General features: G+C 56.6%; 50 protein-coding genes, 1 tRNA gene and 1 other RNA gene (1 of these 52 running past the window's edge). 21 read left to right on the forward strand and 31 right to left on the reverse strand.

Annotation, left to right across the window (positions count from 1 at the left end):
• The coding region (locus tag WMO45_RS11880) for a hypothetical protein (protein ID WP_349141001.1) at positions 1-335 on the reverse strand (335 nt) is incomplete at its 3' end.
• Positions 336-669: 334 nt separating this feature from the next.
• On the opposite strand from WMO45_RS11880, the gene WMO45_RS11885 reads away from it, so the two are divergent.
• Positions 670-1,581, forward strand: a complete 912-nt coding sequence (locus tag WMO45_RS11885; RefSeq protein WP_349141002.1) for a Ppx/GppA phosphatase family protein — start codon at positions 670-672, stop codon at positions 1,579-1,581.
• Complete coding sequence (ppk1, locus tag WMO45_RS11890) at positions 1,574-3,718, forward strand: polyphosphate kinase 1 (RefSeq protein ID WP_349141004.1); 2,145 nt, start codon at positions 1,574-1,576, stop codon at positions 3,716-3,718. The genes WMO45_RS11885 and ppk1 overlap by 8 nt, the downstream gene beginning before the upstream one ends.
• Positions 3,719-3,763: 45 nt before the next feature.
• Here the strand turns inward: ppk1 and WMO45_RS11895 are convergent, their stop codons facing one another.
• The 7 genes from WMO45_RS11895 to ffs form a co-directional block, all read right to left on the reverse strand.
• Entirely contained in the window at positions 3,764-3,946 is a 183-nt protein-coding gene (locus tag WMO45_RS11895) for a hypothetical protein (RefSeq protein WP_349141005.1), read from the reverse strand.
• A gap of 159 nt (positions 3,947-4,105) precedes the next feature.
• Entirely contained in the window at positions 4,106-5,284 is a 1,179-nt protein-coding gene (locus tag WMO45_RS11900; RefSeq protein WP_349141006.1) for a BMP family lipoprotein, read from the reverse strand.
• A 170-nt stretch (positions 5,285-5,454) separates the two neighbouring features.
• Positions 5,455-6,120 carry a deoxyribose-phosphate aldolase gene (deoC, locus tag WMO45_RS11905; protein ID WP_349141007.1) on the reverse strand — a complete coding sequence of 222 codons (666 nt, stop codon included), beginning with the start codon at positions 6,118-6,120 and terminating at the stop codon, positions 5,455-5,457.
• Positions 6,121-6,186: 66 nt separating this feature from the next.
• Positions 6,187-6,870: a YoaK family protein gene (locus WMO45_RS11910; RefSeq protein ID WP_349141009.1), complete on the reverse strand. Its 684-nt coding sequence runs from the start codon at positions 6,868-6,870 to the stop codon at positions 6,187-6,189.
• Positions 6,871-6,936: 66 nt separating this feature from the next.
• Positions 6,937-7,284, reverse strand: coding sequence for a YbaB/EbfC family nucleoid-associated protein (locus tag WMO45_RS11915; RefSeq protein ID WP_349141010.1), 348 nt, complete (start codon positions 7,282-7,284; stop codon positions 6,937-6,939).
• Between the two features lie 18 nt (positions 7,285-7,302).
• Complete coding sequence (gene dnaX / locus WMO45_RS11920; protein ID WP_349141011.1) at positions 7,303-9,009, reverse strand: DNA polymerase III subunit gamma/tau; 1,707 nt, start codon at positions 9,007-9,009, stop codon at positions 7,303-7,305.
• Between the two features lie 101 nt (positions 9,010-9,110).
• Positions 9,111-9,375, reverse strand: an RNA gene (gene ffs / locus WMO45_RS11925) — signal recognition particle sRNA large type.
• 159 nt (positions 9,376-9,534) lie between these two features.
• On the opposite strand from ffs, the gene WMO45_RS11930 reads away from it, so the two are divergent.
• Positions 9,535-9,610, forward strand: a tRNA-Ala gene (locus WMO45_RS11930).
• A 280-nt stretch (positions 9,611-9,890) separates the two neighbouring features.
• Here WMO45_RS11930 and WMO45_RS11935 read toward each other — a convergent pair.
• The 9 genes from WMO45_RS11935 to WMO45_RS11975 form a co-directional block, all read right to left on the reverse strand.
• Entirely contained in the window at positions 9,891-10,124 is a 234-nt protein-coding gene (locus tag WMO45_RS11935; protein ID WP_349141012.1) for a type I restriction enzyme subunit R domain-containing protein, read from the reverse strand.
• Between the two features lie 37 nt (positions 10,125-10,161).
• Entirely contained in the window at positions 10,162-10,599 is a 438-nt protein-coding gene (locus WMO45_RS11940; RefSeq protein WP_349141013.1) for a hypothetical protein, read from the reverse strand.
• A gap of 20 nt (positions 10,600-10,619) precedes the next feature.
• Positions 10,620-10,958 carry a hypothetical protein gene (locus tag WMO45_RS11945; RefSeq protein WP_349141014.1) on the reverse strand — a complete coding sequence of 113 codons (339 nt, stop codon included), beginning with the start codon at positions 10,956-10,958 and terminating at the stop codon, positions 10,620-10,622.
• Positions 10,959-10,973: 15 nt separating this feature from the next.
• Positions 10,974-11,612 carry a hypothetical protein gene (locus tag WMO45_RS11950; protein ID WP_349141015.1) on the reverse strand — a complete coding sequence of 213 codons (639 nt, stop codon included), beginning with the start codon at positions 11,610-11,612 and terminating at the stop codon, positions 10,974-10,976.
• Positions 11,613-11,696: 84 nt separating this feature from the next.
• Positions 11,697-12,437, reverse strand: coding sequence for a hypothetical protein (locus tag WMO45_RS11955; RefSeq protein ID WP_349141016.1), 741 nt, complete (start codon positions 12,435-12,437; stop codon positions 11,697-11,699).
• Positions 12,434-13,345, reverse strand: a complete 912-nt coding sequence (locus WMO45_RS11960) for an ATP-binding cassette domain-containing protein (protein WP_349141017.1) — start codon at positions 13,343-13,345, stop codon at positions 12,434-12,436. Before WMO45_RS11960 ends, WMO45_RS11955 begins: the two co-directional genes overlap by 4 nt.
• Positions 13,346-13,917: 572 nt before the next feature.
• Positions 13,918-15,915, reverse strand: coding sequence for a heavy metal translocating P-type ATPase (locus WMO45_RS11965; RefSeq protein ID WP_349141018.1), 1,998 nt, complete (start codon positions 15,913-15,915; stop codon positions 13,918-13,920).
• 27 nt (positions 15,916-15,942) lie between these two features.
• The gene (locus WMO45_RS11970) at positions 15,943-16,161 is read right to left on the reverse strand and encodes a cation transporter (protein ID WP_349141020.1); all 219 of its coding nucleotides are present in this window, start codon (positions 16,159-16,161) and stop codon (positions 15,943-15,945) included.
• Between the two features lie 224 nt (positions 16,162-16,385).
• Entirely contained in the window at positions 16,386-18,281 is a 1,896-nt protein-coding gene (locus WMO45_RS11975) for a heavy metal translocating P-type ATPase (protein WP_349141021.1), read from the reverse strand.
• 196 nt (positions 18,282-18,477) lie between these two features.
• Here WMO45_RS11975 and WMO45_RS11980 point away from each other — a divergent pair, with 196 nt between their 5' ends.
• Positions 18,478-19,041 (forward strand): TetR/AcrR family transcriptional regulator, encoded by a 564-nt coding sequence (locus tag WMO45_RS11980; RefSeq protein ID WP_349141022.1) that lies wholly within the window; start codon positions 18,478-18,480, stop codon positions 19,039-19,041.
• Positions 19,042-19,213: 172 nt separating this feature from the next.
• Here the strand turns inward: WMO45_RS11980 and WMO45_RS11985 are convergent, their stop codons facing one another.
• Positions 19,214-20,128: a radical SAM mobile pair protein B gene (locus WMO45_RS11985; protein ID WP_349141023.1), complete on the reverse strand. Its 915-nt coding sequence runs from the start codon at positions 20,126-20,128 to the stop codon at positions 19,214-19,216.
• Positions 20,129-20,330: 202 nt separating this feature from the next.
• Positions 20,331-20,834, reverse strand: coding sequence for a flavin reductase family protein (locus WMO45_RS11990; protein ID WP_349141024.1), 504 nt, complete (start codon positions 20,832-20,834; stop codon positions 20,331-20,333).
• 155 nt (positions 20,835-20,989) lie between these two features.
• Here WMO45_RS11990 and WMO45_RS11995 point away from each other — a divergent pair, with 155 nt between their 5' ends.
• Positions 20,990-21,355 carry a winged helix-turn-helix transcriptional regulator gene (locus WMO45_RS11995; protein ID WP_349141026.1) on the forward strand — a complete coding sequence of 122 codons (366 nt, stop codon included), beginning with the start codon at positions 20,990-20,992 and terminating at the stop codon, positions 21,353-21,355.
• A gap of 82 nt (positions 21,356-21,437) precedes the next feature.
• Here the strand turns inward: WMO45_RS11995 and WMO45_RS12000 are convergent, their stop codons facing one another.
• Genes WMO45_RS12000 through WMO45_RS12010 form a run of 3 tightly spaced genes read right to left on the reverse strand, consistent with a single transcriptional unit; the run spans position 21,438 to position 23,411 of the window.
• Positions 21,438-22,031 (reverse strand): sugar O-acetyltransferase, encoded by a 594-nt coding sequence (locus tag WMO45_RS12000; protein ID WP_349141027.1) that lies wholly within the window; start codon positions 22,029-22,031, stop codon positions 21,438-21,440.
• 41 nt (positions 22,032-22,072) lie between these two features.
• On the reverse strand, positions 22,073-22,948 hold the full coding sequence (locus WMO45_RS12005; protein WP_349141028.1) for a patatin-like phospholipase family protein: 876 nt from the start codon (positions 22,946-22,948) through the stop codon (positions 22,073-22,075).
• A 4-nt stretch (positions 22,949-22,952) separates the two neighbouring features.
• The gene (locus tag WMO45_RS12010; RefSeq protein WP_349141030.1) at positions 22,953-23,411 is read right to left on the reverse strand and encodes an Rrf2 family transcriptional regulator; all 459 of its coding nucleotides are present in this window, start codon (positions 23,409-23,411) and stop codon (positions 22,953-22,955) included.
• 99 nt (positions 23,412-23,510) lie between these two features.
• Here WMO45_RS12010 and WMO45_RS12015 point away from each other — a divergent pair, with 99 nt between their 5' ends.
• The 5 genes from WMO45_RS12015 (at position 23,511) to WMO45_RS12035 (ending at position 27,486) form a co-directional block, all read left to right on the forward strand.
• On the forward strand, positions 23,511-24,431 hold the full coding sequence (locus tag WMO45_RS12015; RefSeq protein ID WP_349141031.1) for an SIR2 family NAD-dependent protein deacylase: 921 nt from the start codon (positions 23,511-23,513) through the stop codon (positions 24,429-24,431).
• Positions 24,419-25,312: an SIR2 family NAD-dependent protein deacylase gene (locus tag WMO45_RS12020; protein WP_349141032.1), complete on the forward strand. Its 894-nt coding sequence runs from the start codon at positions 24,419-24,421 to the stop codon at positions 25,310-25,312. The genes WMO45_RS12015 and WMO45_RS12020 overlap by 13 nt, the downstream gene beginning before the upstream one ends.
• A gap of 53 nt (positions 25,313-25,365) precedes the next feature.
• Positions 25,366-25,737 (forward strand): ArsR/SmtB family transcription factor, encoded by a 372-nt coding sequence (locus WMO45_RS12025; protein WP_349141033.1) that lies wholly within the window; start codon positions 25,366-25,368, stop codon positions 25,735-25,737.
• Between the two features lie 10 nt (positions 25,738-25,747).
• The gene (locus WMO45_RS12030) at positions 25,748-26,743 is read left to right on the forward strand and encodes a helix-turn-helix domain-containing protein (RefSeq protein WP_349141035.1); all 996 of its coding nucleotides are present in this window, start codon (positions 25,748-25,750) and stop codon (positions 26,741-26,743) included.
• Positions 26,744-26,871: 128 nt separating this feature from the next.
• Positions 26,872-27,486, forward strand: a complete 615-nt coding sequence (locus WMO45_RS12035; protein WP_349141036.1) for a DUF1349 domain-containing protein — start codon at positions 26,872-26,874, stop codon at positions 27,484-27,486.
• 173 nt (positions 27,487-27,659) lie between these two features.
• Here the strand turns inward: WMO45_RS12035 and WMO45_RS12040 are convergent, their stop codons facing one another.
• A complete protein-coding gene (locus WMO45_RS12040) occupies positions 27,660-28,118 on the reverse strand; it encodes an Rrf2 family transcriptional regulator (RefSeq protein ID WP_349141037.1) in 459 nt (152 codons plus the stop codon).
• 301 nt (positions 28,119-28,419) lie between these two features.
• Here WMO45_RS12040 and WMO45_RS12045 point away from each other — a divergent pair, with 301 nt between their 5' ends.
• A complete protein-coding gene (locus WMO45_RS12045; RefSeq protein WP_349141038.1) occupies positions 28,420-29,181 on the forward strand; it encodes a 4Fe-4S binding protein in 762 nt (253 codons plus the stop codon).
• A gap of 212 nt (positions 29,182-29,393) precedes the next feature.
• Here WMO45_RS12045 and WMO45_RS12050 read toward each other — a convergent pair whose 3' ends face one another.
• Positions 29,394-30,020 carry a GNAT family N-acetyltransferase gene (locus WMO45_RS12050; protein ID WP_349141039.1) on the reverse strand — a complete coding sequence of 209 codons (627 nt, stop codon included), beginning with the start codon at positions 30,018-30,020 and terminating at the stop codon, positions 29,394-29,396.
• A gap of 37 nt (positions 30,021-30,057) precedes the next feature.
• Positions 30,058-30,606: a DNA-3-methyladenine glycosylase I gene (locus WMO45_RS12055; RefSeq protein ID WP_435387690.1), complete on the reverse strand. Its 549-nt coding sequence runs from the start codon at positions 30,604-30,606 to the stop codon at positions 30,058-30,060.
• A 585-nt stretch (positions 30,607-31,191) separates the two neighbouring features.
• On the opposite strand from WMO45_RS12055, the gene WMO45_RS12065 reads away from it, so the two are divergent.
• Positions 31,192-32,394 (forward strand): LuxR C-terminal-related transcriptional regulator, encoded by a 1,203-nt coding sequence (locus tag WMO45_RS12065; protein ID WP_435387691.1) that lies wholly within the window; start codon positions 31,192-31,194, stop codon positions 32,392-32,394.
• 496 nt (positions 32,395-32,890) lie between these two features.
• Positions 32,891-42,145, forward strand: coding sequence for an S-layer homology domain-containing protein (locus tag WMO45_RS12070; RefSeq protein WP_349141042.1), 9,255 nt, complete (start codon positions 32,891-32,893; stop codon positions 42,143-42,145).
• A 114-nt stretch (positions 42,146-42,259) separates the two neighbouring features.
• Here WMO45_RS12070 and WMO45_RS12075 read toward each other — a convergent pair whose 3' ends face one another.
• A complete protein-coding gene (locus WMO45_RS12075) occupies positions 42,260-42,886 on the reverse strand; it encodes a hypothetical protein (RefSeq protein ID WP_349141043.1) in 627 nt (208 codons plus the stop codon).
• A 665-nt stretch (positions 42,887-43,551) separates the two neighbouring features.
• Here WMO45_RS12075 and WMO45_RS12080 point away from each other — a divergent pair.
• The 5 genes from WMO45_RS12080 to nspC are packed head-to-tail and all read left to right on the forward strand — an operon-like array spanning position 43,552 to position 49,237.
• On the forward strand, positions 43,552-45,021 hold the full coding sequence (locus WMO45_RS12080) for an aminotransferase class I/II-fold pyridoxal phosphate-dependent enzyme (protein ID WP_349141044.1): 1,470 nt from the start codon (positions 43,552-43,554) through the stop codon (positions 45,019-45,021).
• Complete coding sequence (speE, locus tag WMO45_RS12085; protein WP_349141061.1) at positions 45,021-45,875, forward strand: polyamine aminopropyltransferase; 855 nt, start codon at positions 45,021-45,023, stop codon at positions 45,873-45,875. Before WMO45_RS12080 ends, speE begins: the two co-directional genes overlap by 1 nt.
• Entirely contained in the window at positions 45,872-46,726 is an 855-nt protein-coding gene (gene speB / locus WMO45_RS12090) for an agmatinase (RefSeq protein ID WP_349141045.1), read from the forward strand. Before speE ends, speB begins: the two co-directional genes overlap by 4 nt.
• A gap of 34 nt (positions 46,727-46,760) precedes the next feature.
• Positions 46,761-48,020: a saccharopine dehydrogenase family protein gene (locus tag WMO45_RS12095; protein WP_349141046.1), complete on the forward strand. Its 1,260-nt coding sequence runs from the start codon at positions 46,761-46,763 to the stop codon at positions 48,018-48,020.
• Positions 48,020-49,237: a carboxynorspermidine decarboxylase gene (nspC, locus tag WMO45_RS12100; protein ID WP_435387692.1), complete on the forward strand. Its 1,218-nt coding sequence runs from the start codon at positions 48,020-48,022 to the stop codon at positions 49,235-49,237. Before WMO45_RS12095 ends, nspC begins: the two co-directional genes overlap by 1 nt.
• 83 nt (positions 49,238-49,320) lie before the next feature.
• Here nspC and WMO45_RS12105 read toward each other — a convergent pair whose 3' ends face one another.
• The 3 genes from WMO45_RS12105 to WMO45_RS12115 form a co-directional block, all read right to left on the reverse strand.
• On the reverse strand, positions 49,321-49,857 hold the full coding sequence (locus WMO45_RS12105; RefSeq protein ID WP_349141047.1) for a cysteine hydrolase family protein: 537 nt from the start codon (positions 49,855-49,857) through the stop codon (positions 49,321-49,323).
• A gap of 56 nt (positions 49,858-49,913) precedes the next feature.
• On the reverse strand, positions 49,914-50,852 hold the full coding sequence (locus tag WMO45_RS12110; protein ID WP_349141048.1) for a diguanylate cyclase domain-containing protein: 939 nt from the start codon (positions 50,850-50,852) through the stop codon (positions 49,914-49,916).
• A gap of 180 nt (positions 50,853-51,032) precedes the next feature.
• On the reverse strand, positions 51,033-51,863 hold the full coding sequence (locus tag WMO45_RS12115; RefSeq protein WP_349141049.1) for a helix-turn-helix domain-containing protein: 831 nt from the start codon (positions 51,861-51,863) through the stop codon (positions 51,033-51,035).
• A gap of 250 nt (positions 51,864-52,113) precedes the next feature.
• Here WMO45_RS12115 and metF point away from each other — a divergent pair, with 250 nt between their 5' ends.
• The 3 genes from metF to WMO45_RS12130 are packed head-to-tail and all read left to right on the forward strand — an operon-like array spanning position 52,114 to position 56,052.
• Complete coding sequence (gene metF, locus WMO45_RS12120; RefSeq protein WP_349141050.1) at positions 52,114-53,004, forward strand: methylenetetrahydrofolate reductase [NAD(P)H]; 891 nt, start codon at positions 52,114-52,116, stop codon at positions 53,002-53,004.
• Positions 52,991-53,671 (forward strand): Vitamin B12 dependent methionine synthase activation subunit, encoded by a 681-nt coding sequence (locus WMO45_RS12125; protein ID WP_349141051.1) that lies wholly within the window; start codon positions 52,991-52,993, stop codon positions 53,669-53,671. The genes metF and WMO45_RS12125 overlap by 14 nt, the downstream gene beginning before the upstream one ends.
• Positions 53,672-53,676: 5 nt before the next feature.
• Positions 53,677-56,052, forward strand: coding sequence for a homocysteine S-methyltransferase family protein (locus WMO45_RS12130; RefSeq protein ID WP_349141052.1), 2,376 nt, complete (start codon positions 53,677-53,679; stop codon positions 56,050-56,052).
• A 58-nt stretch (positions 56,053-56,110) separates the two neighbouring features.
• Here the strand turns inward: WMO45_RS12130 and WMO45_RS12135 are convergent, their stop codons facing one another.
• Both WMO45_RS12135 and WMO45_RS12140 read right to left on the reverse strand, forming a co-directional pair.
• The gene (locus WMO45_RS12135) at positions 56,111-57,241 is read right to left on the reverse strand and encodes a DUF362 domain-containing protein (RefSeq protein WP_349141053.1); all 1,131 of its coding nucleotides are present in this window, start codon (positions 57,239-57,241) and stop codon (positions 56,111-56,113) included.
• Positions 57,242-57,389: 148 nt separating this feature from the next.
• Positions 57,390-57,671 carry the final stretch of an alpha/beta hydrolase domain-containing protein gene (locus WMO45_RS12140; RefSeq protein WP_349141054.1) on the reverse strand. The gene runs 3,969 nt beyond the window's last position, so only the last 282 of its 4,251 coding nucleotides appear in the window; its start codon lies beyond the right edge, outside the window; its stop codon occupies positions 57,390-57,392.

Genomic DNA, 57,671 nt, shown 5'->3' on the forward strand with positions numbered 1-57,671 from the left:
GAGGTATGGTTCCCGCCTACGCTGGAGGTAGCAGGCGTATTGGCAATACCCATGGGGCCGTTGCCCATGTTCAGGAAAGGAATCCCCATATGTTCGATGGCCTTGGTCTGGTGGTGATACCAGCCGTCCTGACCCATTTCCCCCTCAATGCCGCCCTGCATCAAAGACGCCCGGTGGCGTAGGGACAGGGTCGCCAGCGTTTCGTCGATTTGTTCCTCAAACTCGGAAAAGGGTTCTTCTCCGATCACACCAGCCGCAAGTGCCGGCGGTGTCATCAGGGAAGCGCTCATCGTCAGGGCCAGCATAGCCGCCAGGAATCGTTTACGTGATCGCATTGACATTCATCCTCTCCTTCATCGTATAAACCTATTCTTCCTGTCCGTGTGTCCTACCTCTAATTTATAACCTCCTCTTCCAGTTTCTGATATCTTAATACTTGTATGCTAGTAAACGTTTACGGTGTTGTCAAGACTAACTCACGTTTTCTTTGTTTTATTGTATAGTTGTTATACTATTTTCGTATAAATTCTAGTCATAAAAACCATATTTTTTTAGTGGATTTAAGTCCACATTTTAACCGACGGTTTGCTTGTAAAGCTTTGGTAAAGTTCATTGATACCGGACGGAAAATCGCGTAAACTAACACAGAACAGAAATGAGGTGTCAGATATGAAATGTGGAATCGTGGACGTCGGTTCCAATACCATTCGCCTGTCCATCTACCAGTGGGAGGGCCGGCAGTTTAAATTGCTGATGAACAAAAAGGAAATGGCCGGTCTGGCCGGCTACATCCGCAACGGCCAATTGTCAGACAGCGGTATTCTGGTGGCCTGTCGGGTACTGGCGGATTTCAATGCCCTGCTGGATAATTTTGATATCTGTGACATACATGTTTTCGGCACAGCCTCTCTGCGCAACATCACAAATACCGAAGAGGCACTGGATACCATCGAAGCGGTAACCGGTATTCGGATCGAGGTGCTCTCCGGTGCAGATGAAGCCGCATTCTCCTTCCTGGGCGCTACGGTGGGGGGCGGTGCGCCGGCCTCCGGCCTGCTGGCCGACATCGGCGGCGGCTCCACAGAACTGGTGGCCTATACAAACGGCTCCATCACTTCCGGGTGCAGTCTTCCCATGGGTTCCCTTTCCCTGTTTACCCGCCACGTCTCCGGGCTCTTTCCCACCCGGGAAGAACGGCGTGCCATCCGCGCCCAGGTAGAGGCAGAACTGGAACAGGCCAAGACCCGCGGCATCCATTCTTCTCATCTCATTGGAGTCGGCGGTACGTTTCGGGCTGCGGCCAAGCTGTGCAACGACCTCTCCGGGGCTGACTCCAACAACCGTCTCATCCCCGCCGACGAGGTACGCGGGCTCTATAAGCGCCTTAAACACGGAGATCAGACCGCCCTGCGGCAGATTCTCCGCTCAGTCCCCGACCGGGTGCACACCATCCTGCCGGGTCTTGTAATTCTCAATGCAGTGCTCAAGCACTATGAGGTGGAAAACCTGTGTGTCTCCACCTGCGGAGTGCGGGAAGGATACCTGCTCCAGCGCGTAATGGGGGTGAACGGACATGTCTAAAACGGTCGATACCCGATACACGCAGGAGCGGGAGTTGTCCTGGCTGCGCTTTAACGAGCGGGTGCTGGCCGAAGCCAAGGATGAGACGGTGCCGCTGTTTGAGCGGCTGAAGTTTGCCGCTATCTTCACCAGCAATCTGGATGAGTTTTTCATGATTCGGGTGGGCTCCATCTACGACATGACCCTTTCCCGGCAAACCCATACCGACAGCAAAAGCGGCCTGACTCCCATGGAACAGCTGCAGGCGATCTGCAAAACTGTGCCCGGCCTGTACCGCCAGCGGGACAAAATTATCTCTCAGCTGGAGACCCGCCTGCGGGCCTGCAACATTTGCAGCCTTACCCCTGGCGAGCTGGACAGCAAGGAGCGCAAACAGGTGGAGCGCTGGTTCCGGGATTACGTGCAGCCTGTGCTCTCCCCCATGGTGGTGGACAGCCACCACCCCTTCCCTCACCTGCCCTCCAAAAGTCTGAACATCGTGCTCTCCCTCCGTCGAGAGGGGGAGCGCCGCTTCGGCCTGGTCCCGATTCCCAGGGCCCTGCCCCCCTTCTTCCAGCTGGAGGAGCGCGGGCTGCGCTACCTGCTGACGGAACAGGTGGTACTGGCTTATGCCGATACCCTGTTTGATACCTACACTGTAGAAGAAAAGCACGTGATCTCAGTCACCCGCAACGCCGACATCAGCCCCGAGGACGAGGACTACGATGTGGGGGAAGATTTTCGCGCACATATGCAGAAGGTGCTCAAAAAACGGGCCCGGCTGGCCCCCGTCCGGCTTGAAGTCCAGGGCCGCCCTTCCCAGGAAGTACTGGAGTATCTCTGTCAGCGCCTGGAACTGCCAGCAGAGCATGTTTTTCTGTCCAAAAGTCCCCTGGCCATGGGTTATGTATACGCTCTGGAGAGCAAACTGCCACCAGAGAGCGCGGCGGCGCTGTGTTACGACAAATACACCCCAAAATGGCCCGCCGGACTGAACCGGACGGAGAAGATGATCCCCCAGATCCTGCGGCGGGACGCGCTGCTGTTTTACCCCTACCACTCCATGGATCCCTTCCTGCACCTGGTGCGGGAAGCGGCCAACGATCCGGCTGTACTGGCGATCAAGATTACCATCTACCGTCTGGCCTCCACGGCCAAGCTGGTGGAGTATCTCGCTGCGGCGGCCGAGAACGGCAAGGACGTGACGGTACTCATGGAGCTGCGGGCCCGCTTCGATGAGCAGAACAACATCGCCTGGGCCCAGCGCCTGGAGGAAGCCGGTTGTACCATTCTTTACGGCTTTGAGCATTACAAAGTCCATTCCAAGATCTGCCTCATCACCCGGCGGGAACGGGGCCATATCCAGTACATCACCCAGATCGGTACGGGCAACTACAATGAAAAGACCGCTAAGCTCTACACCGACTTCTGCCTGATGACGGCCAACCCGGCCCTTGGGGCAGACGCCGCCGCTTTCTTCCAGAACATGTCCACCTCCAATCTGGAAGGGGAATATCAGCAGCTGCTGGTCGCTCCCAACAGCCTGAAAAGCCGGCTATTGACTCTGATAGACGGTGAGATTGCAAAGGCCCGCTCCGGCCGGCCGGCCCGGATCTTTATCAAGGTCAATTCGGTCACTGACCGTACACTCATCGACAAATTGGCCGAAGCCAGTCAGGCGGGCGTACCGGTCATACTGAACGTGCGGGGTATCTGCTGTCTGCGCCCCGGCGTCCCGGGACTCACCGACCACATCCGCGTCTTTTCCATTGTGGGCCGTTTTCTGGAACATCCGCGCATTTATGCCTTTGGGGTGGGGGAAGAGGCCAGCCTCTATATCGGTTCGGCTGACCTTATGACCCGCAATACCGAGCGCCGGGTGGAGATCGCCTGCCCGGTGCTGGACCCGACGGTCCGCCGCCAAATCCGTCACTATGTGGAGCTCTTCTGCGGAGATACTGTAAAGGCACGGAATCTGTGCGTGGATGGCTCTTATGCTCCGGTCCCGGTCTCCGAGGGCATACCCGGACTGGACGCACAGGCAGCCCTGATGGCGGAAGCGGAACAGGAAGCCCTGTCTACCGTTGCGCATCCTGCGGTGCCCCAATCGGGCCGCCCCAGTTTCCTGCAGCGGCTGACCGCCCGCTTCCGGCGATAACAGAAGGCCCCGGAATATTCCGGGGCCTTCTGTTGACAACTCTTTTTATCTGGGAGACAGCATGCGGAACTGCCGCGTGACCGCTGCACACAGCTCATTGTAATAGCGCAGATAGTTTTTCTTTGCCTGACGCTGGATGGCCTGGCGGGCCTGAAATTCCCGCCATTGCCCGCAGTTTTTGTGGCAGCCGCTGCAGTAGGCACTGCAGCCGTTCTGACAGGGAAGCATACGCATGGCTCCTTTCCGTGCCGGCCACCGTGGCCAGCTTATCTGCCCTGAGTGTACCGCAGCGTCCCGCCGCGCGCTATCGCGTTAAGGTAAATCTTTCGTCAAGTTCCAATGCAGTAAAAAAGAGGACGGGCCCTGCCCGTCCTCTTGCTTTTCTTCTTAACCCTTTACGTTCCCATAATAGTTCACCGTAATGGCGGACACCTCGGGTTCCACACTGATGTCGTTGGACACGGTGATGGTGCCGTCATACATCTGGCTGACCAAGGTCTTGTAGTCGTCCTGGGTGAAGCTGTCATCCCACTGGGTGGACTCCATGGGGATCTGGACGTAGTTGGCCTCGGGATCGCTGCCATCCACCAGACCCAGGGTATCCACCTTGCCGCCGTACTGCGCCCAGTTGCCGTTCAGGATGGTCTCGGTCAGCATGTGGTTGACCGTGGCGCTCAGGCCCTTCATGGCGGAAGTCACGGTCATGCCCTCGCCGTAGCCGCTGTCAATGATGGGGGCCTGATCCACGTCCACGCCGATGAGCTTGCCGTTCACCTTGGCCGCAGCTTCCGCCGCAGAGGTATAGATGCTGCCGCCGCTGGCAAACACGACCTCCACGCCCAGGTTCTGATACCAGTTGTCCATATAAGCGGTGATGTCGGCGTCACCGGCGAAGGCGTTGCCGTACACATATTCCACGGTCACATCCACGCCCAGCTCCGCCGCCGCAGCGTCGGCACCCTGAACGTAGCCATAACCGTAACGTACCACGGCGGGGACGGACATACCGCCCAGGAAGCCCAGGTGGGTATAGCCCAGCTTCACGGCAGCATAGCCGGCCATATAGCCGCACAGCTCTTCCTGATACACCGCGCAGTACACGTTTTCAGGGAGGGTATAGCTGCCCAGGTCGTCCTGAGACACGTCCAGCGCGATAAAGGTCACATCGGGATTGATGTCCGCCACCTGGGTGATGGTCTCACCAAAGGCAAAACCGGGCATAACCACTACATTATAGCCGTCGGCAACTGCGGCGTCTACCATAGCCACACGCTCAGCCGTAGAGTCCCCTGCGGGTTTGAAATACTCAAACGGTACATTATTCGCCTCGCAGAATGCGCTGCAGGCTTCATAGGTAGTCTGGTTAAAGGACTGGTCGGTGATGTCACCATAGTCGGTGATCATAGCGACTTTATACTCCGTCGCCGTCGGAGTCGTCTCCCCACCCGCGGCAGGGCTCTCTGCCGTACCGCTGTCACCGCCGGAGGTGCCGCTGCCGCAGGCAGCCAGAGCAAACACCATCGTCAGAGACAGCAGGAGCGCCAGGAGTTTTTTGGACTTCTTCAATGCGATCTACCTTCCTTTCAAACAAATGGCTCAGTTCGGTCCAGACCTGATGTCTTCTCCTCCCTGAGCTCGCCCTTATTATACGATATCCGCTCCAAAAGGGCAACCTTCATTTTACGGGTATACTACCATATTTACAAAGGCTTCACACATTGCCTCTCCGGGCCAACTCAATACCCCTTGGGCTGCTGTCCCTTTACTAGGGTGACGATGGCGCTGGTACCCAGGCGTTCGGCTCCCGCGCGCAGAAAATCCTCCGCATCCTGCAACGTCCGGATCCCACCGGCTGCCTTTACCTTCACATCCGGGCCTACATGCGCGCGGAAAAGGGCCACATCCTCCCGGGTGGCGCCGCCAGTGGAAAAACCGGTGGAGGTCTTGATATAATCGGCCCCCGCCTCGCTGACAATCTGGCAGAGCTTGAGCTTCTCCTCCTGCGTGAGCAGACAGGCCTCCACGATGACCTTCAGGATGCGCCCCTGGCAGGAGAGCTTGATGGCCCGGATCTCCTCCAGCAGATCCGACCAGCGCCCATCCTTTACCCAGCCCAGATTGATCACCATGTCGATCTCATCAGCGCCGTTGCGGATGGCATCCTCTGTCTCAAACACCTTTACCGCTGTGGTGGAATAGCCGTTGGGAAAACCGATGACCGTACAGATCTTGATCTCGTTGCCCACATGCTCTGCTGCCTGTTTCACATAGGCCGCCGGTATACATACCGAGGCACAGCCGTATTTGATCCCGTCGTCACATACAGTGCGGATCTGTCCCCAAGTCGCTTCCGGCTTGAGCAGCGTATGGTCACAGTGGGCCAGGATTTCCTTCACGTCCATAAACCTCATTCCTTTCTGCTTTTGATCCAATATACCTTCTGCCTCGCGGGGATATTTTATACCCCATCATTCTCCTGTGCAAGAACTTTCTACCCGAAACATCAGCAAAAACGCCGCCAGCAGGAATACCCCCGCCGCCAGCACGGAACGTATACCCAGCCATCCGCTGACCAGCGCGCCCAGCGCCGCCCCGGCCACAAAGCAGAGAATGATGCCGTAATACTGCCCCGCCCGGTGCCGGTGGTCCACCTCTCCCGTGGTAAAGTAGAGGAACAACCGTTCCGTCCCGCTGCGCAGGTTCCCGGTACACATTGTAGTGGCAAAGGCATTACCGTTCACTTTTCGGAAACTCTCTACCTGCATGGCGCAAATAAAGGAGACCAGCACATTGGCCAGGGCATTCAGCTGCTGTGGCAAAAAGGCCACCAGGATGAGCAGCAGCAGCTCAGCAGCCAGAACGGTTTGTCTCCAGTGCAGGCCTGCGTCGCGGCGGCGGCCGCGGCGCTTGAGCAGCTCAGCCACCACTACGCCCCCCGCAAAGGCCAGTACGGGGATCAGATAATGCACCGCCCGCTCCAGCCGTCCTTCGGCCAGCGATACCCCCAGCAGCACCAGGTTGCCTGTCTGGGCATTTGCAAACACGCCGCCGCGCACCAGATACGTATACGCATCCAGAAACCCGCCTGCCAGTGCCAGCAGCGCCCCCAGGCGGAACGTCTCGGACATCTGCCGCATCTTCTTATCTTCCATTGCCGTCATGCCTCCAGAAAGACGGGGGCGGGCCTGCGGCCCGCCCCCGTATCCTATCTCTCAAAATCAGAAAGGAAGCCCAAGCCCCCCGGTCAGCTGCTGCATGGAGGAGGCCGAATCGCTCTCCGCTGCCCGCAGCGCCTCATTGACCGCCGCTACGATCATGTCCTGAAGCATCTCCACATCCTCCGGATCCACCGCATCAGGATCGATCACGATCTCCTTGACCTCCCGCTTGCCGGTCACCGTGGCCGAAACCACTCCGCCGCCGGCAGCAGCGGTGTAGGTCTTGTTCTCCAGCTCCTGCTGCATCTTCATCATGTCCTGCTGCATCTTCTGGACCTGCTTCATCATGTTCATGTTCATACCGCCGCCCAGGCCGCCCATTCCGCGGCTGTTGAATCCCTTTGCCATAGGTCGCAACTCCTTCTGTTATTCCTGAATGATGATATTGTCAAATTGCCGGCTCATGGCCAGCAGATCTTCCAGATTGTCATGCTCCGGTGCAGCAGCGGGCGCGCTTTGCACCTGAGGCGGTTTTCCCACCTTGACCGCACAGCGGACCGAACCGCCCGTCTGGGCCGAGGCCAACCGCCCCAGCTCTTCCAGAAGCGACGCTCCGCTTACCATGCTCTTGGTAAACTCACTGTCCGTCCACAGCGTGAGCACGCCCCCCTCCAGCCGTCCCTGCACCATGGCGGGATTGCTGAGGAAGGGGTAGACCGCCGGAAAGCGCCCCCGAACAGCCATTACCAGGCCGGGCCAGAGCTCCGCGCCGCCTGACGGGGCTGCCGGCCGGGCAGATGGGGCAGGTGCCGACGCGGCCTTCACCGGCTCTGTCTGCTCTGCCGGAGATACCGGTTCGCCCGGCTCCTCCGGCAGCGGAGGCCGCTCCTCCTCCCAAGGTGGCCCTTCTTCCTGTACCGGGGCAGGCGCGGCGGGCGGCTGAACCGCCTTCACCGGCCGTTCCGGAACGGCACAGGCGGCCGGAATCCCTCCGGCCAGCAGTTCTTCCACCCGGGACAGCCTGGCATTGAGGGCCGCAGCACTCTCATCCAGTGCCGGATCGCACATCCGGATCAGGCACAGCTCCGCATCCGTCCGGCGGTTCCCACTGCGGGACAGGTCGGCCAGAGTGCTTTGAAGCAGCCCCAGCATCTGCACCAGCCGCGCCGTCTGAAAGGCGTTGGACAGCCGGCGCATCGTGTTTTCATCGTATCCGCCGGTAAGCAGGGCCGCGCCCCCCTGGGGCGCTGTCTTGCGGATCAGCAGATCCCGCGTCAGTGCGGACAGCTCACCCAGCAGGCTGCCCACTTCCTTGCCCGCACCGTACAGACGGGCCAAACTCTCCAGCGCGGCGGCCGTATCCCCCGCACCGATCTGCTCCATCAGGCGGGCCGTTTCCAGATTGCCAGCCAGCCCAAGCGCGTCCAGAATCTCGGCCTCACCGATGGCTCCCTCCGGTCTTGCACACTGGTCCAGCAGGGACAAGGCATCCCGCAGTCCGCCGTCGGCCAGCCGGGCCAGCAGCGCCGCCCCTTCGGGCTTCAGCTCCAGCCCTTCCTGCTTGGCCACATAGCTCAAGCGTCCGGCAATATCCCCGGGCAGGATGCGCTTAAAGGAAAATTGCTGACAGCGGGATTTGATGGTGGCAGGCACCTTGTGCAGCTCTGTGGTGGCCAGGATAAACATCAGATGGGCCGGCGGCTCTTCCAGAATCTTCAGCAGCGCGTTGAAGGCCGCTGTGGAGAGCATATGCACCTCATCCACGATATAAACCCGCTTGCGTACCGCCGCAGGGGTATAGACCGCCTCATCCCGCAGGGCACGGACCTGATCCACGCCGTTGTTGGAGGCGGCATCCAGTTCCAGCACATCCAGAATCGATCCACTCTCGATCCCCAGGCAGGAAGGACACTGGTTGCACGGGTTGCCGTTTACCGGATGCTCACAGTTCACCGCCCGGGCCAGGATTTTGGCGCAGGTGGTTTTACCCGTACCGCGGGTACCGGTAAACAGATAGGCATGGCTCAGCCGCCCGGTCTCCACCTGGCGCTTGAGGGTGTCGGTAATATGGGACTGGCCCACCACATCGTCAAAGGTGCGGGGCCGCCATTTGCGGTACAGAGCCTGATACAAGGCGGTCACCTCAAATCACAGTCAAAGAAAAAAAGAGAGGCGAGGATGCGGAAAGCCGCGTCGCTTCGCCCCTCTTTCGCCGGTTCCGGCACATGGCAAGACCGCACACCGGCCTTTGGAATCAACGCTATGTCCGTTACCCAGGCAGCTGGCTCAGGAGCGGGAACCCCGCGGCACAGGCTGCGGTCCGCTTAGTGCTGCTCGGTTCCCCGCCTGACACGGTTCACGGGGCTGCCTTGCGCAGGACCGATCCATCATCGCTGCTCACCTGGGTCAGACGACACATCGCAGTTCCGGGGGCCGGGATTCATCCCTGCTGTAGCGGGTTGCAGGTACAGGGCACCGCTAACTCCCCGACTAGTGCGGCCTTGCCGTGAGCCGGACGCATATGCGCCGTCCACAGGAAGGCTGTCTTTGATATCATACATCATTTTCTCCCATTTAGCAATATCACTTTTGATTTTTTTAAAAAGGGTCTTTACAACCGGCCAATTTATGCTATAATATCTGAGTGTTCAGCCGCATGGGCCTGTAGCTCAGCTGGGAGAGCGTTCGGTTCGCATCCGAGAGGTCGACGGTTCGATCCCGTTCAGGTCCACCACACTCGGGAGATCTCATTTTGAGATTTCCCGAGTTTTTTTATGCTTTCAGGGTGCGCAATAGTATACACTCGTGACCCTTTCCGGGTGTAGGAAGTCGAAGAACTGTGTGACTCTGGTTTCGAATTTCACTTCGATCTCAAAATCCTTCCCGATATTCACCCGCTCAATGAGTTGCCGCAGGATCATCTTTTTTCCCTCGATACTGCTCCCCGCATAAGGTCGGCCCAGGACATAATCTTATCATACTCCTTTTGGACGGCAACGGCAGTGTTCTTCAGATCAGCCGCTTCTTTCTTGGCCTGTTCCAATTCCTGTGCCGGCGCCGCTATACAGATCCGTGGCGGTATCCAGTTTTTCAATCAGCCCACGGTAGTCCATAATCAAGCCGTAGTCTTTTTCCTCATAGAGACGGTTGGTGCGGGCAATGATCTGACGCAGACTATGTTCTTTCAACTCCCTGTCGATGTAGAACACCTGGCAGATGGTTGCATCCCATTGATTGAGCAGAGACAAGCTATATCGCTCACCGCTCTTCCGTTCGCCCGAAGTGTTACCGCAATTCCCGGTCCCATTTCAGAAATGTGACCGTGGGATATTCGTCGGACAAAATGTCTGCCATCAGGTTGGTCCCACAGATAAAAAAGTGGTGGGTTTCCTCCGAAACAAGGTAGTTTTCTTCCCGGAACTTGGTCAGATGCTCAGAGGACTCGCTGATGTAGAAGGTCCAGAGCGCCCAGTCCGGCGTTTTCTCAGACACCCAAAGTTCCGGGCGGTAGCTCTCGTCGGTGACGGTGTAGGAGACGATCCGGTCCCACACCAGCCGGAGAGCCCGCTCCGACCGCTTCTCCTCTTGAAAATGGTCGGGGCGCAAGAGGACCACAAAGCCCTTCTCCCCTTCAAATCCGATCTTCTCCACATCATAGACTTCGTCCACATCCCGGTGTGGGACCCACTTTCTGAAATTTTCCCAGAAATGATGTTCCAGCATGGCTCTGCGCTCCTTTCCGGTCAGTCACCCATCCCTTCAAATTTCAGCTGAAAGGCTCCTGTAATCGTCTGGCGCGTTTCAATATCCGGTCGTATCACGGTTTCTTTTCCCTCGTTCTTCTGTCCATGACACTCTTCAAAAATTGCAGGTAATAGGCAAGGATGCCAAGCCCCAACAGAAGAAAGGCAACCCTTCTGAGAAGGCTTTGGCCCTCTATCACAAAAACCAGCAGAAAAAGGCTTGCAATGACGAGCAGAAACAGAAGGGATATGAGGAGCATGCAGATGATTCGAATCGTCCTGGATGTCTGCTCCGACTGGGCCACATCCATAACTGCTTGCAACAAAGCCTCCAGCCACATAGAGAGCCCCCTCTCACACCAGAAGCCATTTCTGGCCGTCCGGCATAGGCCAGACGCTCCCCGGCATCCGCTCCAGCACTTTGCCTGTCTTAACATCCCGTACCAGGACCTCATCCCGGTAGTCCGGGTCCTCATACCATTTTTCCGTGTACATTCTGTCCCCGTCCAGAAGGACAAAGCTCTCACAGTCCTCCAGTACAAACTCCCGGCGCTCCGGCCAGAGAATATAGAATCGGTTACCCTGGGGAGCTCTGGTCAAGAGAAGGGGCGATGTCTTCAACATCAGATTATAGCAATCCCCCGCCAGGGCGAGAGGCAGCACCGCCAGCGGATCAGCCTTCCCCGTTGTCCCATCAAAGGTCAGGATATGGATTTTCTCTTTGGGAAAGTCAACCATAAGCAAGGCCACCTTGCCGTCGCAGTACACTGGTTTTCCCAGATACTGCCCGGGTTGCGTATGGACTGGTTCATAGACGCTCCCCTCCGGGTAGCGAATCAGGATGCCCCGGTTTCGCTGAATGGGGTGTTTGTCCCGGTAGAGGTCTCCCGCCTCGTAAAGATCTCCTCCCGTATAGTCCATGCCCCAGTACCATTCGCTGCTGCCGGCCAACGGCTCCAGATAGGTGATCCCCTTTGTGATAATCTGTTTCATGCCGTATCCTCCCCGGCCATACCATGTTTTGCTCTGGTTCTGATTGGCAAAGTCATTCGTAATACGCCGACATTCCACTGTAACTCACTTGATATCCTGATGTTTCAAAAGCCTCAAACCAACCAAAATAGATAAAATAAGATAGCCGCACAACACAGCGAAGCTCGGCAAGAATGACAGCAAATCATTCGATGCCGCATAAACAGACGGCATATGCGTAGAGAGTTTGATAAAATCCAGGTCAATATGAATTCTCAAAAATCCCAAAACCATTTCCAAAATTTGGGGGATGTTGGGAATTGCAAGGCCGAAAACAACGCCTGTAATTGCATTTCTGGTGTAGATCGTCGTTGTGAGGGCAAAGCTGATGTGCGCCATCACAAAAAGAATGCGTGCTATCACGGAAAGCGCATAGTAACCAGGATAGGAAATTGCCCCCACACCAAATCGGCTGCCCGCAAGAACTCCCATAAAGATGCCGCCGATCAGCATTACCAATAGATATGCCGCGGATATTGCAAAAACGATGGAGAAATAGTATTGTTTCCTGGCGATACCTCGTCCTATGATATTTTTCATTACGCCAGAACGATAAGTTTCTGCAACCGTATTCGCTGTCAGCAGCATGAAAACATAAAGGATGATATCACTACCCAAAAATGTATCAAACAGCCCCTCTATCCCCATAACAGGGTTCGATGCAGAGGCCAGGGAAAAAGAAAGCCGGATCGATGCAACCAGAAAAATACAGCTGAGTGCAAGGCATCCGAAAAAGAAACGGTCTTTTTTCAGCTGATAAATGTGTCCGCGAATTAGATTTTTCATACTGCTTGCCCTCCTGAAAGCTTTTCGACAAAAAATTTCTCAATGTCTTCCTCGTTTGTCCCCAAACCACATACACGCACTTTGTTTTCCACCAGGAATTGGTTAAGGTCCGCCGGATTAATTTTTTCATGCAAATGCAAGCTCTGATTGGAAAGAACTTCACATCGGACATCCGGATAACGGGAGGCAATGAGTGTTTTTGCATCTTGCAAATATTCCGGCTCAACCGTAACCCGGACGCCGCTGCTGCATGCATGTTCCAGCGTTTCTTTGCTAAACTCATCAATCAGGCATCCGCCTTCAATAATCGCGTAATCCGTCGCCAGTTTATATAATTCACTTAGAATATGGCTGGCGATCATGATAGTGGTGCCATTTTCACGATTTAATGTCTCCAGCATTTTACGCATCTCATAGACGCCCTCCGGGTCAAGGCCATTGATCGGCTCATCGAGGATGAGAAAATCGGGATTTCCCAGCAACGAAATTGCAATGCCCAATCGCTGCTTCATTCCCAGAGAAAATTGGCGCGCTTTCTTTTTTTCAGCGTTTTGCAATCCAACCATTTCCAGTATTTTACGATAATCTTGAGATTGGAGGCCAAACAGCAGCGAAAAATAGCGCAGATTTTCCAATGCAGTCATGTGCTCGTAGATGCCCGGTTTTTCAATCAGCATCCCCATGTTATTCCGTACCGCATCACCATTTGACTTTCCCTGCAAGGTATAACTGCCTTCACTCTGCTGCGTTAAGCCGCAGATAATACGCATAAGCGTGGTTTTTCCGGCTCCGTTCTTTCCCACCAAACCATAGATCGACTTTTTCGGCACATGAATACTCACATGATCCAGAACCGTTTTTGTTCCGTAGACTTTTGACAGGTTATCTGTTTGCAAAATATATTCCATATCATCGCCGCCTTTACTGTATTTAAAAATCAATTTAAGTTCCAAACAAGCTGGTTAACAGGCTATGCTTTCTGGGCGTGGACCTGTCCATATTTCGATCGTGTGTTGGAATCGTATCATAGAAGGCTGAGGAAACACTCGAAGATTTTCTTAAGTTTTCTTAATTTCCGAATGCAAAATGCCTCTTTGGATTTACAGTCCCCCAATTTCGAACCTGTGGACCGCTCAGAAATGACCTGTTTTACTCCGCTCTCAGAGTTACAGTACAGGCAAGCAAAGACATAAAAACGCTCCCCCGTCCCTGTCGGTGAAAAACACCGGCAAGGGCTGGGGAGCGTTTCTGCCACAGAACCTACCACGCACCGTCCCAGGCAGGACCACATCAATAATATACCTTGTAATCCAATAGGGTCAGAATCAGGAATCCATCACCGTTTTTTCAGCCGTTCAATACTCGGCACCTTGCGGCAAGGCGCAATCGCACACCCCCGAGAAATTAACCACTATTCCATGCTCTGAGTCGTCTTGGTTTCCCGCAGCTCCCAGTGTGATACAGCCCGGCAATGTACCTATCATTTTTTTACAAAAAGAGCCCGTATAGCATTCAGAACCGCCAGAATCATGACGCCTACATCAGCAAAGACTGCCAGCCACATATTGGCAAATCCAAAAGCAACCAACACCAGGCAAAGCAGCTTGACACCGATGGCCACCACGATGTTCTGATACACAATGCCCAGGCACTTGCGCGAGATTTTGATGGCCTTGGCGATCTGCATGGGATCATCGTCCATCAGCACCACATCTGCGGCCTCAATAGCGGCGTCCGAACCCATGGCGCCCATGGCGATGCCGATGTCGGCCCGGGCCAGTACAGGTGCGTCGTTGATACCGTCCCCCACAAAAGCCAGCTTTTCCTTGCCCTGCTTCCGGGCGAGGAGCTCCTCCACTTTTTCCACCTTGTCGGCCGGGAGCAGCTGACTGTATACCTGATCCACCTCCAGCTCTGCCGCTACCTGAGCGGCCACCCGCTCGGCATCGCCGGTGAGCATCACCGTCTTGTGTACCCCAGCGGACTTCAATGCCTGGATAGCCTGCTTGGAGGTGGACTTTACCATATCAGAGATAACAATGTGCCCTGCATATTGTCCGTCAATTGCCACATGAACGATGGTCCCCACGCTGTGACAGCTGATGTAGGGAATCCCCAGACGTTCCATCAGCTTATCGTTGCCAGCCGCCACGGTGTGGCCGTCCACCACAGCGGTAACTCCGTTGCCGCCGATTTCCTGGATCTGAGATACCCGACTGCGGTCCATTTCCTTACCATAGGCACGCTGCAGGCTCTTGCTGATGGGATGGCTGGAGGCCGACTCCGCCAGCGCGGCGTACTCCACCAATTTGGCGTTTTCCATCTCGCTGTGGTGAATCCCGTTGACCTCAAAGACCCCCTGGGTCAAGGTGCCTGTTTTATCAAACACCACAATGCGAGCTTGTGACAGAGACTCCAGATAGTTGGAGCCCTTTACCAGAACACCGACCTTGCTGGCTCCACCGATGCCGGCAAAGAAGCTCAGAGGAATGCTGATGACCAGGGCGCAGGGGCAGCTGGCCACCAGGAAAGTAAGGGCCCGGTAGATCCAGGTCTCCCAGGCGGGAGATTGTCCCAACCCCAGCATGAGCACCAGCGGCGGGAGAATGGCCAGCGCCAGGGCGGCATAGCACACGGCAGGGGTATAGATCCGGGCAAAGCGGGAGATAAAGTCCTCCGACTTGGACTTGTGGGAGGAGGCATTTTCCACCAGATCCAGGATCTTGGACACGGTGGACTCTCCAGCCCCCTTGGTCGTCTGGACCTTTAACAGCCCAGTCATGTTGATGCATCCGCTGATGATGGCGTCTCCCGGCTGCACCTCCCGGGGCAGCGATTCTCCGGTGAGGGCGGCAGTATCCAACGTAGAGGTTCCCTCCACCACCGTGCCGTCGATGGGCACTTTTTCTCCCGGCTGTATCACGATGACGGACCCGATGTTCACCTCATCCGGATCCACCTGTTCCAGCTTTCCGCCCCGCTCTACATTGGCATAGTCGGGCCGGATGTCCATGAGGTCGCTGATGTTCCGGCGGCTCTTCCCCACAGCGTAGCTCTGGAACCACTCACCAACCTGATAGAACAGCATCACCGCGATGGATTCCAGATAGTCCCCGTTTTCATAGACCGCCAGGGCCAGTGCTCCCAGAGTGGCCACCGCCATCAGAAAGTTTTCATCAAACACCTGACCATTGCAGATGCCTTTATAGGCCTTCCGCAGGATATCATAGCCAATGACCATGTAGTCCACCAGGTAGAGAGCCAGCCGCAGCCACCGGGCTGCTCCCCCCAGCGAATCAAAGGCTGCTCCCCCCAAAGACTGAAGTCCCAATAGCAATACCGTCGCCGCCAGGATGCGCCAGAGCATGAGCTTTTGTTTTTTTGTCATACCGCTGCCGGGCTTCTGGCCAATGAGCCGCAGCACCGCCGCCAGAAGGGCTACCGCAACCAGCAGGATATTTACAATTCGTTCCTGCATCGTCTATGCTCCTTTCCAACCGGCTCCTTACAAAAAGATCTCGCAGTCGGGTTCCACTTTTTTGCAGGCCTTGGCCACATCCTGCATGACGCCGGCAGGCTCGTGGCCCTCTTCAAACTCTACGCTCATCTTCTGGGTCATAAAGTTCACGGTGGCTGTCTGAACACCGGACGTCTTGCGGGCGGCCTCCTCCATCCGGTTGGCACAGTTAGCGCAGTCCACTTCAATCTTATAAGTCTTTTTCATCCTGAACACTCCTCTTCAAATTCATTACAACAATTAAGCAAATGTTTAATTGTATTGTCATCATATCCGGAGAACCTCACGCCGTCAATGCTTTGGGGCAATATCCTTCCATTTGGGTAAATGGTTCTTCTGTTTGGGCAAAGTATAACTGCGGCCTATCATCGGTGGAACACGAAAAAGCGGCTCCGAGAGGAGAACCCTCCCAGAGCCGCTGACAGAGCAGATTACTCAAATTTTCTATCATAAAGCAGTGCCGCAATCAGTACTACAAAGCAAGAACCCGCATTATGCACCAATGCGCCGGTTGTAGGGGTCAATACTTCCATAAGAGAAAGAAGGATTGCCACAAAGTTAATGCACATGGACAGGAGAATACTTGCCTTGATTGTTTTTACGGTCGCATTGGACAACCGCTTCAGATAAGGAATCTTAGAAATATCATCGCTCATCAAGGCAACATCGGCGGCATCCACGGCAATATCGCTGCCCATGCTGCCCATCGCTACACTGACATCAGCGGTTTTTAACGCCGGTGCGTCATTGACGCCATCACCAATCATACAGACTTTACGGCCTTCTCCCTGTAACGTTTCAATGCTCCGCACTTTTTCTTCCGGCAGCAACTCTGCCCGCACTTCAGAAATCCCCACCTGATTTGCAAGGTAATTTGCCGTCCTTTTGTGGTCACCGGTCAGCAGGACCGTACGGATACACATATCAGACAAGCGGGAAACGATATTCTTTGCTTGCGGACGCAGTACATCGGACAGGGCGATCACACCAATGCACTGATTTCGCTCTGCCACCAGAATCAACGCTTTCCCCTGTGTACGCAGCTGTTCCAATACAGATAAAATCGTTTCATCAATTGAAACTCCGTTTTCGTTTAGGAATTTCTCATTTCCGCAAAGCAACCTACGGTTTTGTACCTCTGCAAAAATTCCCTTCCCAGTGGTCATTTTGAACGAAGTGGATTCCCCAAACGCAACTCCCTTTGTTTTGGCATAAGCGACAATCGCTTTCCCCAGGGGATGTTCGCTTTTCGCTTCGGCAGAAGCAGCCAAAGAGAGCAGCGACATTTCACTGAGCGTTTCATCAAAGGTGAGAATATCACTGACCTCTAAACGGCCACAGGTCAAGGTGCCGGTCTTGTCAAACGCAATCGTGTCTACTTTCCCCATTTTTTCAAGGGCTTCACCTGACTTGATGATGACACCGTGTTTGGTCGCCTGACCGATTGCCGCCATAATGGCGGTGGGAGTTGCCAGCACGAGCGCGCAAGGACAGAATACAACCAATACCGTGACTGCGGTGACAATATTCCCGGTAAATATATAGGCCAATACAGCAATCAGCAGCGCAACCGGCACCAGCCAACTTGCTACTCGGTCAGCAATGCGCTGCATGGGAGCCTGCTTGTATTCAGCCTCCTGCACCATACGAATCAATTTTTTCAGAGAACTGTCTTCGCCAACTTTTGTCGCTGAAATATCAATAGCGCCGAAACAGTTGATTGTGCCGCAAAAGACTTCTTCTCCTACCCCCTTGTCCACCGGCAGGGATTCCCCGGTCATAATAGACTGGTCAACGGAAGTTTCGCCGCGTATAATTTTCCCGTCCACAGGAATGGTTTCGCCGGGAAGAATTCGAAGAAGATCTCCCTGCAGGATTTCCTCGGCAGGTATCTGTTCCTCTTTACCATGTCTCAGTCTGCGCCCTTTTGTCGGCGCAAGGCTAATCAGCTTTTTAAGTCCTTTTTTTGCTCGGTTTGTGGTGGCTTCCTCCAAAAGAGCGCCGATTGCCATAATGAACACAACTTCTCCTGCCGCAAACAAATCTCCGATTGCAATGGCCGCAACCATGGCAATGCAAATCAAAAGAGCCGAAGAAATTTTGCTGATACCGGGATTGTAAATGACTCTCCAGATCGCCAGATACAAAAGCGGGATACCGCTGATCACAATCGTTACCCATGCGGGATCAAACGGAAAAAACGCAACGTGTGATTCCGCCCCTCCAAACTCGTTCATCAGGTGGGGAACCAAAGCAAATAGCAGGAACACGCCGGACACCATTGTCATAGGCAATCCTGCGAGGAACTCATTGATTTTCTTTGCCATAACGAATCCTCCCATCTGCACACCATTCCCAATGTCCAATTCCTTGACGAACGCCTTTGCTTTTCGTACAATAAATTTGTTATCGAACACTTTGTTCTCTTTTATTGTATGTAGGAAGTGAAACAAACGCAACGGATAATCGTGTCTCTTTGTTTTGTACAGAACATTTTTGAAAAATTGTACGGGAGGAGTTACGATGGACAGGCGCCAGCAGAAAACAAGGGCCGCTATTTTTGCTGCATTCAGCACCCTTTTGGCCGAAAAAAATTATAATAAAATCACCGTGCAGGAAATCATAGATACTGCCAACATAGGCAGGACGACTTTTTACGCACACTTTGAAACCAAAGATGATTTACTGAAAGCCTTATGCGAAGATCTTTTCGGGCACATTGTCAGCAGCGCCATTGACTGCACTCATACACATGGGCTATATTCTGAACAAAGCGCCCCGGAATCTGTGTTCTGCCACTTATTGCAGCACTTGCAAGAAAACGACAAGAATATTATCGGGTTGCTTTCCAGTGAAAGCAGTGAAATTTTTCTTCGTTATTTCAAAGACAGTTTGAATGGGTTAGTACGGTCGCAATTTGTAAATCAAAACAGGAAGAATAATACGGACCTACCACAAGACTTTCTCATCAACCATATCTCCGGCAGTTTTGTAGAAATGGTGCTGTGGTGGATCAAGGGCAGGATGAAGCAGAAACCAGAGGAGCTGGACGGATATTTTCGGGCCGTAATGGAACCAATTCTGTGACCTTTAAACAATTAAAATAAACTTGTCGCAAAATATAATTCTGAAAAATCAGGTCAAACAAAAAGTTGCCGGGAAAACCAAAAGCATTGGTTCTCGGCAACTTTTATCCGTTTTTGATTTATTTGGCCTAAATGTTTCATTTTCTGACAGGCCCTTTGCTTTTATTGCGGTATTATGTTCTCGTTCGCTTACCGGTATTTTCCGACCCCCGAACCTCCTCGTGGTAGAAATAGTCCACAATTACCGGGTGGCCTGGCTCCGCCCGGCCATAGGGCAGCTCGTTGTCCACAAAGGGGCAGCCATTCTCCCCTGCCAGTCTGGCCGCCTGCGCCTCAAGTCCCCGGAAATAGCTCCGGTCGCCCTTTTGATAGATCGCCTGATAGAACGGTATTAAGTCTGGGTGTTTTTCCTGGATGTAGCCCAAAATCTCCTGCTTGAATCCGCCCCGCAGGTTCAGATTTTCCAGCCAGACCAGATCGCACTGATTCTTCACCCGATGGAAGATTGCCTCAAAATCCGTGATGCCAGGAAATACCGGTGCGATGAAGCAGACGGTTCGGATGCCTGCGTCGTAGACCTGCTTCATGGCTCGGAGCCGCCGCTCAATGCTCACCGCCTTGTCCATATCCGCCCGAAAATTCTCATCCAGGGTATTGATGGACCAGGAGACGGTCGCCTTCCCCATCTCCTTAAGCAAGTCAATGTCCTGCACTACCAGGTCGGACTTGGTACAGATGAGAATCTCCGCCCCGCTGCCCTTCAGCTGCTCCAGCAGTTTGCGGGTGTTTTGGAACTGCTCCTCCTGGGGAAGATAGCCGTCGGTCACCGAGCCGATGACCACTCGCTGTCCCCGGTATTTCCGGGGGTTCTTAATCTCCGGCCAGTGTTTTACATCCAGAAACGTACCCCAGGGCTCAGTATGCCCGGTAAAGCGCTTCATAAAGGAGGCGTAGCAGTAGCGACAGCCGTGGGTACAGCCCACATAGGGATTTACGGAATATCCTCCCACCGGCAGGCTGGATTTGGTCATGATATTTTTGGTCTGCACATCCCGGATCAGAATGCTATTTTCCACTATTTCTGCCATTTTACTTATTCCTCCAACACCCGGCAGAAAGCCAAGGGCCATTCCTGTCTCCTCTGCTTCTCTTCCATGATGAGCAGCAGTTCTTTCTTCGACCATCCACCCCATCTCTGCGAGCGCCACTGGATCAATACCGTTAGGTGAGCTGGCAACTCTGCGGCCGACGGTACAACCGATACCGGGATCTCCCCAGTGGTTTTCGGCTTCAGCCTTCCACTGCCGGGGCAATTTTTCCGAAGCCGTTCCAGGCATAGAGGCCTTTCTTGCTCTCATCGCCCAGGAACTTGTCCACCTGGCAGATATGCAGGATGTGGTCGCCCACCTCCACAGCCTGCTGCAGAGTGGCCACCATGGCAAGGCGGGTATCCGCTGGGATCTGAATGTCGCTGCCCTCTACGGCAGCCATCTCGATGTGGTTCTCAGCAACTTTATTGGTAGTCGCACCTGTGGAGCTTCCGCAGGCCACCACGGCCTGGGTCAGGCTCTCCCCCGGAACGGTCACGATCACCTTGCCGGTCTCACGCACCCGCTTGCCGGTGTGGGACTGCTTGCCGGCGGCAAAGCCGATCATAGGCGGGTCAAAGGACAGGTAGGACACAAAGCAGATGGGGGCCAGGTTGGTCGTGCCGTCCTCGTTCTGAGAACAGATCAGGGTCAGCGGATTGGGGGAGGTAAGGACCGTTGCCTCCATGATGTTCCGTTCTTTCATAAATCAGTGCCTCACTCTCTCTATGTTATGTTCTGTAATTGACATGCCGTTTTGATGTCGATATAATTATTATACTTAGAAGAAATAAAGGTGCAAGTACGCAGAATATTTGTACCTAGTACGAAAAATCATACCGACAGAGAGAGGGCTATTCCATGAACCAGCTCATGACCTATGAGGAATTTCAAAACCGGGTGGGCAGCGTCATCCTGACAGAAAGCGGAAACTGCCCGGTTACGCCGGTGGTCCAGATGCTCCAGGGGAAATGGAAGCTCCAGATCATCTATGAGCTGTGTATTCAATCTCCCATGCGGTTTGGGGAGCTGAAGAAAATGCTCAAACCCATCACCAACACCATGCTTACCAACGCATTGAAAGAGCTGGAGGCAGACGGTCTGGTACACCGGGAGCAGTACAACGAGATCCCGCCCCGGGTGGAGTATTCCCTGACGGAAAAGGGAAGGGATCTGCTGCCAATTTTCTATGCCATCTCCCAGTGGGGCATGAAGTATATTCCTTGAACAAACAATCCTCGAGGATTCCGTCCAGAATATAAAAAGCACCGGAATGATTTGACGGTCTGTCAAATCATTCCGGTGTTTTTTATAAGGAAACCGTACTCAAATCGATCTTGTCGGCCTCTGTAACCGGTCTTAATGGGCGGCAGGGCGTTCCTGCGGCCACAACTCCCGCCGGAATATCCCGGGTCACCACGCTCCCGGCGCCAATAATGGAGCCCTTCCCGATGGTGACCCCACCGCATATCACGGCATTGGCGCCGATCCACACATCATCCTCCAGTGTGATGGGGGCCGATGTGGTAATCGCATCGGCCCGCTGCCGGGCATCCACGGCATGGCCGACACAGCTGATACACACGCCGGGGGCAATAAAGGCGTTGGCGCCGATATGCACCGGGGAGGTATCCAGAATCACACAGTTATAATTGATAAACGCCAACCCGTGGGTATGGATATTGAACCCATAATCACAGCGAAACCCAGGCATCACAAAGGTTTTCGGATCACAGGTACCAAACAGCTTTCCTAAAATCTCTCTGCGCCGCTCCTCCTGCCCCGGCGGCAGCTGATTATACTCCCAACACAGCTGCTCAGCATTTTCCTTCAGACTTTGCGGGAGATGAAAGTTATACACGCTGTACGGAGTACTGCTTGTCAAAAGCTCCATCGGTTCCATGTCAGTTTCACGCACCTTTCCTCTGTTTATATCCATTCATGTCAGATACTCAGAAATTCCAGCAGTTCTGCTTTCCGCGCGGAAAAATCCCGCAGCCCCAAATCATACAGTTCCCGTTCCGCATCCTCTTTCATGGAGTAAGTCCCCACATGGATGGGCTCGCTGGCAGCAAAGACAAAGGCGGTCCCCTCCCGCTCCAGAGAAAACACATCCTTCAGGTTGTCGTTGTACACCACATGACGGCGCTCAATGGCATCCACAATGTTGGGGTAACTGCGGCAGGCCCGCCGGTACAGCCTGCGCATCCCCTGAGGCTTTCGTACATAGTCCCGATTCTTGGAGAGAATGACCACCAGCTTCTCACAGCCCTGCTCCAGGGCGCGGCGGACCGGGATGGCATCGGTCAGACCCCCATCAAAGTAGGGCACCCCGTTGAGCTCCACCGGATGGCAGGCAACCGGGATGGCACTGGAGGCCATGATCAAGCGGTAATCATCCTGCTCCATCCTCTCCCGCCCATAATACTCCGGCGCTCCTGTGAGCGCGTTTGTGACTACAACCTCATATTCCGACGGATTTTTCATCAGAGCGGGAAAATCCAGCGGATCCTCTCCCTCCCTGCGGGTCAGTTCACCATAGATGTACTTCAATCCAAACAGATCTCCGGTTTTCAGCAGGCTTCTCAGGCCAAAATAATCCGGCGAATGAATGTGTTTAGTAAAAAAGCGAAGGTTCCTCCCTCTCTGCCCCGCCAGATAGGATGCCAGATTTCCCGAGCCACCGGATACGCCGATGCAATAATCAAAGGTGATCCCTTCATCCAGAAAGGCATCCAGAATCCCGGCGTTATAGGCGCACTTCATCCCGCCGCCTTCCACGACCAGTCCAATCTTTTTCTGCTGTTTCGTAGTCAACATCTCCTCACGAGATAATTTCCTGCCCTGATTCCAGGGCCAGTTTCTCTAGTTTCTTATAATATTGGTCTATGATGGCCTGCAGGGTAATGGTCTGCATTTTCTGTTCGGCAGCCTCCTGGATCTCCTGGTAAAAGTCCGCAATGCTCAACTGAACATAGATCCCCACACCACATTCCGGATTGGTATCGATATCCCAGTGAAGCAGTGGCTTATTACCCTCCACCGCCCGGTAGACATCCAGTACCGTGATCTTGTCCGGATTTCGGGTCAATTCTGCATTGGCCTGTCCCTGTGTGCTGGTAATAAGGCCGGCGTTCTTCAGCGCAGCCATCAGCTGGCGGATATAGGCCGGGTTTGTTTTTACACTTTCCGCAATTTTAGCGCTTGTGATCCGCTGGCCGGCCCCCATACTGAGAAAGGCCAATATATGAAGTGCGTCGCTCAACTTGGTCGAGTATTTCATAGGCTCACCTCAAAAATTTTTAATCGCCCACTTGTAATTTATAAAATAACATGATATGCTTGCAACATGTAATTTTTATAATAACATGTAGGAGGAACCATGTCAACCATGCTGCTGACCCCCAAAACATCCATTGATCCCGCCGTCCACCGTCAAAATGTGCAGGTCTTGCTGGAAAAAATCGCTGGAGCCGATGCCATTTTGGTGGGTGCCGCAGCGGGTATGTCTGCTTCCTGCGGCTTCCACTTTTTCTATCAAAACGACGCTATATTCGAACAATACTTGGGAGACTTTCACCGTAAATATGGATTTACCGGTGCCTTCCATGGATTTTACTATCGTTATCCGTCCCCGGAGGCACACTGGGCGTTTCTTGCCCGGATGGGGTACATGGAGTATGAATGCCCCACAGGTCAGCCCTATTACGACCTGATGAAGCTGCTCCAGGGCAGGAATTACCACATTATGACCACCAACCAGGACTTCCAGTTTACCCGTGTGGTATCAGAAGACAAGCTGAGCGCCATCCAAGGGGACTCCCGGTACTACCAGTGCAGCCGCCGCTGCCACGATGAGATCTATTGGAACAAAGAGATGGTTTATGAAATGAACGATGCGATTGACGAAAATCTCTGTATCCCGTCAGAATTGATCCCCCGGTGTCCCAGATGCGGCGCGGAGATGGAGCCCTGGGTGCGGGGCTATACCTTTTTGGAGGGCAAGAAGTACAAGGATGAATATCGCAAAATCAATGCGTTCCTGACTGCCAATCAGGATAAAAAAATTCTCTTTCTGGAGTTGGGGGTAGGCCGCATGACCCCCATGTTTATTCAGGAGCCCTTTTGGAACCTGACCTATTCCCTGCCTCAGGCATATTACATCACCATTAACCCAAACGACGCGCTTCTGCCCCAGGAGTTGTCTCAAAAAGGTTGGGCCATCAAAGAGGATATTGCCGCAGTACTGCGGGATGCGGCTGCATGCATGTCTGGAAAGGGGGACTGCGTATGTATGATCTGAAACCGATTGCAGAAAAAGTCCATGGGGCGGACGCCATCTTGATTGGAGCCAGCAATGGCCTGTCCATCACCGAGGGGCTGCACCTCTTTGCGGATAACCAGGCATTTGCGGACTTGTTCGGCGACTTTAAGGATAAGTACGGCCTACGGTGCCTGCTGCACGGGATGGGAGCCCGCTGGCCCTCGGAAGAAGTAAAGTGGGCCTTCTGGAGCCGGCTGATTCATCATTACTGTGGACAATATCAGCCCACACAGGTCATGCAGGACTTGAACGCAATCGTGGACAGCAAGGATTCTTTTGTCGTCACTTCCAACGGGGAATGCCATTTTGAGCTCAGCGGTTTTGCCCCGGAAAAAATCTATGAAATAGAGGGAACCTGGCTGACCATGCAGTGCGCCCGCCCCTGCCATGATACCCTCTATCCCACCTTGGAATGGGCGGAGCGGATGGCGGCCGCTGAACAGGGTGGCAGAATCCCCTCTCATTTGGTGCCCCGGTGTCCCCGCTGCGGCGGCCCCATGGAGGTTCATATGGCAGCAGGGTCAAATATGGTTCCGGACCATGGCGCCAGGCAGAGATTCCAGAAATTTCTGAACCAATACCACGAGAAACGGCTGGTTGTACTGGAGTTGGGCATCGGCTGGCACAACCAGCTCATCAAAGCGCCGCTGATGCGTCTGGTGGCCCGGGAACCAAACGCCGTCTATATCACCATCAATCTGGGCGAGGTCTACATTACGGATACGATCAAAGACAAATCCTTCGGCCTGGACGGACCGCTTGGCGAAGTTTTGTCCGCTCTCCGGGAGCAGATGTGCACTGTTGACCGCAAGGTGCAAATCGGTGACTTCCCCCACGACGCAGGACTAAAACAGGAATAAGTTTGCATCCGCACCTGCCTGTGGTATGATAAGCCAAACAGGAGGGTGATCCGATGCAAACCACATCTTTGCCTCACGACCATGGACAATCCATGGAGCAAGAACTGCAGAACATGCCAAGTGTGGAAAATTTTCAGACACTGTCAGATATTTTTAAGCAGCTGGGAGACGGAAGCCGCCTGCGTATTTTCTGGCTGCTGTGCCACTGCGAGGAGTGTGTGCTCAATCTCTCCGCCATGGTAGGGATGAGCAGTCCGGCTGTATCCCACCACCTCAAGCTGCTGAGAGCTGCCGGTTTGATCGTCAACCGCAGGGCGGGAAAAGAGGTCTATTATACCGCTGCAGGCACAGAGCAGGCCCAGCTGCTCCACCACATGATCGAAGACTTGGTGGTCATCGCCTGCCCGTCAGAACAAACTCTGTGAGGAAAATCCTATGAAACAACGGAAACCGGCACATATCGCGCAGCAATTGCAGGATGTTCCGGGCGGAGGCCTGACAATCGTCCGCAATTCTCCATCCGGCCAGGAGTATGTCCTTCTCACCGGGCAATTTTCTGCCAAAACAGTTGGAAAAGGGAAACTGGAAGCCTACCATGTATTTCCCGGCGTAGACGCCTCCTACAACCTGCTGTCAGCTCAGGAAATCACCGTACACCACGCCGCTTCCTCCTCTGTCCTGGAGCTGTTTTACTGCCGCAATGGCCGGGTAGGCTGGAATATGCAGGGCGGCACAGCGGTCTATTTGGGTGCCGGAGATCTCACCGTGCACAGCGCTGCCTGCTGTGCAGACTCGGCCATGATGTTTCCGTTGGGCTACGCGGAGGGCATTTCCGTTTCGATTGATCTGCCGGTCCTGGAAGCAAATTGCCCGGAAATTTTGAAAGAGTCCGGCTTGGATCTTCCAGCCATACAAAATACCTTTTGCGGTGAAAAACCGGTAGCCATCCCAGCCTGCCCGGAATTGGAGGGGATCTTTGCCCCCCTGTATTCAGCCCCTTCTTTCCGGCGCAGGGCGTACTTACAGCTCAAAATCCAGGAGCTGCTGCTCTATCTCTCCGATGTGCAGCCAGAAAAGCATACATTGACACAATACGCTTCTCAACAGACAGAGCGGATCAAAGAGATCCACCGTCAGCTGACAGAGCATTTGGATCAGCGTTTCACCATTGAGGAGCTCTCCAGGCAATACCTTATCAACACCTCCACGCTGAAGGAGGTCTTTAAGACCGTATATGGCCTGCCCATCGCCACTTACATGAAAGAATACCGCATGGCACAGGCTATGAAGCTGCTGAGAGAAACCAGCATCCCGATCTCCGAAATCGCAGATCGGGTGGGCTATGAAACCCAGGGGAAATTTTCACAAGCATTCAAAGATGTAACACAGATGCTCCCAACTGAGTATCGTCGCACTCAGAGCTACAATTAAAAGAGCTAAACTGGGCAAAAAGAGTTTGCATACAACTGCTTGAAAAGCATGCGTTTTATAAGGTGTGCTTCTCTCTTGGTACCCTACACAAAACATTTGTCTCGCCGGAACAGCAAGGGGGATTCATCTTGAAATTTGATGTTCAAAACTTAACATGGACGCGGGAACCCAAGAGCTGTGTGATCACGCAGGATCGAATTGAAATCGTCACCAAACCACACACCGATCTGTGGCAAAGAACCTATTACCATTTCCGCAATGATAATGCGCCCGTACTGCAAATGGATACGGAAGAAACATTCTTTTCCTTCCTGGTTAAAACCGAATTTTCTGAAAGCCATCACCGCTTTGACCAGTGCGGAGTCGTGCTGTATCTCGACAGTGAAAATTGGTTGAAGGGATCGGTTGAATACGAAAATGAGGACTTCCAGCACCTGGGCAGTGTGGTGACCAACCACGGCTATTCCGACTGGGCAACCACGGAAATTCCCGCCCATGTAAAATCCATGTGGTACCGCTTGAGCCGCAGAGAAGATGATTTTTGTATCGAGTGCTCGGAAGACGGTAAGACGTTCCATCAAATGCGTATCTGTCACCTGAGTGAAGCAACGGAGAAAATATCTTTCGGCATCTACGCTTGCAGCCCTGAGGATTCATCTTTCCGTGCAGTCTTTACGAATATGGAACTGACGGACTGCAAATGGATGGCACACGATGGGCAGGCTCCAGATGAACGTATCTGAATTTGAAAGACCGGCCGCAACCAATAAAAGATAAATCGAAGGATCAGCAACAGCGCCTCGGGAAGCAACATCTTGTGATGTGCCTCCCGAGGCGCTGTTTATCGATCCAGCGTTGAAGATTTTGCGACCGTTCATAACTCCATAACCAGCAGTTCCATCTTGGTCAATTCATGTTAAGACACAGGCGCACTTCCTGTTTGGTTCCTCGCCAGCCCGCGGAATTCCTCGAGCATAGATTGCAGCGTAATCTGTTCCATGGTTTCCTTGACTGCGTCCTCAATCCTGTGATACGGAGTTTCCAACACCTTGCGGATATTTTGTGCCACCGGACACCGGCGGCCTTCACAGGGATGAATCCCAATCAGGGACGTAACTCCATTTGGCTCCAGTGCAGTATAGATCTGATATAGTGTGATTTGAGACGGATCGACACACAGTTCCGCGCCGCCGGTCCCTCTGGCAACGGTGATGAGCCCCGCCTTTTTCAATGCGCTGAGAATATTGCGGATCACAACAGGGTTGCTGCCAGTACTTTCCGCCAGAAGATTGCTGGTCACCTTGGCAATTCCCTTCGCTTCGTGAATGAATATCAGGCAATGAACCGCAATGGAGCATTTTATACTGATCTGCATACTCCTGTTCTGCATCCTTTCAAACGGATCGATGTTAATGCACATTTGTTGTAATTATTGACTTTACATCATTCAGGTGATACACTGTGTGGCATGTAATATCGTTTGTTATATTTTCCATTTTATCGATTCTTCCAGCAAAAAGCAAGAGAGAGCCCATATAACGAATCCCCTAGAATGAGCCTCGTATAAGAGCCGTTCAAAATGTGAGGCCAGGATCAAACAAATGAAATTGTCCGCTCCCCAGGGCACGCCTTACATGATTTCCTGACGCGCAGAAGAAAAAAGGAGGACTTTTTCTATGAAACTCTATGACATCGTGTTCAGCCCGACAGGCGGCACAAAAAAGGTATCCACACTTTTAACAGACGCACTGGACGGTGCAGTTACCGCGGTTGATCTGACCGACAGCAAGCAGGACTTTCATGCTGTTTCGCTGACACAGGAGGATGTGGCCGTTATCTCCGTACCGTCTTACGGCGGCCGCGTTCCCGCTGTGGCCGTGGAACGGCTGGCTATGCTGAACGGTCAAGGCGCCCGTGCCATCCTGGTGTGCGTTTATGGGAACCGAGCCTATGAAGACACACTGATAGAGCTGAAAGATACCGCAAAACAGGCTGGTTTCCGGGTAGTCGCCGCCGTTGCTGCCATAGCAGAACACTCGATTGTCCGGCAGTTTGCCGCCGGCAGACCCGATGCGCAGGATGCCAAGCAGCTTTCTGATTTTGCCCGGCAGATCCAGGCGAAGCTCTCTGCCGGAGACTCCACGGAACCTTCCATTCCCGGCAACCATCCTTACAAAAAGGCCGGAGGTGCCAGTATGGTGCCCAAATCCACGAAAGAGTGTACCAACTGCGGCATCTGCGCAGTGGAATGTCCTGTACAGGCCATCGACAAGGAAAATCCGAAAAAAGTGGATGAGACGGCGTGCATCTCCTGTATGCGCTGCATTTCCGTATGCCCCCACTCCGCCCGGAAAGTCAATCCCGTCATGCTCTCTGCCGCCAGTCTGATGCTGAAGAAGGTGTGCTCTGACCGGAAAGAGGGCGAACTGTTTCTTTAACCGGGGGCAGTATTTTTTATAGCCGCTTGTCCATCCCTGTCATCTGACCATACACCGCAGTGTGCAGGCAGAAAACCTGCTGCTTTGCAAGCGCACCACTTTCGCATTGTGTGGCGCGGTTCAGATCGGATACAGAAATCGCCGCAGCCGAACCTGCGGCGATTTTTCATTTAAATGCTTTTCTGCGGCGCAGGCATCAAGTGGTCCTTCACTCAAACCAGCTGTCCCGGCAGCTTCCATTTTTCCTTGGGCGGAAAATTCCGGTCAAATTCCTCCGCTGCAGCCTCGTCCACATAGTAGCCCTTCGGTGTGTGATAGACGCCGGTAACGCCGTCCAGAAATCCGTGCCGCAGTTCTTTCAGCAAAACATAAGGAAGGATCGCCTGCTCCGGCTCCCCGTGGTAGCGGATGCCTCGGGTCCCAGCCACTACAAAGCCGGACTTGCCGTAGAACGCAATGTTGCCCTCGATACACAGGGCCCCAGCGCCCAGTTCTCTGGCCCGCTCCATGGAGTCATCCAGCAGCTGCTTGCCCAAGCCCTGCCGCTGAAGGTCTGGGCGGATGCTGATGGGGCCGAAGGTCATCATGGGGAGCTCCCGACCGCCGTCGGTCACGATCCTGGAGCGCATATACAGCACGTGGCCGACGAGTTGCCCGTCCCGCTCCATAACCAGATCCAGTTCCGGCACAAAGTCAGGGTCATGGCGCAATACATGAACCACATAGTGTTCGTTGCAGCCGGGGCGGTACACATTCCAAAAGGCCTCCCGGGTCAGATTCTCCACGGCTGCATAGTCCGCCGGGGTTTCCCGACGGATAATAATATTGTCCTGTCTCATTGTTCCTCCTCGATCTGGTACAGCCAAAGTTTTTCTTTCATTGATGCCTGCAAAAACAATTTTCCTCATGGGAATTGATCACACCCACCGCCTGCAGGTAGGAGTAAATGATGACTGTCCCTACGAACTTCATGCCGTGACCCTTCAAATTCTCGGAAACCGCGTCTGAAAGTTCTGAACGGACCTTGCCTGTTTCATAGATAGTCTTTCCGTCTGTCCAGTGCCAAAGGTAGCGGTCAAAACTCCCCCACTCCCGCTGAATCGCCTGGAAGATCCTGGCGTTGTTCACGGCGGCGCGGATCTTCAGCTTGTTCCGGACAATGCCGGAATCCTGCCCCAGCGCCGCCAGCTTTTCTTCGCCGTATGCGCAGACCTTCTCCAAATCAAAACCATCGAAAGCCCGGCGGAATGCCTCCCGCTTGTTGAGGATACACTCCCAGGAAAGTCCCGCTTGAAAACTCTCCAAAATCAGCATTTCAAACAGCTTTTGATCGTCGTGGACAGGGACGCCCCACTCCTCATCATGGTATCGAATGTAAAGGGGATTCTTGGGATTGGCCCAGCAACACCTGACGTTCTCTTGCATATCCATACTCCTTCATTGCTGCAGTTCCGGCACAATTTTCCGGCCAGCTGATATACCTGTCGCACTTCCTGTGGTACCGTTTCATCCCCGCAGCCCAGCACTATCGTGATATGCCTTTGCTTGCGTTTTCACCAGTTTCAAACGATCCCGCTCGGAGATGATCCGGTCCAGATACGCCGCAAACTTGTTCCTGCTGTCTGCCTCTTCTTTTGCTTGTCAATCGTATCCTCAGTATAACCTCTCCTCCCTTTCTTCACAAGCGGCTATCTCTCATGTGGATCATCTCCCCATCTTTGTCGGGAAAAGCTACCGGCAAAGCCGAAGATCCTTTTCGACTACAGAACACACCGACTCACTCCCCCGGAAACAGCGTGTCCAGCGGGATGGGCCCCCATAGGACCAATCCAATGGGGGCCAGCCAAGTCTTGCATACTACACAGCAAAACAGCTGTCGGAGCCTGTTTGTTTTTCATATTCATGCATCCATTTTGTATTCTTGCAGCTCTATGAAATTTTATATATAATAAAAACAGCCATTTGCTTACACTCATTTGCAGGCAAAAATTGATATACAGGAGGTGCAGGATGAAAGGTTATTTATCCATTCGGGAGGCAGCAGTAAAATGGGGCGTGTCGGAACGCCGGATCAATCAATACTGTTCCGAAGGGCGCATCCCAGGCGCGGAGCGGTTTGGCGGCTCCTGGGCAATCCCCGAACATGCGCAAAAGCCTGGCGATCCCCGAAAACAAAAAAAGCCGCCCCTGCCCCCTAAGTCAAAAAAAGCGCCGGAGCTGTTTGCCGGTTTCATGCCCCTGATGAACACGCCCTTTGAACCGGGGCACTGTGCAGAAGCCATCGATAAAATGAAAGCTGGTCCGAAAAAGGACATCGCTCTGGCGGAGTATCACTACTTCAGCGGGCAGGCAGAAAAAGCCATGCAGGAAACGGAAGGATATCTCACCGCAGCAGACGGAGCAACCCGTCTTTCGGCCTGTTGGATTTTTGCCTATTCCTGCCTGACCATGGGGCGGATCGACCACGCCCGTTCCGCCTTGCGTGAGATCCAAAAAACGCTGGCCGTCAGCGGGGAGACTGCCCCGCCGGTCCGTGCGATGGAAGCCTTTGTTGCCTTCGCGGCGGCGGTATTGCTGCACCTGCCCTTACCGGAGGAAATGCCGCCCGCAGGTGAATTTCTGCCGCTGCTGCCGCCCGGCCTGCGTGCCTTTGCACTGTATGTACAAGCCCACTACCTCTATCTGAAAGAGGAATACGCCCACAGTGCCGGGATTGTGGAGGCCACCCTCGCCATGGGAGCCGATGCCTACCCCATCTCTGCCATTTACCTGCATCTTGTGGCCGTGATGGACTACATGAGCTTAAAGCAGACCGACCGTGCCCAGGCACATCTTCTGACCGCGTGGGAAATCGCACGCCCGGATGACTTGATCGAGGGCTTTGGTGAGCATCACGGACTCTTGGGGGCCATGCTGGAGGCAACCATCAAGCCAAACTGGCCCGAAGATTTTAAGCGGATCATTGACATCACCTATCGCTTCTCTTCCGGCTGGCGTAGAGTTCATAACCCCATCACGGGGCATGATGTGGCCGATGATCTGACTACTACCGAGTTTGCTATGGCGATGCTGGCTGCCCGTAACTGGACGAACCAAGAGATCGCAAAATACCTGAATATTTCGTCAAATACAGTGAAAAATCATATTTCTGAGGCCATGAAGAAGCTGAATGCCCAGACCAGGAAAGAATTAAAAAAATATATGCTGCAATAACATTCTCCTCTCTGAACAAGTGAAAAAGCAAACAGGATGCCTCCAGGTAAACCCTGGAGGCATCACCCATTTTGGGGGATAAAATGGGTGATAGACGAAGGATATTTTTTAAGATAGGATAAAAATAATCCCAGTAAAACAATTGGAAAGAAACAACCGTGAAAGGAGGCACGTGATGACAGGAACGGCCCGGCTCCCTGTGAAAGGGGTAGTGCTGGACATTCCTCTGCGGAGGGATGAACAGAGCGGATGAAACGCGGAGGACTGCGGCAAATCTCCGGAGGATGCTCCGATCTTCCCCTGGAGGTACCCCCATCCCGCTGACCATTGAGGCCCCCTGTACCTATGCCCGACCGTTGAAAGGCCAACTCCAGCGTACCCCCTTCGGCTCCTGCCAGTACTATTGTCAAGCAAAGGGTGCGCTTCTTGGAGTGTGTCGTCACGAGAAGAACCATCAAACCACCCAAATAAGAAAACCACATGAGGAGAGGAGAACATGAAAAAACGATTGCTCGCAATGTTCCTCAGCCTGTGCATGGTACTGACCATGCTTCCGTCCGCGGCCTTTGCTGCCGTGAGCGGCCTGGTACACAATACGCCCGAGCAGAACCAGAGCCTTCTGGAACAGCTGCAGGGCTTTACCGGCGAGAGCTACGAGGAAATCTATGAACTGCTGGATACCCTGGGTCTCCTGGACGAGGACGGCAATCTGGTCACCGACCAGACCATCGACCTGGACGGGGAGACCTATACCCTGGAGGAGATCGAGGCTCTTCTCAATGACCCGAATACCGACCTCACCCAGGTGGCGGAGGTGGACGGGGTGCCTATCTCCCTGAAGGACCTTGCCACCATCATCGCCATCGAGCGGCAGCTGCAGTATCTGCAGGAGAAGTATTTCACCGGAGCCACCTTCGAGGGTGAGTCCCTGGAGAATCTCAACAGCCTGCTGGAGCAGCTCCAGGGCGAGGGCATGACGCTGGCCGCCAACAGCGATCAGGTCGTCTTTGACACCAGCAACGTGCAGGTGAAGGACAACACCTATTACATCAGCACCCCCGACGTGACCATCCCGCGGGGCACCACCCTCTCGATCAAGTTCAAGGTAGATTTTTCCAATGTGCTCAAGGCCATGGGATTCTGGGGCGAAGAGTCTGCGAGCAATATGTTTAACCGTGGGCTTGCCGTCTACCTGTCCGATCAGACCAGCGACCGTTATTCTCTGGGGAACAACAGCGGTGAAATCATTTACTTTTTTACCCCAGAGGAAATGTCACAGGTGGACGGAACAGAGTACACACTGACGACAGATGCGTTCAGGAATGATTACACTGGCCCGCTGTATCTCTGCATTAGTGCACCTGGTATCTCGGATTATGCGACAACATGGAAAAATTATCTTTCATTTGGTGAGATTTCCTTCGGGGATATCTGGCAGAATGTGTCCTTCTATGACGCCCAGGGCTTCTTCTTCCAGGGCGGGAGCGGCCTGAGCGACTGCTGGAACGGCTACTTTTCCATCTCAAATCCGTTGCCGGCCATGACAGGCTCTGCAAGCGCCTCCCAAGAGATGACCTCCTCTAACGAGATCGATTACGAGCTCGTTAGCCAAATAGGGTTTTCGCTGGCGTTGAGCTCCGATCTCGAGGCACTGGAGCAGACGCTGACTTATCTCCAGCAGTGCCTTGACACTCTCGACTCTGACAGCGCGATACGCACCCACGTCACCGCCACCATCAAGCAGGAGAACACCGATGATTACCAAAATATCACCGGGGAACAGCACCGCACGCTGATCGTGCCGGAGAGCGTCCTTCTCGGCGCGAACCCCTACATCGACGCAAACAGTGTCACCGGTTTTCCGCTCAGCCTCCCCTCCGGCGGGGGGACGGCGGACATCTCCTACAACATCATCTCCACAACGATGTCCTCTTACCCCGCGGTCTATCCCCTGAATTTTCTTTTGAAATTAAGTATCTGCAAGGATGACACGGTACAATGGGATCAGATCAGCGACGGCGACTTTGACGAAACCTACGTTTACTATGTAAATGGCTATACCGCCACTACCACCAAGTCCAGTTTTGAACTGGTAAATGACGGCGAGGCCCCCATCCTCACCGTCTCCGCACCGCAGGGTACCTACCGGAGCGGCGATGTGATTCCCATTACCATTACTGCCGATGAGTTCATTCAGGCCACGAATGATACCAAAATCACCATCAACAATACTCCGTACACGCTGGAAGATCTCCACGGCTCCACCAGCGGCAAGTACATCACCTTCTTCTATGAGGTCAAGGAAATGGATGACGGCGTCCTTACCGTGGGCGTGGCCTCCAACTCCGGCATCACAGACTACTGGGGCAACGAGGCCAAAGAGGTGAATAACGTTACCGTCTCCGGCGTGACCCTGGATACCCCCATTCTGAAGAATGCCGTGGAGAACCTGGATGTCACCTATGATGAGAGCGGCAAGGCGCTGAACTTCTCGATCTCTGCGGATCAGGATCCCAAGTATCAGCAAATGTACAGTAAATATTTGAACGATCCCACCGGTCTGATGCGGCTGCTGATCCGTGTAAACAGTGCCGAAGCCGTGGAGCACACAGTCACCATGGTGGAAAGTGCTGACGACTCCTACGCTTTTACCGCCGTTCCCTACTCCATCGCCCCCTCTGCCGAAGAGCAGACGGTCACCATCCAGCTCCAGGTGAAGGAGGGTGAGGACTGGGTCACCGTGAGCTGGGCAACAAACTCTGTCACCATCGCCAAGCGCGTGGATGTGGCCGGCGTAGCCGTCAGTGTAGTCGGCGCTGGGACTGACTACAACTACACCATTGCCCTCAGCGACCAGAATGTCCCCAAGCTCCAGGCGGCCGTCACCCCGGAAGGCGCGGCTACCAGCGGCACTTGGAGCAGCAACAATCCGGATGTGGCCACCATCACCCAGGAAGGCCAGATCGAGCTGCAGTCCAAAACCGGTACCGTCAGTTTCCGTTACACGGCGGACAACGGCACCCCGGAAGATTCCAGCGATGACCAGTATGCCGACTCTGAGCTCTTTACTGTCGTCGCCGGGGATAAGCTGACGCTGCTGGTCCCCGAGTATGCTCAGGAGTCCCTGCTCCAGAGCGGCAGCAACGCCGCCGTGAAGTGGAACACCAACGTCTTTGAACTCTATCCGGAAAAGGACGTCACCTTCACCGTCAAACTGTACAAGGGTACGGACACCACCGGTGAGCTGGTCCAGACCTACACGGTGGAAAATCCGGCGGACAGCGAAACAAAGGTCACCTCCTATACCATTCCGGCGGCAGACCTGGCGGTGAGCTACCCCCAGAGCCAGTACACCGTGGAGGTCAGTATCGCCGAGCCTGAGCAGCGTTCGGCCACCTCCTCCATTACTGTGCTCTCGCCCCCCACCGAGATGCGCCTCACTTCGGACAAGACCGACCTTACCGACGGCGAGACGGCCTCCCTCACCTGCACCATCCACAACAATCCGGATGCTGCCGGTACCCTGTCCGCCACCCGTATGGCAGACGGCGCGGATGCAGCCGTCTCCGCCAACACCTGCCTGTCCACCACGACTCCTACAAGCGGACAGACCGTTACGTTTACGCCGGAAGCCGTAGAGAGCGGTCTCTACGACACTTACACCATCACCTTTACCGAAAATGAGACCGGCAGCCCGGACTTTGCCCCCAGTTCTGACTCCATCGTGCTGCGGGTCTATCGCAGCGGCGCTCTGGAGATCCAGCCCGACGGCCCCATCACGCTGGACAACACCTCCAAGGTCGATGGAACCCTCCCCACGGACAGCGCGGCCATTCTCGCCCTGCGCCAGGAGCTGGGCCTCATCGAGTATGTGAGCATCAATGCCGACGCCTACAACTGGAGCAGCTTCCGGGATGGCATCAAGTGGGTGTCCGACCACCCCGAATCTGTGGGCGTCTATTACCGACAGGGCGGTCTGTGGGACAACATTGAGGATCTGGGCTATGAGACCTACCTGCCCCAGACCCAGATGGCGGTCTCTGCCACCGCAGACGGCACCGCCACCATCACCGCGACCCACGCCGCCACCGGCATGAGCGACAGCGTGACCGTGGATGTAAAGACGCTGCGGGACAAATTCTATCTCTTCCAGGTCACACCCGCCGAAACGACCGACGTCACCTATACCAACGGCGCGGGCCAGACCAAGACGATCCAAACCAATAAGGACGGTATCCTTGCCCTCTATGAACCCAGCGGAATCGTCAGCGACGTATACCTCCGCTCGGGCAGCGACAAGGAGCCCAATCTGGGTACCATTCTCAACAGCGCCCTCTCCAGTGGGGAGCGGGACGCCGCCAAGCTGCAGCTCTATCCCCTGAACACCGTCACCCTCCGCCCCGCCGCCAAGGCGGAGCTGTACCTGGTGAACCCGGACGGCACACCCTTTGCCAACGAGACCGTCACCCTCCGGGGCGGCGTGTACCTGGGCGGCTACTACTGTGAAAGCGCCCAGATGGGCCCCACCTCCAACAGTCTGATCTCCGGCGCCACCGACGGCACCTATACCACCGATGAGGATGGCAAGCTGACCGTGTACATGGACGCCACCCAGTTTGAGGCTGAGGGCTATACCGGACAGCTGACCAACGCTGCGCTGGATTACTGGTTCGAGCTCAGCGACATGGACAATAACAAATATTATCCCACTCTGGTGAACATCCAGGGCAGTATGTCCGCCGACCGCATCCTGCGCACCGGCAGCGCCGTGGTCACCCTGGAGGAGGTCCCCCAGGGCCAGGAGGAACAGCCCTTCCTCACTGCCCAAACCATGGCCTACGGCAAGCAGAGCGGGGATGACCTGCAGGTCCGGGATGTGATGGGCTCCACCGGCAGAGTGGGTCCCAACAGCACCTACAAGTATGCTGAGCTCACCAGCTACTTTATGCTCTGGGGCGTGGAGGCCGAGGACGGCAAGGCCACCGTCACCATGACCGGAGAGGACGGCTTTGCCCCCAAGGGGCAGACCGTGACGGACAGCACCTTCCCCTTCTCCTCCATCCCCATCGTCACCAACACCACGGTCCTGACCAAGGAGACCATGACCGATTCCGGCTGGCTCAAGCCGGAGACCGCAGCCAAGCTCCGGGCCTGCGTGTACCAGAACGACCAGCTGCTCAAGGACGTGTCCATGCCCTTCCAGGTCATCGACCTGACGGATGTGAAGCTGGTCAATGAGGACGCCAAGGCCGTGGTGCTGGATATGCAGGGCAGCTTTGTCAATGGACTTGGCAGCGGCAGCAGCCAGTTCAGCTTCGGCAACAGCTCCATCAGCAGTGCCTTTAACGGCGATATCTCTGAGATGCTGGCCTCTGCGGCCAATTCCAGCAATCCCCTGTTCAAGGTCCTTATCACCCCCACTGAGGACAGCACGGTCTTCAATGTGCTGATCTGGGGCGGCTATGACAGCCTGGAACTGGAGGACTTCGACTACGACCAGGACGGCCTGTCTATGAACTACGAGCTGCTGGATACCGAGCGGCAGGTGGGCGTCCCCAGCGTGGGCGACCTGAGCGACATGGCTCAGGGCAATTACCACCCCGGACAGGACCTGAAGCAAAACTATCTGAAGACCACCAACTCCGGCCTGGACTTCGGCGCACAGCTGACCGGCTGCTATGAAGGTCAGTTCTACTACGACACCGACCAGCACGAGTGGGCCTTCCGCGTCGTAAGCGGCGGCTTCACCGCCGGTGCGGGTGTGAGCTTTGAGGCCAACGTGAACTTCTGGGCGGGTCCCGTCCCCATCACCGCCTCTTTCGGCGCGGGCCTGGCTCTCCAGCTGGACTTCAAGGCCGCCACCGTCTACACCGACCAGCAGAGCGACGCCACGCTGGCCAACTGGACGGACGAGGCCAAGGCCTCCGACTCCGTCAACGACTTCCTCACCACCCTGCGGATCAACGGCTACATCAGCGCCTTCGGCGGCGTGGGCTTCGATTACAGCATCGTGGCGCTGAAGATCGGCCTGTTCGGCAAGCTTACCGGCGACTCCACCAACCAGTTCCTCTCCCAGACCTATCTGACCAGCGGCCAGCAGCGCAACGGACAGGCCCTGGGCGTGGAAGGCGAGGTAGGCATCAAGGTCGTGGTCAAGCTGCTGTTTATCTCCTATGACGGAGCGCTGGTCTCCGGAAAGGTCAACTACAACCAGAAATTCGGCGACTATCAGTACATCAACGACTACTGGACCGGAACCGGCACCAGCACCACATCCCTGTCGGGTACGCCCACTCTGCTCAGCCGCAGCTACCTGGCGGCCTACGCCAACGGCGAGCGCACCTGGAACAACCCCGGCTTTGACAGCACCGCTACAGTGGTGCAGAACGACGCCAACCCCGGCTCCGAGCCTGTGGTCAACGACGACGGCAGCCTCTCCGCCTACATCAGCGATGAGAACAGCCAGGATTTCTATGACAGCCGCATCGTGGCCGGCGCAGTCGGTACCGAGGGCACCGTCATTGATGACGACAGCGACGACACCAACAACGGTTTCGGCGACCTGTCCCCCTCCCTCTCCGGCACCAGCCGTTTCACCGTGGCCGCCTGGTCCCGGCTGAGCACCAACCTGGAGAAAAATGCGGATGAGGTCATCTCCCCCGACGAGCAGAAGCAGCTGCTCAACAGCACCGAGATCATGGTGGCCACCACCTCCGACTCCGGCGCCAGCTGGACCACCAAGCAGCTCACGGACAACGCCTCCCCCGACCTGGCGCCGGCGACAGCCGTGGGCGGCGACCATGCCGTGGTATTCTGGCGGAACGTTTACACCTCCGACACCGCATACGGCTCCAATCCGGATAACCTGACTTCCTTTGATACCAAAGATACCATCTATTTCAGCCGCTACGACGGAAGCGACTGGAGCGACGCACAGATGGTCTACAACGGCTCCCTGGGCGGCGTGGTCGGCCTGAAAACCGCCATGCTGAGTGACGGCACCTCCATCGTGGTCTTTACCCTGGACCGCGGGTCCAGCGACCCGGAGAACCCCATGGAGGGCTATGAGCTGGCCTACCGCGTTGTTCAGGCGGACGGCACCCTGGGCGATCTGGTGGTGCTTACCAACGATGAGGAAACCGACTCCAATCCCCAGGTGGTCACGGCCGATGGTTCCTTCATCCTGGGCTGGTACAGCACGCAGGACGGCGGCGATATCCGCCTGCAGGCCGTGGGCGCCAACGGGCAGCTCTACAACGGCAGCAGTGAAAACGCCATTCCCGCCAGCGTTAAGGCCATCTCCCAGGAGGATGCGCTGAACATCAACTCCAACTTCCAGTTTGCCAAGCAGAACGGCCAGGGCGTCGATGGACTGACTCTGGTGTGGGCCGAGACGGCATCCAACGCCGACGGCGAGGCCGACCACAGTGTCCTCTACGGCACTCAGCTGTGCAAGATCGACGGTACGATGTATCTCTCCAGTCCCCAGGCACTGGTCACCCTGCCCGACCGCACCCTGTCCAACTCCTTCAGCGCCTGGAAGGACAGCAGCGGCAAAATCAGCGCCTATATCTTCGGCAGCCAGTACAGCGAGACGGAGACGGAAACCGTGGCTGGAGTCGCTGTGCCTGCCGACACCGACCAGCTGCTCACCGGCGGCGGCAGTCTGACCACAGCAGCCGTCTCGGTGGACGCCATCTCGGTGGACTACGCCGACCTGCAGGTAAACTCCTTCACCCCGATTGTCTTCACCCTCCGCAACACCGGCACCACCCCGCTTGCCGACCTGAACGTCGAGGTGGGTACGTATGCCTCCAATCCCGTGACTCTGAATCCCGGCGAGAGCGCCAGCGTGACGGTGCTGTATCAAACCGGCAGCACGATCACCAACCCCACCTACACCGTCAGTGCGAATTCTGCGGCCTCTTTGGCCAGCGGCACCCTCCACTTGGACTACAACGACGTAGGCATTTCCTCCATGAAGGTGGTCAGTGAGAATGCCGGCAAGCGCACCATCCAGGTGACCCTGTACAACGATTCCGCAGCGCAGCTGGAGAACTCGGGCCGTACGGTGGAGCTGAGCCTCTATACCGATTCCGAGCACACCGAGCCCGCCAATGTCACCCTGGAGGGCAGCCAGAACGGCGTATCCGTATCCGGCAACACGGTCACCCTCAGCGGCGACGCCCTGCGGCGCATGGACCTGGGCAGCATGACCTTCCAGGTCACCTATGACCTGGGAAGCTATGTAACCGGTACACTCAATCAGAAGGAGGTCCCCGCCAGCGGCGTGTACCTCTACGCCAAGGCGGAAGGGAAGGAAAACGACCAGGCCATGGCAGAATACGCCACCGGCAACAACACCTCCGCCGTCCTGCTCACCGGCGCATACGCCCGCACTGGCGAAAAAACCACGCTGAACGTGACCCAGACCAACGACGACGTCACCACCGCTGTGGTTGAGCTGAAGAACAACTCGCTCCAGGAGCAGACCACTGCTACTCTGGTGGCCACGCTTCTGGATGACAAAGGCCAGCCGCTGGAGACGAAAACCACCAGCATTTCCGGCGCGCTGAGCGGGGAGAGTAGCCAGACCAGCACCGTTGCATTCACCAAACTGGGCAGCCGGGTGGTGGTCCATGCCGCTGCGGCAGGCGAGGACAGCCTCAATTTTGACGGCCTGTTCGTATCCATGGACGATTTCACTGCGGACGAAAGCGGTGTGCTGACTTACGCCATCTCCGACGTCTCCGCATACGGCACTCTCGTCACTGCCATCTCCGGCGACAATGAGAAGGTCACCATCAACAATGTAGAGACCAACAGCCTGTATGTCCCCATCGGTGTGGGGAACACCGTCATCACGGTGAACATCGGCAGCGATGTCTACACCCTGCACATCGCCAGCACCCATACCAACGAGGATGACGATGCCTCCAGCTATAACATTGCTGTGGAGGCCGGTGACAACGGTAAAGTCACCTCTAACCGCAACACTGCCAGCGCAGGGACTACCGTTACACTGACCGCCACGCCGGATAACGGCTATCGGCTTGCCGGCCTTACCGTCACAAGCAGGACCGGGAAAACCATCACGCTGAACGACAAGGGGAACGGCACATACACCTTTACCATGCCGGAGAGCTCCGTTACGGTGAAAGCGACCTTTGCCGAGATCACCTCGGATGACCTGCCCTTTGTGGATGTGCCCCTGGGCACCTGGTATGAGGAGGGGGTGCGCTCTGTCTATGAACACGGTCTGATGACCGGCACCAGCGCCACCACCTTCAGCCCTGATGTGACGACCACCCGCAGTATGATCGCCACCATCCTGTGGCGGCTGGAGGGCAGCCCCGTGGTGGACTACACCCTGACATTCGATGATGTGGATCTCAGTTCCTGGTATGGGGAGGCCGTCCGGTGGGCTGCCAGCGAAGGGATCGTCACCGGCTACGGCAACAACAAATTTGGGCCCGACGATCCCATCACTCGGGAGCAGATGGCTACCATGCTCTACCGCTATGCACAGCACAAGGGCTACGATGTAAGCATCGGCGAGAACACCAATCTTCTCTCCTATACGGACTTTGCCGATCTGGGAGAGTATGCGATCTCCGCTATGCAGTGGGCCTGCGGTGCCGGGATCATCAACGGTACCAGTGACCGTACACTCACTCCCCTTGGCAGCGCCACCCGCGCTCAGGTCGCTGTCATGCTCATGCGGTTCTGCACGGAATATGTGAGCTGGTAACCCTCCAACAGAAAACAGCAGCCCCCATTGACCTTTGATCAATGGGGGCTGCTGTTTTTTCTGTCGCCATATGCTCTCTTCTGGCTCTTCACAAAGGAAACCAGCCTTGCTTTCTTACCAAAATTCAGCTATTTTTTCTGAAAGAAATGCATGGAACTGTTCCGTTGTATGCGTTGTCAAATCGGATTTTTGCAGTACCATAACACGTTCTGCATAAACAAACAAGATCATATCCTCCGTCTCAACGGCACACTCAAACTCATGATAGGGCACCGGCCTGCTCACGTTGTTATCCACTGCTATCGTCATTCCGGTGTCTGAAAAGGAAACGGTAGTCTCCTCTTCACTTGAACGGCTGCCCACGCTTTCCAATAGCTTTCGGGCCGCTTTCTCAAAGGCATTCACCCTGTGTTTTCGGCTGCGCCACAGTCCGCCGATGCCGGCGCCTATGGCAAATGCACCCGCAATAAGCGGGACAGTCAACTCTTGCGGTTCCATCAGCCCGGGGACAAAGAGCAAAATACCCAAGATCAGACAGATCACACTCAGGACTTTGGTGCGGAGCCTGCTTCTCGTCTTCCCCCCCGGCAGAGCACGCAACCGGTCGGTCACGTTCCATAAAGCGGGATACTTTTTGCGCGATATCAGCTCCGTGCGTTTTTCAAGTGCCTTTCCAACCTGTGGTAAAAATTTCTCTCTGTCATACGGACTGATTCGAAAAATATAATCTGTATGCTCCATCGTTCCGCCCCCCTGGTCTGCCGTCCATCCTCTCATACACGCATCGTTATCCGTCTGCAGCAAACCCAAGCTCTTCCGGCTTTTCTCTCTCGCGTTTTTGAGATTATACCACAGCAACCGATCGGGGCATATAAATATTCTCTTAAGTTTTCTTAAGACGCAGGCATCCGAACCGTCCGCTGCATGGGACATAAAACGCCTGATTTCGCCCTATTTCCACTTAATTTGAAAAAAGTAATTGACAGGAAGAAAATCTTATGCTATTTTTTTGAGAGAATTTGACTGGAGTTTATCTGGCCAAGAATACTGGGACCACTTCTTCGGAAGTTAAGGCCATACGGACAGCCGGGTCCACTGCCGATTGGCGGTTTGCCGCCTTATTGATTGAGTTAAAAGCTCAAATTTTATAAGTTGGTTACTTTATAACCGAAATGCGTTTGTACGCAGACTTGTGAAACGGTCAATAAAAGAGTAGTAAAAGTATCTTGTTGCTATATAGACTCTCAGTACCAGATGTATTTTCCGGCGTCCTATCTGTATTCCCCTCCCCCATTCCTATTGAACAGCGAAAACAGATGATCCCGGATTTTATTATGTACGAATTGATCTGAACACAAGCTGCCTGAGCGCAGCTTGTGTTTTTTTGTGCTTTGAGGTGTTGGAAGATGAAAAGAGAGCATATCCCGGACCAAAGCAAAGCCCCGATCTACGAGGCGCTTCAGACCTTCCGTCAGATGCGGGTGGTCCCGTTTGACGTGCCCGGACACAAGCGTGGGCGCGGAAACCCCGAATTGACCCGCTTTCTGGGCGAGCAGTGCGTCAGCATCGACGTGAACAGCATGAAGCCTCTGGACAACCTGTGTCACCCCATCTCGGTGATCCGGCAGGCGGAGGAACTGGCCGCCGATGCCTTCGGCGCGGCCCACGCCTTTTTGATGGTAGGCGGCACCACCAGTTCGGTGCAGACCATGGTGCTGGCTACCTGCAAGCGGGGAGACAAGATCATCATGCCGCGCAACGTCCACCGCAGCGTCATCAATGCGCTGGTCCTCTGCGGAGCCATCCCCGTGTACGTAAACCCAGAGGTGGACCACCGTCTGGGCATCTCTCTGGGCATGAAGCGGGAGCAGGTGGCCAAGGCCATCCGGGAGAATCCCGACGCGGTGGCCGTGCTGGTGAACAACCCCACCTACTACGGCATCTGCAGCGACCTGCGCTCCATCGTGAAAATGGCCCACGACGCCGGGATGTACTGTCTGGCCGATGAAGCCCACGGCACTCACTTCTATTTTGGAGAGAATATGCCAGTCTCCGCCATGGCCGCCGGAGCGGACATGGCCGCGGTGTCCATGCACAAAAGCGGCGGCAGCCTTACCCAGTCCAGCCTGCTGCTCACCGGCCCCAACATTCAGGAGGGCCATGTACGCAAGATCATCAACCTCACCCAAACCACCTCCGGCAGCTATCTGCTGATGTCCAGCCTGGACATCAGCAGGCGGAACCTGGCCCTGCGCGGCAAAGAGGTCTTTCGCCACGTTGTGTCCATGGCGGAGTACGCCCGGGAGGAGATCAACGCCATAGGCGGCTACTATGCGTTCGGCCGGGAGCTGGTCAATGGGGACTCTATTTTTGACTTTGATCCCACCAAGCTCAGCGTCCACACCCGGGACATCGGTCTGGCCGGCATCGAGGTCTACGATCTGCTCCGGGATGAGTACGACATCCAGATCGAGTTCGGCGATATCGGCAATATCCTGGCTTACCTGTCCATCGGCGACCGTTATCAGGAGCTGGAGCGGCTGGTCAGCGCCCTGGCGGAGATCCGCCGTCGTTACCAGACCGATGGCAGCGGCCTGATGAATCAGGAGTACATCGATCCTGAGGTCGTCACCAGCCCCCAGGAAGCTTTTTATGCCGACAAGCGCAGCGTCCCACTGGAGGACAGTGTGGGCAAGGTTTGCAGTGAATTCGTCATGTGCTATCCCCCCGGTATTCCCATTCTGGCCCCCGGCGAGCGCATCACCGCCGAAATTCTGGACTACATCCGTTACGCCAAGGCCAAGGGCTGCTCCATGACCGGCACCGAAGACCCGGAAATCGAACGGATCAACATTCTGGCTGAGGAGGTACGATGATGGAGCTCTGGTTCAGTGAATTTCACACCCCCGACGTCAAGCACAGCCTGCGGGTCAACCGGCACCTCTATTCTCAGAAGAGCGACTATCAGCAGATCGATATCTACGATACCCCGGAGTTCGGCAAGGTACTCACTCTGGACGGCAATGTAATGCTCACCGAGCGGGATGAGTTCATCTACGACGAGATGATCACCCATGTGCCCATGGCGGTCCACCCCAATGTCCGGGACGTGCTGGTCATCGGCGCCGGAGACGGAGGCGTTGTCCGTGAGCTGGCCCGATATGAGTGCATCCAGTCCATCGACCTGGTGGAGATGGACGAGCAGGTGGTCAATGCCTGCCGGCAGTATCTGCCGGAAAACGCCTGCCGGCTGGATGACAAACGAGTGCACATCTACTTTGACAACGCCCTGCGCTTCATCCGCCGCCGCCATGCTCAGTACGACCTGATCATCGTGGATTCCACCGATCCCTTCGGCCCTTCCGAGGGATATTTTACCCGGGAGTTCTACGGCATCTGCTACAATGCCCTGCGGGAGGACGGCATCATGGTCAATCAGCAGGGCAGTCCCTTCTACCGCCATGACGCCGAGGCCATCCAGCGCAGCCACAAGCGTATCGTCAGCACCTTCCCCATCAGCCGGGTCTATCAGGCCCACATCCCCACCTATGCCGCAGGGTACTGGCTGTTTGGCTTTGCCAGTAAAAAATACCACCCTATTGACGACTTTGACCGGGAAAAGTGGCTCAAGCTCCATCTGAAAACCAAGTATTACACCGTCCGCCTCCACGCGGGAGCGTTTTTCCTGCCCGCATTTCTGGAGGAGATGTTGGAGGAAGTGGAAAAATGAATCCCAATATCGAAACCTTTATCGGCTGCGACTGCCCCTTTGAGATGGCAGACATCGTCCTCTTCGGCGCCCCCTTCGACTCCACCACCAGCTTCCGCCCCGGCGCCCGGTTCGGCTCGTCTGCCATGCGCCATGAGAGCTTCGGCCTGGAGACCTACAGCCCCTATCAGGATAAGGATCTTACCGACTGCCGTGTGTTTGACAGCGGCGATCTAGAACTTTGCTTCGGCAGCGCGGAGGCTGCGCTCCATGACATTGAAGCGCGGGCCGAAGAGATCCTGTCCGCCGGCAAGCTGCCCCTGCTGCTGGGTGGAGAGCACCTGGTGACGCTGGGCAGTGTGCGGGCCGTTCACAAACGCCACCCGGAGATGCACATCATCCATTTTGACGCCCACGCTGACCTGCGGGATGACTACCTGGGGGCCAAGCTCAGCCACGCCTGCGTCATCCGCCGCTGTCACGAGCTGGTGGGAGACGGGCACATCCACCAGTTCTGCATCCGCAGCGGCGACCGGGAGGAGTTCCGTTTCGCCAAGGACCATACCGATCTGCACCCCTTCTGCTTTGACGGCCTGGACACGCTGACCGAGGCTCTGGCCCGGAGCGGCGCTCCCGTCTACTTCACCATCGACCTGGACTGTCTGGACCCCTCCGCCTTCCCGGGCACCGGCACCCCGGAAGCGGGCGGCGTCACCTTCCCCCAGCTGCTGGAAGCCATCCGAATGGTGGCCCGTACCAACGTGGTGGGGGCCGACGTGAACGAACTGGCCCCCATGCTGGACCCCAGCGGTGTCTCCACCGCCGCCGCCTGCAAGGTGCTGCGGGAACTGCTGCTGGCCCTGTCCGAATAACCGATTCATTTCATTGACATAAAGGAGAATCACTATGAGCAGAGTATTAGTCATCGGCTGCGGCGGCGTGGCCAACGTAGCCATCCGTAAGTGCTGCCAGGTCAGCGACGTATTCACCGAGCTGTGCATCGCCAGCCGCACCAAGTCCAAGTGCGACCAGCTGGCCGCTGAGCTTCAGGGCAAGACTGCCACCAAGATCACCACCGCCCAGGTAGACGCCGACCATGTGGAGGAGGTCATCGCCCTCATCAAGAGCTACCAGCCTGACCTGGTGATGAACATCGCCCTGCCCTACCAGGATCTGACCATCATGGACGCCTGCCTGGCGTGCGGCGTCAACTACATGGACACCGCCAACTACGAGCCCGAGGACATCGAGGAGCCCGAGTGGAAGGCCGCCTATGAGAAGCGCTGCAAGGAGAAGGGTTTCTCCGCCTACTTCGACTACACCTGGCAGTGGGCGTATCGGGAGAAGTTTGAGAAGGCCGGCCTCACCGCTCTGCTGGGCTGCGGCTTCGACCCGGGTGTGACCCAGGCCTACTGCGCCTACGCCAAGAAGCATGAATTCGACACCATCGATACCATCGATATCCTGGACTGCAACGGCGGCGATCACGGCTACCCCTTCGCCACCAACTTCAACCCCGAAGTGAACCTGCGGGAGGTGTCCGCCCCCGGCTCCTACTGGGAGGACGGCCACTGGGTGGAGATCCCCGCCATGAGCATCAAGCGGGAGTATCACTTTGACCAGGTGGGCGAGAAGGACATGTACCTGCTGCACCACGAGGAGATCGAGTCCCTGGCCGAGAACATCCCCGAGGTCAAGCGCATCCGTTTCTTCATGACCTTCGGCCAGAGCTATCTCACCCACATGAAGTGTCTGGAGAACGTGGGGATGCTGTCCACCACTCCCGTGGAGTTTGAAGGCCATCAGATCGTGCCCATCAAGTTCCTGAAGGCCCTGCTGCCCGACCCCGCCAGTCTGGGTCCCCGTACCCACGGCAAGACCAACATCGGCTGCATCTTCACCGGCAAGAAGGACGGCAAGGACAAGACTTACTACATCTACAACGTCTGCGACCACCAGGAGTGCTACAAGGAGGTGGCCAGCCAGGCCGTCAGCTACACCACCGGTGTGCCCGCCATGTGCGGCGCTCTCATGCTGCTCACCGGCAAGTGGACCCAGAAGGGCGTGCACACGGTGGAGGAGTTTGATCCCGATCCCTTCCTGGATGCTCTGGACAAGTACGGTCTGCCCCGCAGCGAGAACCACAACCCCGTACTGGTGGACTGATGGTCAAAACCTTACACGATCCCCAGTTTGCGGGACTGTCCCGGTACGATCCCATGGCGCTGTTTGCCGCCCTGCCCACTCCCTGCTATGTCATCGACGAGGCACGGCTGCGGGAAAACGGTGCGGTACTCGCCGCCCTGGCAGAACGTACCGGCTGCCGGGTCCTGCTGGCCCAGAAGGCCTTTTCCAACTACGATTTCTATCCCCTCCTGGCTCCCTATCTGGCCGGTACCGAGGCCAGCGGCCTCTATGAGGCCCGGCTCGGGTGGGAGGAGATGCCGGGCAAGGAGGTCCATGTATTCTGCGGTGCCTACCGGCAGGAGGAATTTCAGGAGCTGCTCCGATACGCCGACCACATCGTCTTCAACTCCATCCACCAGCTGAAAGTCTTCGGTCCCTTGGGCAAGATGGCGGGCAAAAGTCTGGGGCTGCGGATCAATCCGGAGTGTTCCACCCAGGAAGGCCACGCCATTTATGACCCCTGCGCACCTGGCAGCCGCATGGGTGTGACCCGGGATGTGTGGGACAGGGAGATGGATGAAGAAACCCTGGCGCTGCTGGACGGTCTTCACTTCCACACCCTGTGCGAGCAGAACTCCGACGCTCTGAATACCACCTTGGCTGCGGTAGAAGAGAAGTTTGGGGATGTTCTGCCCCGGATGCAGTGGCTCAACATGGGGGGCGGACACCACATCACCCGCCCCGACTACGACCTTGCCACTCTGGAGAACTGTATCCGACACGCCCAGCAAGCCTGGAACGTCACCGTCTATCTGGAACCGGGAGAGGCCGTGGCCCTGAACGCGGGCTACTTTGTCAGCCGGGTGCTGGACATCGTGGAAAACGGCGGCACCAGAATCGCCATTCTGGACGCCAGCGCCGCCTGCCATATGCCCGACGTGCTGGAGATGCCCTATCAGCCGCCCATCCTGGGCGCCAGTACCGAACCAGGTGAGGGCCACCCTTTCCGTCTGGCCGGCCCCACCTGTCTGGCCGGAGACGTCGTCGGCGACTACTCCTTTGAAGCCCCCCTGGCGGAAGGCGACCTGGTTCTCTTCGGTGATATGGCCATCTATACCACCTGTAAAAACAACACCTTCAACGGCATGCCTCTGCCCGACCTCTGGCGTCTGGACCGGGCCGGCAGCCTCACCCGGCTGACCCGGTTTGGCTACGAAACGTTTAAGGAGCGGCTGGGCAGAGCGAATCGTCTATAACCGTCCCCTCACATACAAAACAGCCCTCCTGTAAAAGGAGGGCTGTTTTTGCTGCTGTCCATTTTATGCTTGTCCAAAGTCCGTCACACAAGTGCGCGCCTGACCTCGATCTGGCAGCTCTCCATTACGGTCAGCGCCGCCTCGTGCCGCTCGGGCGTGACACCCGCACAGCAGTCTGCATCCACATAAACCGGCAATTCCGGCAAAACCGCCTTGATCATCAGTGCATTGCTCACCACACAGATGTCCGTACAAAGCCCCACCAGCTCCACCGACTCTACCCCGCCCCGCTCGCAGGCCTGTTTCAGCGCGGCCACGAGGGAAACACTTCCAAAACTTGTCTTTTCATACACCGGCGCGGCGCACTGCATCCGAAGCTGTTCTACCTCCTCCGGAAAGCGCCACCCTTCCGTTCCCGCCACACAGTGCGGGACCGGGAGATGCTTTCCCTCCTGTGTGTTCAGATAGGCGCCGTCATGACAATCGCGGGTCATCCAGATCTCGCCCTCAAATTCCCGCATTTTTTTCAACAGCCGGGGCAGCATATCCTGGGCCTGCTGCGTTCCCAAGGCGCCTGTAACAAAATCGTTCTGTACATCGATCACGATGAGATACTTCACGTCCTGTCCCTCCTTCTGAGCCAAGCTCCATTGCCTTTCCGACCATGCAGATTGGGTCACAGCAATCCGCTTCGGTCCCTTTTTTCCGCGTAAAGTGCGAGATCGGCCCGACCCAACACCGTCTCCAGGGATTCCCCGGCATGGATTTTGGCTGTCCCCGCCGAGATACCGGCCCACGCCCGTTCTCCTTTTCCCGCATCCAGCACCCGCTTTTGCAGCCGTTTGATAAACGTCTCCGCTTCCTCCTGGCTGTGGAATCCACCGCAGAGAATCAGAAATTCATCCCCACCCATCCGACATACAAGGTCGGATGCGCGCACCGTGGACAACAGCACATCTGCTATTTTTTGAAGCACCCGGTTGCCCGCCACATGCCCATAATTGTCATTGATTTGTTTGAACTTGTCCACGTCAACAATAAACAGCCAGGAATTATCCTCATTCCAGTTCTGGTAACACTTTTTGAAGGTCCGGAAATTGATCAGATGGGTCAGGCTGTCCCTCTGTGCCAACTCGGTCAGCTCTGCGATCTTCTCCTGGGACTGCTTCATCTGCTGCGAAAGGGTCTTGGGATAGTATTCCCCGTCCAGCTGTTCCAAATTTGGCATCGACTGGTGGATATGCACTACCTTCCACCCGCTCGCTTCCCGCTTATACAAAATGGAAAAGCGGCTGTCCATATCGATCTTGAGCGTTTTGTCCTCGCTCTCCCACCAGATGGAGATCCCCCCGTAGACCAGGCATACATCCGGCCCCGCCGGCTTCTGCTGACACCAAAAGTCTTTGAACTGAAACTGAAGGTCTTTTCGCTCTGTAATTTCCTGGCGCAGCGCATTCACAAATTCAGATACATTTTTATAGAATTCATGTCGGCCCGTGCCGATAATCACACACTCCGGGTCTAAAAATTCATCCATCGCCCGGAGATTGCATTCCTCTTCTCCTTTAAAATAAATCTCCCACAGCTGTTCGGTCCGTTTGCATAAATCATCCATGTTACCGTTCCCCATTACATTCCCGTTTTTTCCCGCTTTCTATTTTTAAATTGCAATCACAGACTTTATTTCCAGTTTCTTGTGTGGTATCAGTTTAGCGAAGAAATGTACCTGTGTCAACGTCCTTCCCATATTCTGAAAAAAGCGGCAGCCGCAAAAGCAGCTGCCGCTCTACCGAGGCTATGTTCCGGGCGCTATCTGTTTTCCTTTTCTTTCCTTCCACCCCCGGATCAGCCGCACGCTGACCGTAAGCAGGACGCTCAACAGGGCGAATTTACACCAGTCCCCCCACAGATACCACACCTGGGAGAGCCCTGCAAAGGGAATGTGCAGCGCGGCAAACACGGCCCACCCTGCCGCCAGCAAGCCCAGCCGCCGTCCGGTGCTTTCCAGCGGCTGGCGCCCCAGACGCAGCACGGTGAACACCAGCAGCAGGACAAAGCACAAAAGTTCCCCCCAGGCAAAGGCCAGGCGGAGATAGTTCATGCTGGGCTCATACTGGAGCGTCCACAGCGTCAGCCGCCATGTGATCCCCGTGGCGTAGCGCAGATAGCTGTTGACGCTGAAAAAAAGCACCCAGGCGCACCACAGTCCCGTGTGCTTCCGACTGCACAGACAGACCGCGCCGCACAGCACAAAGGGGCAGGCAAGCATCAACCCTCCCAATAGCCCACCCATCAGGGTCAGCAGCAGCCAGACCAGCGCGCCAAAACACAGCAGGATCACCCCCACTGTGGTGTGCCGCCCGCCGGTTGGTTTCACTCCGTCTGCGGGCGCAGGGGCAGGGGCAGCCGGCTGAGGCGTCTGCTTGGCCTGGTCCCCCAGCACCAGTTCGTCCAGGGACACCCCGAACAGCCCGCTGAGCTTCACCAGCTTATCAAGCTCGGGCACCGCCCCGTCGGTCTCCCACTTGGAGATGGACTGGCGGGACACGTCCAGCGCCTCTGCCAGGTCGCTCTGGGACAGGTTCCGCTCCGTCCGCAGGCGGTGAATCGTCTCACCCAATGTCATGTTCTCTGCTCCTCCTCATCTCGCATGATGTTCCAAGTATAGCGGCGACGGGGCAATTTGTCTACCAAGCCGCCTTGAACTGTGCGCAACCAGCGGTTGCACCGGGCAAAAGCGGCAAAACTGCTTGTACTTTTTTCCTGTGCATGTTATGATAAAATAACTGTCTAATTTGTCTCATGAATCCGAAGGCATCTGCAACGGCAGATGCCTTCTGTGCTGTGATCCCATCCAAAGAGAAGGAGCATCCCCTATGAAGCTTTCCGCACTGCTAGCCCAACATGAAATCACCGTCTCCTGCGAGCTCTTCCCGCCCAAGAGCGGCGCTGCCCTGGAGCATGTGGACGACGTCCTGCGGGACACCGCCGCCCTGGCCCCCGATTTTATCAGCGTCACCTACGGCGCGGGTGGCAGCACCTCCAAGCGCACGTTGGAACTGGCCAGCCGCCTGCAGGACGTCTATCACGTCCCCGCCCTGGCTCACCTGACCTGCGTCTCCTCCACCCGGGAAGAGATCGCCGCTATGGTCGGCCGCCTGCGGCAGGCCGGCATCGAAAACATCCTGGCCCTCCGGGGCGATATTCCCCAGGACGCCCAGTTCCCCCGTCCGGACTGCTTCCACTACGCCAATGAGCTGGTCTCCTTCCTGCGGAGCCTGGAGGGCGGCGCCGATCTGTGCATCGGCGGGGCCTGCTATCCGGAGGGCCATGTGGAGTGCCCCCACTTCTACACCGATCTGGACAACCTCAAGCGCAAGGTGGACACCGGCGTGGACTTCCTCACCACCCAGATGTTCTTTGACAACGACGTGCTCTACCGCTTCTTGTTCCGGGCCCTGGACCACGGCATCACCGTACCCATCGTGGCGGGCATCATGCCGGTCATCAGCGTGCGCCAGATCCAGCGCTCCTGCGAACTCTCGGGTACCGTCATGCCCCCCCGGCTGCAGGGCATCGCCGACCGCTTCGGCGACGACCCCGCCGCCATGCGCCAGGCCGGCATCGCCTACGCCACCGAGCAGATCCTGGACCTCATCGCCCACGGCGTGACCCACATCCACATCTACACCATGAACAAGCCCGATGTGGCCGCCAAGATCATGGACAACCTCTCGTCCATCCTGCGTCCCCATGGCCAGGATTGACTGGGCCGAGGCCCGGCGGTACCTGGGCCTGCACCGGCCGGGCGGCGTGGTGGATGAGGCGCTGGAGCAGCTGCTGGAGCGCTGGGGCCGTGAGCTGGAGCAGACCGCCCGGCCCCGGGCCGTGTGGCGGCGCTTCCCGCTGCAGCTGGAGGCGGATGGAATGGAACTGGCCGGTATGTCCATCCCAAGCCGCCACCTGCGCCGCCATCTCAACGGCTGTACCGGCGCCTACCTGTTTGCCGCCACTCTGGGGGCGGAGGTGGACCGGCTCATCCGCCGCTGCGCTGTTACTGAGGTCAGCGCTGCCGTGGTGTGCCAGGCCTGCGCCGCCTCCCTGTTGGAGGCCTATTGCGACGAGTGCGGCGGGCGCATCGCCGGAGAGGTGGCGGAGGAGGGGCTCTGGCTTCGCCCCCGCTTCAGCCCCGGATACGGGGACTTCTCCGTGGACTTCCAGCCCGCCCTGCTGGCCGCGCTGGAGGCCCAAAAGCGCATCGGCCTCACCGCCAGCCAGGCCAGAATGCTCATCCCCACCAAATCGGTCACCGCCGTCATCGGTCTTTCCCCAGATCCCACCTGCCGCCCCGGCGGGTGCGCGTCCTGCGGTAAGACCGACTGCGCCTTCCGCCGGACGGACGTGACCCCTCAAAATCCAACGCAAGGGAGCTAGCACTGATGAAGCTACGAGAAGAACTGGGCCGCCGGGTATTGATCTGCGACGGCGCCATGGGCACCATGCTGCAGGCTGCCGGCCTGCCCGCCGGGCGGGAGCCGGAGCTGTGGAATCTGGAGCAGCCCGCCCTCATCCAGCAGCTGCACGGCCGCTATCTGGCCGCCGGCGCGGATATCATCACCACCAACACCTTTGGCGCCAACGCCGTCAAGCTGGCCGGTCACCCGGTGGAGGAGATCGCCGCCGCCGGGGTGCGCCTGGCCCGGGCCGCGGTGGAGCAGGCCGGACACGGCTACGTTGCCCTGGACGTGGGCCCCACGGGGCGGCTGCTCCAGCCGGCGGGGGACCTGTCCTTTGAGGAGGCGGTGGCCGCCTACGCCCCCGCCATCCGCGCCGGCGCGGAGGCCGGGGCCGACCTGGTGCTCATCGAGACCATGAGCGACCTGTACGAGGCCAAGGCCGCAGTGATCGCCGCGAAGGAGAACTGTACGCTGCCCATCTTTGTCACCGTGGCCCTGGATGAGCGGGGACGGCTGCTCACCGGCGGAGACATTCCCGCCGCCGTGGCCCTGCTGGAGGGACTGGGCGTGGATGCGCTGGGTCTCAACTGCGGGCTGGGTCCCCAGCAGATGGCCGCCCTCTTCCCCACCCTGTGCCAATACGCCTCCCTTCCCATCCTGCTCCAGCCCAACGCCGGACTGCCCGAGTGCACCGACGGTTGCACCCACTTCCACGTCACCCCGGAGCAGTTTGCCGGGCAGATGGCGCAGTTCGCCCGGGACGGCGCCTGGATCGTGGGCGGCTGCTGCGGCACCACGCCGGAGCACATCCGCGCCATGGCGGAGGCCTGCCGTTCCCTGTCCCCCCTCCCCCTGCAGCCCAAGCACCGCACCTGGGTATCCTCCTACGCCCGGACCGTAGACTTTGCCCAGGGCCCCGTGCTCATCGGTGAGCGCATCAACCCCACCGGCAAGCCCCGGCTCAAGCAAGCCCTGCGGGAGCGGGACGTGGACTACGTCCTGCGGGAAGCCGTGACCCAGCAGCAAAACGGGGCCCAGGTGCTGGATGTAAACGCCGGACTGCCCGACCTGGACGAGGCCGCCACCCTGGCCCTGCTCATCCCGGAGCTGCAGGGGGTCACCGACCTGCCCCTGCAGATCGACACCGCCGACCCCGCCGCCATGGAACAGGCCATGCGGCTCTACAACGGCCGCCCGCTGGTCAACTCGGTCAATGGCAAGCACGAGAGCATGCACAGCGTCTTCCCCCTGATGCGCAAATACGGCGGCGTGGCCATCGCCCTCACCCTGGACGAGGAGGGCATTCCTCCCACGGCGGAGGGCCGGCTGGCCATCGCCCGGCGCATCGTAGACACCGCCGCCGCCTACGGCATCCCCCGGGAGGACCTGGTGTTCGACACCCTGGCCATGACCATCAGCGCCGACCCCACCGCCGCCCGGACCACGCTGGAGGCCCTCACCCTGATCCGGGAGCAGCTGGGCTGCCACACCTCTCTGGGTGTGTCCAATATCTCCTTCGGCCTGCCCCAGCGGGAGACGGTCAACGCCGCCTTCTTCCTGCTGGCTCTGGAGCACGGCCTGTCCGCCGCCATCCTAAACCCCAACTCCAAGGCCATGATGCAGGCCTGCCTGACCTACCGGGCCCTCAACGGCCAGGACGCCAACTGCCAGGCCTACATCGCCGCCATGGCCCAGGCATCTCCCGACGCCCATCCCGCAGCCCCCACAGAGGGGCCGGACCTGAAGCAGGCCGTGCTCCGCGGCCTGCGGGAGAGCGCGGTATCCGCCGCACGGGCGGACCTGGACGCCGGACGCGCCCCCATGGAGATCATCGACACCGCCCTCATCCCCGCCCTGGACCAGGTGGGGGCCCAGTTTGAGCGCGGGCAGCTCTACCTGCCCCAGCTGCTGATGAGCGCCGACGCCGCGCGGGCGGTGTTCGAGCTGCTGCGGGAGCGCATGACCGCTCAGCCCGGGCAGCTGCCCGCCTCTAAAGGGAAGGTGGTGCTGGCCACGGTGAAGGGGGATGTACACGACATCGGCAAAAACATCGTCAAGGTCCTGCTGGAGAACTACGGTTATCAGGTCATCGACCTGGGCAAGGACGTCTCCCCGGAGGCGGTGGCAGACGCCGTGGTACGGGAGGGGGCCGGTCTGTGCGGCCTGTCCGCCCTGATGACCACCACCGTGGGCAGCATGGAGCAGACCATCGCCCTGCTGCGGCAGCGGGCCCCTCAGTGCCGCATCATGGCCGGCGGCGCGGTGCTCACCGCCGACTACGCCCAGCGCATTGGCGCCGACTTCTACGGCAAGGACGCCATGAGCGACGTGCGCTACGCCGAAAGCCTGCTCCCCTGAATATTTTTCTCCCCTAAACCCATAAAAAAGCTCCCCACCGTGGTGGGGAGCTTTTGTTTTATACGCGGATGAGCTCGTAAGAGCGGGTGCCCAGGCCGATCTTCTCGGCGTGCTCCAGGCAGGTCTGCCACTCCGACTCGGGGTGAGCATTGGTGAAGTGGTCGTGGTGATCGCAGAAGTCCGGCTTGGCCATGTTGTCCCCCAGCAGGCTCTGGGGCAGGGGCTGGGCCGCCATGCAGGCGTCCACACAGGCCTGGTCCAGCGCCAGGGGATCGAAGGAGGCGAACATGCCGATATCCGGCAGGATGGGCGCGTCGTTTTCGCCGTGGCAGTCGCAGTTGGGGGAGACGTCCACCACCAGGGAGATATGGAAGCTGGGCCGGCCGTCCACCACCGCCTTGGTATACTCCGCCATGCGGCAGTTGAGCAGGGCGTTGGCTGCGTAGTCCTTGAACTGGATGGCGTCAAAGTTGCAGGCGCCCAGGCAGCGGCCGCAGCCCACACAGTGCTCGGTATCCACATGCATCTTGCGGGTAGTCTCGTCAAAGACCAGGCCGCCGTTGGCGCACTCCTTCTGGCACTTGCGGCAGCCGCGGCAGGCCTGCTCATCAATGCGGGGCTGACCGCCGCTGTGCTGCTCGGTCTTGCCCGCCCGGGAACCGCAGCCCATACCGATGTTCTTGATGGCCCCGCCGAAGCCGGTCATCTCGTGGCCCTTGAAGTGGGTCAGGCTGATGAATACGTCGGCATCCATCACCGCCCGGCCGATCTTGGCCTCCTTGACGTATTCGCCGCCCACCACGGGCACGGATACATCATCGGTGCCCTTCAGCCCGTCGCCGATGAGGATGGGGCAGCCCACCGTCAGGGCGGTAAAGCCATTCTGCCAGGCGCACTCCAGATGCTCCAGCGCGTTCTTCCGGCTGCCGGGGTACATGGTGTTGCAGTCGGTCAGGAAGGGCTTGCCCCCCAGCTCCTTTACCACATCTGCCACCGCACGGGCGTAGTTGGGACGCAGGAAGCTGATGTTGCCCAGCTCACCAAAGTGCATCTTGATGGCCACAAATTTTCCGTCCATATCGATCTGATCGATCCCGGCTTTCCGCAGCAGCTTCTTGAGCTTAGTGGGCAGGCCGTCCCCAAAGGCCGGCGTGCGGAAATCCGTAAAGTAAACTTTTGCTTGCTGCATATCGTTTTCTCCTCATGAAAAAGTTAAGTCCATTATACTTCCTGGGGTACACTCCAAGTCAAGTCTTTTTCGCAAATCCACAGGAAAAAGAGGCCCCGATGCAGTTTCCTGCATCGGGGCTTTCTTTTTTCCTTCTACCACGTCCGGTTTAGGGGGCCGGGGTCAGAATGGACTCCAGTTCGGCCGCCTTGGCGTCACGGTACTGCTCCATATAGCCCTTGTCGGTAGCACGGATGAGACCGGCCTCCACCAGCTTCTCCAGGGCCGCGTTGAACTTGGCAATGTAGTCGGCCTTGTCGGTGTAGGCCGCCTTCAGCTCCTCGGCGGTGTAGGGCACCATGGTGCCGGTGGTGGAGAAGGCGCTGCCCAGAGGCTTCTCATAGTAGTGCGCCACAGGGGCGTCCAGCTGCGGGGAACGCAGCCCGCCGCT

Origin of the sequence: Flavonifractor hominis (assembly GCF_040095835.1) — a bacterium.
GTDB lineage: Bacteria > Bacillota > Clostridia > Oscillospirales > Oscillospiraceae > Flavonifractor > Flavonifractor hominis.

Coding starts and splice junctions, on each gene's coding strand:
- WMO45_RS11885 (WP_349141002.1), top strand. CDS start 670: ATGAAATGTGGAATCGTGGACGTCGGTTCCAATACCATTCGCCTGTCC.
- ppk1 (WP_349141004.1), top strand. CDS start 1,574: ATGTCTAAAACGGTCGATACCCGATACACGCAGGAGCGGGAGTTGTCC.
- WMO45_RS11895 (WP_349141005.1), bottom strand. CDS start 3,946: ATGCTTCCCTGTCAGAACGGCTGCAGTGCCTACTGCAGCGGCTGCCAC.
- deoC (WP_349141007.1), bottom strand. CDS start 6,120: ATGGACGTGAAGGAAATCCTGGCCCACTGTGACCATACGCTGCTCAAG.
- WMO45_RS11910 (WP_349141009.1), bottom strand. CDS start 6,870: ATGGAAGATAAGAAGATGCGGCAGATGTCCGAGACGTTCCGCCTGGGG.
- WMO45_RS11915 (WP_349141010.1), bottom strand. CDS start 7,284: ATGGCAAAGGGATTCAACAGCCGCGGAATGGGCGGCCTGGGCGGCGGT.
- WMO45_RS11940 (WP_349141013.1), bottom strand. CDS start 10,599: ATGCTGGAACATCATTTCTGGGAAAATTTCAGAAAGTGGGTCCCACAC.
- WMO45_RS11950 (WP_349141015.1), bottom strand. CDS start 11,612: ATGAAACAGATTATCACAAAGGGGATCACCTATCTGGAGCCGTTGGCC.
- WMO45_RS11955 (WP_349141016.1), bottom strand. CDS start 12,437: ATGAAAAATCTAATTCGCGGACACATTTATCAGCTGAAAAAAGACCGT.
- WMO45_RS11960 (WP_349141017.1), bottom strand. CDS start 13,345: ATGGAATATATTTTGCAAACAGATAACCTGTCAAAAGTCTACGGAACA.
- WMO45_RS11965 (WP_349141018.1), bottom strand. CDS start 15,915: ATGCAGGAACGAATTGTAAATATCCTGCTGGTTGCGGTAGCCCTTCTG.
- WMO45_RS11970 (WP_349141020.1), bottom strand. CDS start 16,161: ATGAAAAAGACTTATAAGATTGAAGTGGACTGCGCTAACTGTGCCAAC.
- WMO45_RS11975 (WP_349141021.1), bottom strand. CDS start 18,281: ATGGCAAAGAAAATCAATGAGTTCCTCGCAGGATTGCCTATGACAATG.
- WMO45_RS11980 (WP_349141022.1), top strand. CDS start 18,478: ATGGACAGGCGCCAGCAGAAAACAAGGGCCGCTATTTTTGCTGCATTC.
- WMO45_RS11985 (WP_349141023.1), bottom strand. CDS start 20,128: ATGGCAGAAATAGTGGAAAATAGCATTCTGATCCGGGATGTGCAGACC.
- WMO45_RS11990 (WP_349141024.1), bottom strand. CDS start 20,834: ATGAAAGAACGGAACATCATGGAGGCAACGGTCCTTACCTCCCCCAAT.
- WMO45_RS11995 (WP_349141026.1), top strand. CDS start 20,990: ATGAACCAGCTCATGACCTATGAGGAATTTCAAAACCGGGTGGGCAGC.
- WMO45_RS12000 (WP_349141027.1), bottom strand. CDS start 22,031: ATGGAACCGATGGAGCTTTTGACAAGCAGTACTCCGTACAGCGTGTAT.
- WMO45_RS12005 (WP_349141028.1), bottom strand. CDS start 22,948: ATGTTGACTACGAAACAGCAGAAAAAGATTGGACTGGTCGTGGAAGGC.
- WMO45_RS12010 (WP_349141030.1), bottom strand. CDS start 23,411: ATGAAATACTCGACCAAGTTGAGCGACGCACTTCATATATTGGCCTTT.
- WMO45_RS12015 (WP_349141031.1), top strand. CDS start 23,511: ATGTCAACCATGCTGCTGACCCCCAAAACATCCATTGATCCCGCCGTC.
- WMO45_RS12020 (WP_349141032.1), top strand. CDS start 24,419: ATGTATGATCTGAAACCGATTGCAGAAAAAGTCCATGGGGCGGACGCC.
- WMO45_RS12025 (WP_349141033.1), top strand. CDS start 25,366: ATGCAAACCACATCTTTGCCTCACGACCATGGACAATCCATGGAGCAA.
- WMO45_RS12030 (WP_349141035.1), top strand. CDS start 25,748: ATGAAACAACGGAAACCGGCACATATCGCGCAGCAATTGCAGGATGTT.
- WMO45_RS12040 (WP_349141037.1), bottom strand. CDS start 28,118: ATGCAGATCAGTATAAAATGCTCCATTGCGGTTCATTGCCTGATATTC.
- WMO45_RS12045 (WP_349141038.1), top strand. CDS start 28,420: ATGAAACTCTATGACATCGTGTTCAGCCCGACAGGCGGCACAAAAAAG.
- WMO45_RS12050 (WP_349141039.1), bottom strand. CDS start 30,020: ATGAGACAGGACAATATTATTATCCGTCGGGAAACCCCGGCGGACTAT.
- WMO45_RS12055 (WP_435387690.1), bottom strand. CDS start 30,606: ATGCAAGAGAACGTCAGGTGTTGCTGGGCCAATCCCAAGAATCCCCTT.
- WMO45_RS12065 (WP_435387691.1), top strand. CDS start 31,192: ATGAAAGGTTATTTATCCATTCGGGAGGCAGCAGTAAAATGGGGCGTG.
- WMO45_RS12070 (WP_349141042.1), top strand. CDS start 32,891: ATGAAAAAACGATTGCTCGCAATGTTCCTCAGCCTGTGCATGGTACTG.
- WMO45_RS12075 (WP_349141043.1), bottom strand. CDS start 42,886: ATGGAGCATACAGATTATATTTTTCGAATCAGTCCGTATGACAGAGAG.
- WMO45_RS12080 (WP_349141044.1), top strand. CDS start 43,552: ATGAAAAGAGAGCATATCCCGGACCAAAGCAAAGCCCCGATCTACGAG.
- speE (WP_349141061.1), top strand. CDS start 45,021: ATGGAGCTCTGGTTCAGTGAATTTCACACCCCCGACGTCAAGCACAGC.
- speB (WP_349141045.1), top strand. CDS start 45,872: ATGAATCCCAATATCGAAACCTTTATCGGCTGCGACTGCCCCTTTGAG.
- WMO45_RS12095 (WP_349141046.1), top strand. CDS start 46,761: ATGAGCAGAGTATTAGTCATCGGCTGCGGCGGCGTGGCCAACGTAGCC.
- nspC (WP_435387692.1), top strand. CDS start 48,020: ATGGTCAAAACCTTACACGATCCCCAGTTTGCGGGACTGTCCCGGTAC.
- WMO45_RS12110 (WP_349141048.1), bottom strand. CDS start 50,852: ATGGATGATTTATGCAAACGGACCGAACAGCTGTGGGAGATTTATTTT.
- WMO45_RS12115 (WP_349141049.1), bottom strand. CDS start 51,863: ATGACATTGGGTGAGACGATTCACCGCCTGCGGACGGAGCGGAACCTG.
- metF (WP_349141050.1), top strand. CDS start 52,114: ATGAAGCTTTCCGCACTGCTAGCCCAACATGAAATCACCGTCTCCTGC.
- WMO45_RS12125 (WP_349141051.1), top strand. CDS start 52,991: ATGGCCAGGATTGACTGGGCCGAGGCCCGGCGGTACCTGGGCCTGCAC.
- WMO45_RS12130 (WP_349141052.1), top strand. CDS start 53,677: ATGAAGCTACGAGAAGAACTGGGCCGCCGGGTATTGATCTGCGACGGC.
- WMO45_RS12135 (WP_349141053.1), bottom strand. CDS start 57,241: ATGCAGCAAGCAAAAGTTTACTTTACGGATTTCCGCACGCCGGCCTTT.